Origin of the sequence: Micromonospora sp. SL4-19 (assembly GCF_047921475.1) — a bacterium.
Taxonomy (GTDB): Bacteria; Actinomycetota; Actinomycetes; order Mycobacteriales; family Micromonosporaceae; genus Micromonospora.
The window spans coordinates 1-57,671 of record NZ_JBLROB010000014.1; the positions used below are offsets into that span (position 1 = coordinate 1).

Genomic DNA, 57,671 nt, shown 5'->3' on the forward strand with positions numbered 1-57,671 from the left:
GCGCTCACGGGGTGACCCGCCGGCGCAGCCAGGGGGTGAGCAGCCGGCCGACGCCGGCCAGGAGCAGGTCCAGCACCAGTGCCAGCAGTACACAGAGCACCGTGCCGGTCATGATCTCCGCCTTGTAGAAGTTGTTCTGGAAGCCGGCGAAGATGAGTTGCCCGAGGCCGCCCCGGCCGACGACCACCCCGACCGTGACCAACGCCACCGTGGAGACTGTGGCCAGCCGCACACCGGTGAGGATGCCGGGCAGGGCCAGCGGCAGCTCGATCCGGAACAGCCGGCCCCAGCGGCCGTACCCCATCCCCTCGGCGGCCTCCCGGACCTCGGGCGGCACCTGGTTCAGGCCGGCCAGCGCGTTGCGCACGATGACCAGCAGCGCGTACAGCGCCACCACGCTGAGCACGGTGATCGCCCCGATACCCAGGTACGGCGCGAGGAAGGCGAACAACGCCAGCGACGGGATCGTGTACAGCACCCCGGTCAGCGCCAGGATCGGCCCGGCGAGCGAACGGAACCAGTACGCGGCCACCGCCAGCGGCAGCGCCACCAGCGCGGCGATCAGCACCGCCCGGCCGGTGAGCCAGGCGTGCTCGCGCAGCGCGGCCAGGATCGTGTCAGAGTTGTCCCGCACGTACTGCCAGGAGAACCACGGGTTACCCGGCGCAGCCCGGTAGCTCAGGTGGAGGGACACACGTGGACGTTACCCCGGGATCCGCCGACGGACACAGCGCCGCATCGATCACTCTCGACCGCATCCGCAAGCGCTACCCGGACGGGACGGAGGCGGTGCGGGAGCTGAGCCTGGAGGTGAAGGCCGGCGAGCTGGTGGTGCTGATCGGCCCGTCCGGCTGCGGCAAGTCGACCGTGCTCCGCATGATCAACCGACTGATCGAGCCGACCGGCGGCCGGATCCTGCTCGGTGACGACGAGGTCACCCGGGTCGACCCGGTGACGCTGCGCCGCCGCATCGGGTACGTCATCCAGAACGTCGGCCTCTTCCCGCACCAGACGGTCGCCGCCAACGTGGCGACCGTGCCGGGGCTGCTCGGCTGGCCGCGGGCGCGGATCCGGGACCGGGTGGACGAGCTGCTGGAGCTGGTCGGGCTCGACCCGGGGCAGTTCGGCCGCCGCTACCCGCACGAGCTCTCCGGGGGCCAGCGGCAGCGGGTCGGGGTGGCCCGGGCGCTCGCCGCCGACCCGGTGGTGCTGCTGATGGACGAGCCCTTCTCGGCCGTCGACCCGATCGTCCGGACCCGGCTCCAGGAGGAGTTCCTGCGGCTCCAGGCCGAGGTCCGCAAGACCATCGTGCTGGTCACCCACGACCTCGACGAGGCGGTCCGGTTGGGTGACCGGATCGCGGTGCTCTCCGAGGGCGGCCGGCTGGAGCAGTACGACACCCCGGCCGCCCTGCTCGGGTCGCCCGCCTCACCGTTCGTCCGCGAGTTCGTCGGGGCCGACCGGGGCATCCGCCGGCTGGCGGTCACCCCGGTCACCCAGGAGGTCCTCGACCCGCTTCCGGACGGGGACGGGGCCGACCTGCCGGCGGTGCCGCTGGGCGGCTCGGCGTACGACGCGCTGGGCGCGCTGCTCACCTCGGCCGCCGAGCACGCGGTGGTCACCGAGGACGGACGTCCGGTCGGACTGCTCAGTCGGTCCCGACTGCTCGGCCTGGGCGCGATGGCGGACTGAGCCGACGGCCCGCCCCCGGCAGCCGGGTCAGTGCTTCATCAGGTAGTCGATGAAGGCAGCCCGCAACAGCGGCGCGGACTCCTCGTAGCCGTGGCCGGTCAGCTCCCGCCAGAGGGCGCTCGCCTCGTCGATGGTCGGCCCGACCGAGTTAGGGGCGCCGTCCAGGGCGGCGGCCTCGTCCGCGTTGGGCAGGTGCCGCAGGACCGACCAGAAGAACCCGACGTCGTGGCGCTGCCGGGCCAGGGCGAACGCCCGCTCGCGCAACTCCTCGGTGGAGAGCTTGTCGAGCTCGTCGAAGGTATGGCCGCCGGCGCCGGTGGCAGGGGTTTCGGTCATGCCACCGAGCCTAACCGGCGAGATCAGGTTCGACCCGGCATCGTGGCGGCGACCCTGCCGCCGTCGGCCAGGCAGTCGGCCTGGGCCACCGTCAGCGGTCGTCGGCGTCCCAGCGGCGTGGCTCGATATCCCAGCGGGGTGCCTCCCACCCGTCGACGATGGTCTCGGTGTTCCGCACCGGCAGCACCGACGGCCAGGCGTCGGCCGGCTCCGGCGGCGGGGTGAGCGCCCAACCGGTGCTGATGGTGCCGTCGCCCGCCGGTCCCCCCGGCAGCCCGACGCAGGCCGAACGCGGCCGGCCGAACGTCTCGACCAGCCGGGTGACCAGCAATCCGGCACCCAGGACGGCCCCGCCGGCGGCCCACCGGCTGATCGTCCAGCCCCGGACCGCGGCCCAGGCCAGGAAGACCTCCACCAGACTGACCGCGAACAGCGTGCCGAAGATCCCACCGCGCCGGCCGTACGCGCTGGTGCCGGCGAGCATCGCGGTGCCGACCGCCAGCACCGACCAGTCCAGCCCAGCGGCCGGAGCCACCGGGCCACCGTGGTTCGCCGCGATGAGCATCCCGCCGAGCACGGCCAGGACGGTGGAGCCGATCAGGGCCAGCGCGGTCACCGTGGCGGCGACGCCGCCGCGCCGCTGGGCCGGATCGGCCACCGGCCGGAACCGCCCGACCAGCCGCCGGACCGGCTTCATCGCGCCGAACAGGCCGCCCAGGACGGCCACCGCGGCGAAGCCGACGAAGAGGTAGAGGGCGGTGCGCCGGGGGTCGTAATCACCCTGGACCACGACCGGGGCGGTGCGCTGCTCGATGTACACGATGACGCCCGCCGCCCCGGCCAGGCTCGCCGCCCAGCCGGGCACGTGCAGCACCACCACTGCCAGCGCCATCGCCAGCCCGCCGACCGCCGCGACCGCCAGCGCCGGGAGCAGTGCCTCCTGAATGCCCCGGTCGCCCTGCTCGGCGAAGTGCAGGGCGGCGGCGAGCGCGACCGGGCCGACCGCCAGGTTCACCGCGGCCGCGCGCAGGCTCAGCCCGGCGGCGAGGGTGAGCAGCCCGAACCCGGCCACGTCGACCAGGAGCGCCTTGAGCCCGTCGCCGCGCAGCGCGTCCGCGTGCTCCCGCCAGAGCAGCCAGGTCACCGCGGCCAGCCCGGCCAGCAGCAGGAACTCCCAGACCACGTGAACGGCGATCCGGTCCCGGCCGGGCTCACCGTGCGACGGGTCGTCGAAGACGTTCTCCAGCACGGCGGCGGGCACGCCCGACGGCTCCACCGGCGCGCCCCGGCCCGGTTCGTCGTACCCCATGCGCCGCGCCTTTCACGTCGCCGGCCATCCGGGTCCGACGCGCGGGCGGACCGGTGGCGGCCGTTGCTCTCCGGTCGCCAGGGACGCTACCTGCGGGCAGGGGTGATGAAAACCCCTGATCATCGCTGGCCGGGCCGGCTCTCCCGGTCGCCGGGCTCACGGTCCTCGTCGTCCTCCTGCTCCGGCACCCGGCAGGCCCGTTCCAGCCAGAGCGCCGCGGCGACCAGCGCGAGCGAGGCGAGCAGCCCGGCCACCCCGGCCGGCCGGTCACCGATGGCGGCGTTGGTCCGCTCGACGAAGAGCCAGCTGGTCAGCCCGGCGTAGAAGCCGGCGAAGATCGCCCCGGCCAGCGCGGATGCCTTGGCCAGCACCACGAACCGGGCGACGAGCAGCGCGTTGACCGGTTCCCGCCCGGGGCGGCCGTCGATCCGGCCGCGGGTGTTGATCGCCGCGTAGCCCTCCAGCACCGCCAGGCCGGCCAGCGTGACCACCGGCAGCCACGGCAGGCTCGGCGCCACAGGGTAGTAGAAGCTGCTGATCAGCAGCCAGGCCACCGCGGCGGCGGCCAGGCCCGCCACCACCAGCGTGGAGATCCGGGTGGGACCCATTCGAAAGCGGTCGGGGTCGCGCGGGGACTGCGCCTGGCTCATGCGGTCGACTCTAACGCCAGATCCGGCCGAGGGCCGAGTTCCAGGGCGTCCCCGGCCAGCGGCTCGGCATTGAGCAGGTCGGTCAGCCAGCCGTGCCCGGGCAGCCGGCCGTGCGGTTCGATGTCGATCCACGGCCGCAGCACGAAGGCCCGCAGATGGGCGCGGGGGTGCGGGAGGGTCAGCTCGGGGTCGTCGCTGAGCACCGGCTGCCCGGCGTCGTCCCAGACCGCGATGACGTCGACGTCGAGGGTGCGCGGCCCGTACCGGCGCTGCGGGTCGCGGGTCCGCCCGGCCGCCTGCTCGGCAGCCCGGGCCCGGGTCAGCCAGTCGCGCGGGTTCGCCGCCGGGTCCGCGACCATCACCGCCGCGTTCAGGTACGCGGGCTGGTCGGCGTCTCCCCACGGTGGAGTCTCGTAGACGCCGGAGACCACCAGCACCGCGTCGCCGAACGCGGCCACCGCCGCGCGGAGGTGGCCAAGCCGGTCGCCGAGGTTGCTGCCGATCGACAGCACGGCCCGGGTCATCGGGTACGCCGCATCGTCACGGCCACGTCCCGGAAGGCGTGCGGGATCGGGGCCTCGGGCTTGTGCACGGTGACCGTTGCAGCGGCGACCAACGGCTCGGCCAGGCAGACCGCGAGCAGCCGGTCGGCGAGCGTCTCGATCAGGTTGACCGGCTCGCCGGTGACCACCGCGACCAGCTTCTCGGCCAGCTCGCCGTAGTGCACGGTGTCGGTCACCTCGTCGGAGCGCGCGGCCGGGGCGAGGTCGAGTTCGAGCACCGCGTCCACCACGAACTCCTGTCCCTGGGCGCGTTCGAAGTCGTAGACGCCGTGCCGGCCGTGCGCGCGCAGGCCGGTCAACTCGATCCGGTCGGTCACCGGTCCTCCTCGTCAGCGGTGGGCATCAGCAGGCGCGGGCTGCCGGTGGCCCGCCAGACGGCGAGCGCGTCGACGTTGCCCCGCACGTCATGCACGCGTACCCCCCAGGCGCCGGCCGCCACCGCGAGCACGCTGGTGGCGATGGTGGCCGCCTCGCGTCCGGAGGTGGGTCGGGGGGTGCCGTCGGTGTCGGCGAGCAGCCGGCCCAGGTACGACTTGCGGCTCGACCCGAACAGCAGCGGGAAGCCGAGGTCCACCAGCTCGGGCAGGCGGGCGCTGAGTTCCCAGTTGTGCGCGGGGGTCTTCGCGAAGCCGAGCCCGGGATCGACAATGATCTTCTCGGCGGCGACCCCGGCGGCGAGCGCCTCGTCGACCCGCTGGCTCAGCTCGGCCCGGACATCGGCCACCACGTCGGTGTAGGTGGCCAGGTCACTCATCTGGCGGGAGTGTCCCCGCCAGTGCATGAGCACCCAGGGACAGCCGGCGTCGCGGACCACCCGGGCCATGTCCGGGTCGGCGAGACCGCCGGAAACGTCGTTGACCACGTCGGCGCCGGCGGCGAGGGCCGCCTCCGCCACCCGGGCCCGGCTGGTGTCGATGCTGGTCGGGATGCCGGCGGCGCTCAGCGCGCGGATCACCGGCCGCACCCGGGCGATCTCGGTCTCCGGGTCGACCCGGTCGGCGCCGGGGCGGGTGGACTCACCGCCCACGTCGACCAGGTCGGCGCCGTCCGCGCGCAGTCGCACTCCGTGTCCGACAGCAGCGTCGAGATCGGCGTATCTGCCGCCGTCGGAAAAGGAGTCGGGCGTGACGTTGAGGACGCCCATCACCACCGGGGCCTGCGCCCGTACCAGATCGGTCACGAGCCGACAGTACCGGTCGCCAGCAGGGCATCCGGCGGGCCCGGCGGCCACCGCCGACAACAGCCCTGACATGGGCATTGGAACAGGTGTACGATCGGTCGTCGGGGCCGCTTCGGGGCGACTCTTCGCGGGTTGTCGCAAAGGTGCCCGGGCCGTACGCTTTGGAATTGCCCAGCATCGAGATGGCGAAGCCTGGAGGGAGGGCCGAAGCGGGAAGAATCCCCCCAAAGCTCACCACTCTCCGTGGTGGGCGACGAACGCAGCGTCGCCGATGCTGCGCCCAGTGAGCACCATCCCGCCAGGCTTGCCTACTGCACCACCGCGGCGCCGCCGGCCGCGACATGGGGAGGTTTCCAGTGATCGCCACCGAGCTCATGGGGGCGGTGACCACAGCCGTCGACCACGCGCTCCACAACCTGGCGTCGGCTCCACTCGCCGAGCCGGCACCCAAGGGCATCGCCACCGAGAAGATCGTCACCTTCTTCGCCAGCAAGATCGCGCCGATTCTGCTCGCGGTGCTCGGCGTCATCTTCATCGGGCGGGCCAGCCGGGGCGAGATCTCCAAGGTGCTGACCAGCTCGGCCATCGCGATCGTCGGCCTGGCCTTCATCGCGGGCGCCGCCACCCTCTTCTTCGTCGGCGACTACCTGATCAGTCTGATCTTCGAATAGGCGCGGGCGACCATGCGGCTGCGCACCGACGACGACATCTACCGGGCTCGTCTCGTGTACCTCGGGCCGCCCGGGTACACCCTTCCCGTCCACCTGCCGTACGCCCAGTACGGCCTGTTCATGCTGCTCGTACCCCTCTACATGTTCATCCACTGGTTGTTCACGTTGCAGGTGGAGCTGTTCCCCGCCTGGGAGATCTCGCTCGCCATCGTGACCACCTCGTTCATCTTCCGGCACGTCGACCCGGACCGACCGGCGCGCATGGTCATCCGGACCGCGCTGACGGACTGGCGACGCACCCGGGAGCCGGCCGCCGAGCTGCGCGACCCGCGCCTGGTGGCGAGCCGGATCAGGATCCGGGAGGAACTGGCATGACCGGGCGTACGACGACGGCGCAGACGAACGACGCGGGTGAGGCGATCGCATGAGTCGCTCTTCCACGCCGGGTTCCCCGGCCGGGCGCCCGGCCGACCCGCAAGGTAACCGAGCGCAGTCGTCTGACTACTCACAGGACGAGGAGTTGGACGAGGTCGTTCTGGACCCGGCACTGGCGACCAGCCCCGGGCACGGCCGGGTCGGCGTGTTCCAACCGCCCCGACCGGTGGCGCCCCGCGCCTCCGGTCACGAGCAGCGCAAACCGGCGGCCGGCGACAACGGCGACATCGACTCGCCGTTCCTCGACCTCTTCGGCGGCGCACAGCCCGGCGTACGACGCCCGGCCACCCGTCCCGCAAGCCCGCCCGCGCTGGCCCCGGCGGAGCCGACCCCGGTGGTGGCGCCGCCCCGACGCGGCGTCGGGCGGGAGGCGCCGCCGATCCCGCACCAGCACACCGCCCCGGCCGAGCCGGTGGCGACGCCCCGCCCCGCCGGCCACGGCGACGCGCCGGAGGGCGAGCCGCCGACCGCCCGGCCACGGGAGAGCGTCCCCGGCGTACGCCCGGTGGGCCGGACCCGCGAGGCCCCCGGGTCCGCCCGCGCCGCCGAGCCGGCGGACCGGTCCGCCGGACGGCCGGCCGCCCTCGACCCGGCGCCGGCGGCCGGTAACCGAGTGCCGCACCAGCCCGGCGAGCGGCTTCCCGTGCTCCGGCCGGCCGCCGAGCCGCAGCTGACCGACCCGGAGCCCCGGGCCGGACACCCGGCCCGCCGCGGCGACCGGCGGACGGCGGAGGCGACCCGGCCGAACTCCCGCGAGCTCGCCGCCGCCACCACCCGGGAGGTCGCCCCGCCACGGCAGCGGTCCCCGGAGCGGGGCGGCAAGCCCGTCAAGCCGGTCCGGGTACGCCCCCCGAAGATCAAGTTCGGCGATCGTGACCCGTCGGTGGAACTGGCGATCACCGAGATCGCGGGCCACCTCACCTTCACCCCGAACACGGTCACCGCCTGGTACTGGCTGCCCGAGGTGCGCTGGGCGTTCCGCCCGGACGCCGAGCGGGAGGCGTTGCTCTCGGCGATCTCCGAGCAGTACGCCGGTCTAGCCGGCTTCCGGCTGCACCTGCGCCGCACCACCCGGCCCTTCCCGGCCGACGAGTGGGCGCGCACCATCGACGCACACACCGCATCGCCGCTGCCCGACGTCCCCGGCACTCCCGGTTGGGCCGACCACCTGGTCGCGGCGCAGCGGCACCTGATGGCGGTCAACCACGCGGAGGGGCAGACGTACCTGGGCGTCACCTTCGCCCGCCGGTCGCTGGGCGACTCGCTCGCCGAGCGGCTGCTGCGCACCTTCGGGCGGGGCACCGCCGACGGCGAGCGCCGCAAGCTGGGCCGCACGGTCGAGCAGTTCGACGAGGTGCTCGGGGCGTTCGGCATGCGCGGGCGCCGGGTCACTGCGCAGGAGCTGGAGTGGCTGCTCTACCGCTCCGTCGCGCTCTGCATGGCGCCGCCCGGCGTCCTTTCCCCGGTGACCAACGACCGATGGGAACGCGGTGACCTGCTCGCCCTCACCGAGCAGGTCGAGCGCTACCGCACCCCGTACGGCTCCACTGTGAAGCTGGTCAACCGGATGACGGGCGAGGAGCGGCACGTGGCCGTGCTCGCGGTCGGCCGGATGGAACCGCTGGAGATCCCCGAGCGGCACGAGCCGTGGCTGCACTTCCACGAGCGGCTCCCGTGGCCGATGGAGCTCTCCACCCGCGTCGACATCCTCGGCCCCGGCGACTCCTTCCGGAACCTGGAACACCGGCTCCGGATGATCCGGTCCCAGCAGCTCGACTACGCCGAGCACGGCATCGACGCGCCGCCGGAGCTGGAACGGCTCGCCAAGCGGGCGCTGGTGATCGGCGACGAGATGACCACCGGCCTGCCGGTCGACTCGGCCCGCGCGCACGGCTGGCACCGGATCGCGGTCGGGGGCCGGACCCGCGAGGAGTGCCTCGAACGGGCCCGGCGGCTCATCCAGCTCTACTCCCGGGAGCTGCGGATCTCGCTCCAGCATCCGAAGAACCAGGACTGGCTGGCCCGCGAGTTCATCCCCGGCGAGCCGATCGCCAACACCGGCTACGTCCGGCGGATGCCGGTCAACCTGCTCGCCGCGGCGCTGCCGCAGGCCGCGTCCACGGTCGGCGACCGGCGCGGTGACCTCATCGGCCGCACCGCCGGCACCTGCCGCCGGCCGGTCTTCCTCGACCTGCACTTCCCGATGGAGGTCCGGGAACGCTCCGGCCTCGCCGTCTTCGTCGCCGAACCAGGCGGCGGCAAGTCCACCCTGCTCGGCGCACTCGGCTACCTGGCCGCCCGGCGCGGCGTCCAGGTGACCCTGCTCGACCCCTCCGGCCCGCTGGCCCGGCTCTGCGCGATGCCGGAGCTGCGGCCATACTCGCGGGTGCTCAACCTGACCGGTTCCGAGCAGGGCACCCTGGCCCCCTACGCGCTGATCCCGACGCCGCTGCGCAGCGAGTTCGGCAGCGGGGCGGCGGGCGACCGGGAGTTCGAGATCGCGGTCTCCAACGCCCGCGCCGAGCGCCGCATGCTGGTGCAGGACATCTGCATGATGCTGGTGCCGCCGCAGGTGGCCCGGGAGGCGTCCACCGCCACCCTGTTCCGGCACGCCGTACGCCAGGTGCCGGCCGAGGAGACGTCCACCCTGGACGACGTGGTCGCCTGCCTGCAGGGGCTGGACGACGACGCCGGGCGGGAGCTGGCGAACCTGCTGCTGGACACCGCCGAGATGCCGCTGGCCATGCTCTTCTTCGGCCGGCCGCCGGAGGGGCTGCTCGGCGCGGACGCCGCGCTCACCGTGATCACCATGGCCGGGCTCCGGCTGCCCGACCTCAAGATCGAGCGCGAGTACTGGTCGGCGGAGGAGGCCCTCGCCCTGCCGATGCTGCACACCGCGCACCGCCTCGCCGTACGGCGCTGCTACGGCGGCTCGATGTCCTCACGGAAGCTGGTCGGCCTGGACGAGGCGCACTTCATGGAGGGCTGGCGTTCCGGGCGGTCGTTCCTGGTCCGCCTCGCCCGCGACTCCCGCAAGTGGAACCTCGCCGCCCTGGTCGCCTCGCAGAACCCGAAGGACATCCTCGGCCTCGACGTGCAGAACCTGGTCTCCACCGTCTTCGTCGGCCGGATAGCCGAGGACACCGAGATCGCCTCCGAGGCGCTACGGCTGCTCCGGGTGCCGGTCGACGACGGCTACGAGGCCACCCTCGCCTCGCTGTCCCAGGCCGACTCCGGCTCGGCCGCCCGGCTCGGCTTCCGCGAGTTCGTGATGCGTGACGTCGACGGGCGCGTGCAGAAGGTCCGCGTCGACGTGTCGTACGTCGACGGGCTGCTGGACCACCTGGACACCACCCCCGCCGCGGTCGCCCAGGCGGCCGGAGCGCTGCCGACCGTCCTGGCTGATCTGGAGGCGTGACATGGCGAGGGCCAGGGCACGGATCGCGGCGCTCCTCCTCGCGCTCGGCGTACTCGCCGTGGCCACGATCGCCTGGCCGGTGGTCGGGGCGACACCCGCGTACGCCGTCACACCGGTCGCCCAGGTCCGGGCCGAGTTGTGCAGCACCAAGCAGTGGCAGGTCGACTTCCGCGCCTGCGTCGCCAAGCTCAAGGAGGTCAGCCAGGACCAGGTCGAGTGCCGCAACGCACCGGTCCCCGGCGCGCCCGACTCGGGCCTGGCCGGCTGGTTCGCCTCCCGCCCCGATTCCGCCAAGCTCCCCGGCCCCAAGGGGCTCTACAGCGACTACGGCTACGCCGGGTACAGCTACACGACGTACGACGTCGACGGCGGCTGCGCCTCGTCCGTGCTCCATCCGGACTACCGCTTCACCACGATGGTCGCGAACGGCGAGTTCATGTTCGCGAACGCGGTCATCGGAGCGTCCAACGCGCTGCGCGAACGCGCCTGGGACCCGCGGTCCATGTGGAGCTGGGCGGATCCGCTGGTGGAGCAGGCCACCAAGGCCGTCTACCAGAAGGTGTTCAGCGTCTTCGGCATCATCACCCTCTGCGTGGTCGGCCTCTACCTGATGTGGCGCTCGCGCCAGTCCGACATGAGCAACGCCATGACCACGGCCGGCTGGGCCGTGCTGGTGATGGTGGCGGTGACCGCCCTGGCCGCGTGGCCGGTGAAGTCGGCGAACATCGCCGACAACACGCTCATCACCACACTCGGCGTGGTCCACGACGCCGTCGGCCCCGCGTCCAGAGACATCCCTGCGGACAGGTGCGCGCTGCCGAACCCCGACGCCTGTGTCGACAAGCGCCCACCCGCTGTCCGGGCCAGCGACACCGCCACCGAGACCATGCTCTATCGGAACTGGCTGCGGGGCGTGCTCGGCTCAGCCGACAGCGAGACGGCCAAGAAGTACGGTCCCGCCCTGTACGACGCCAAGTCGCTCTCCTGGGAGGAGGCGGAGAAACTCCGCCAGAACCCGGCTACGCGCGAGGCCACCATCAAGGCCAAGCAGCAGCAGTGGGCGCGGGTCGCCGAGCAGATCAAGACCGAGGACCCGGAGGCGTACGAGTACCTCCAGGGCGTCCGGGACATGGATCGGATCGGTGCCGGCTTCATCGCGGTGCTGGCCTCGCTGCTCTTCGCGATGTTCGATCTCACCGCCTCGCTACTGGTGCTGCTGGGCTTCCTGATCTTCCGTTGGGCGGTGATCGCCGCGCCGATCCTCGGCACGGTCGGTCTGATGCGTCCGGCGAGCGCCGGCCTCCGCCGGCTGGCGAACGCGGTGGTGGCGGCCGTGTTCAACATCGCCATCTTCGGCACCGGCGCGGCCATCTATCTCTTCGCGGTCGACCTCATCATGAACACCCCGGCCCTACCCGGCTGGCTCCAGGTGGTCCTGGTCTGGCTCTGCGGCGTGGTGGGCTGGCTGCTGCTCCGTCCGTACCGGCGGATCACCCAGCTCGGCGGCAAGGACAGCAGCGAGGCGGTCAGCTCGGCCGGCTCCTGGCACCGCCGGTTCTTCCGGGACATGCGGATCGCGGCCCGGCTGGACGTGGCCGAGCCCGGCGGCACTGCCGAGCCGGCGATCGGCCGGCGGCGTGGCGTGGCGCTCGACCAGGGCAGCCTGCGGCCGGAGGCCCGGCACGAGGACCCGTCGCACGCCGCCACCGTCGCCGGACGCGAGCGGCCGGACGGCCGGGCGGGAGCAGACCAGGCCTCCGCGCCGGGGCAGCAGAGCGGACGCCGCACCACGACGCCACGACCACGCCGGCAGCCGGCGAACTGGGCGGAACCCGACGTGCCCGAGGAGGCCCCCTCCTTCGCCATCTACCGGCCGGACTCGGCCGACCGTCCGCCGGCCAGCCCGGCTCCCCGGGTGCGCTCCGAGGCACGGTGAGGCCGATGCGTCGGGCGCTGGAATTCCTGGTCACCCGGGTACTGCGGTCCCGGCTCGGCATCGCGCTCGTGATCGCCGCCCTGGTCTTCGGCGTGATCGGCGCGGCCCGGCTGGTCTCCGGGCCGATCGACCCGACCACCGGCCTGAGCAACCGGCCGCGCGAACCGATCAGCACGGTCGGCCCGGAGGTCGGTGACGACGGGATATTGTCCAGCCCGCCGTCAGCGGTTGCCCCGAAGACCCGTCCCGGGGAGCTGACCCCCGAGCAGGCCGCCGGGCGCTTCACCCGCGCCTGGCTGACCGGCCCGGGCAGCAGCGGGGACGACTGGCAGGCCCGCCTGCGGCCGCTCTCCACCCCCGCGCTGACCGAGAAGCTCACCGGCGCGGACCCGGAGAGCGTCCCCGCCCGGCGGATGACGGGACAGGTGACGCTGCGGCCCCGCGCGGAGTCCTTCGTGGAGGCGCTGATCCCGCTCGACAACGGCCAGCTTCGGCTCGAGCTGGTGGCACCCGACGGCCGGTGGCTGGTGGACGCGGTCGACTGGGAGCGGAAGTGAGCGCCGAGGCGGGCTCCCGCGCACCTCGCCGGCGCCGGCTGCGCCGCGGCGTGGTGGCCGCCGCGCTGACCACAGTGCTCACCCTGCTCTGCTGCGTCGGCGGCGCCGGCGCGTTCCTCCTCACCGAGCTGGGCGGCGACGAGAAGGACGCGCTCACCGCCAGCCTGGCCTGCGACCCGACCTATCAGGTCAGCGTCAGCGGGGACATGCCGCGGTTCACGGAGTACGGCGAGGGCCAACTGCGCAACGCCGCCGTCATCGTCAAGGTCGGCCAGGACATGAAGGTGCCGGCCCGCGGCTGGGTCATCGCCCTGTCCACCGCCATGCAGGAGTCGGCGCTGCGCAACCTCGCCAACAGCACAGTGCCGGCGTCGCTGGCCCTGCCGCACGAGGGCGTCGGTTCCGACCACGACTCCCTCGGCCTCTTCCAGCAGCGGCCCGGCTGGGGCAGTGTCCAGCAGCGGATGACGCCTTCGTACGCCGCCCGCAAGTTCTACGAGAAGATGCTCAAGGTGCCGAACTGGCAGCGCCGGCCGCTGACCGCCGTGGCGCAGCAGGTCCAGGTCAGCGCGTTCCCCGACGCGTACGCCAAGCACGAGGACCTGGCCGGCCGGATCGTCGACGCGCTCGCCGGCGGCGCCGCCCGGACCGTGGAGATCTCCGGCAAGGCGGTGTGCGACGCCGCCGCCGGCGCCCGGATCGCCGCTTCCGGCTGGACCGCCCCCCTTGACGGCGGCGTCGGCTCCGGCTTCCGGACCGCCGAACGTCCGAGCCACAACGGCGTGGACATCGCCGCCGCCAAGGAAACCCCGATCCACGCGGCGGCTGCCGGCCGGGTACTGGTGGCCCGCTGCGACCCCGACCGCTCCGGGCGGCGGGACTGCGACCGGGACGGCTGGCCCGGCAAGGGCGGTTGCGGCTGGTTCGTGGACATTCTGCATGCCGGCGGGTACATCACCCGCTACTGCCACCAGGTGGAGCGCCCCCATGTGGTGCCCGGGCAGTCGGTGGAGGCCGGACAGGTGATCGGCCTCTCCGGGAGCAGCGGAAACTCCTCCGGGCCGCACCTGCACTTCGAGGTGCACGTCGACGGCGACCGGTCGAGCCGGGGCGCGATCAACCCGGTGCCGTTCATGCGGGACCGCGGCGCACCGCTGGACGGCACCACGTGAGGCCCACCGACGCATGAGCGACCCGCTGCCCGATCCCTTCGCGGATCAGCCCGACTGGGCGCCGCTGCCCCCCCGCCCGATCGACATCGTCCCGGCCACCGACCGGATCGAGCTGCGCGGTCACCGGGTCCTGGTCGGCCTGCCCGGTCTCGGCTGGCGTGGCGACCTGCGCGCCGACGACCGGGTGGTGCAGGGCAGCCGGACGTACGTGCCGGTCATTCCGGAGCACGAGTGGTACCGCGCCGAGTCCGAGCAGGTGGAGGTCTTCGCGCCGCTGGTGCCGGTGGAGCGGGTCTGGGTGGAGACGGTGAGCGGTCGCCGGCCGTCCGGACACCCCGCCGGGGCGGGCACCCGCCTGGTCTCCCTCGACGCGCCCGCCCATCGCCCACCTGTCCCGGTCTTCGAGGCCGACGCGGTGACCGGGCGGCGCGTGGTGCACGTGAACGGAGGCACCGAGCAGCGCGACCTTCGCGCGGTGACCGAGACCTACTCGGGCGCGGACGGGGACATCTGCGTCCGGGTAGCCCCGGAGCTGGAGTGGTACCGGTGGGCGTGGCGCGGTCAGTCGCCGGCCACCCTGGAGGTTCCGGTCCACCTGCTCTGGATCGAGTGAGCGCGGTCAGTCGACCCGCTGCCCCGTGCACACCCGCCAACCATCGCCCTGCCGCGTCTCGAACCGCCAGCCCTGCCGATCGCTCTGTGAGATGCCGTCGACGAACGCCGAAATTATGAGGTCCACTTCGACCACGGCGATGTCGTCCGTCTGCCGTGCATCAAGCGCGCCCCAGCTCACCGAGATCGTCGTCCCGAACCTCTTTTCACGCGACACGAGGTCATCGCGAAGCGATCGCAGCTCGCCGAGGTTGGCTCGGCCTTCGCAGGCGAACTCCTCTGCCTCTGTGTCGTTGCGGTCGACGAGAAACGCACGGAGATAGTTGTCCACCACGACGTCGGGGGCGCTGCGGTCGGGGGCGGTCGCCCGGTCGTACAGCACGAAGCCGACGACGGCGCCGCTGCCGCAGAGCAGCGCCAGCACCCCGGCGACGACGACGAGGACGGTACGCAGCCGCCGACGCGGACGTTCCGGCGCCGGCGCCGGTGCGGGGGGCGCCAACTGCTCCGGCGGGGTCCGCTGCGCCGGCACGCGGGAGACCTGGGAACCGGCGGGGGGCTGCACTGATTCCACCTCCTGAGGCTATCGGCTGCGCGTCGCGTACCCAATGCCCCAGATCCCCGCATCGTGGCCCACCGATGAGTGGTCGGGCCCACGCCGATCGGGCCCGCTGGCATCGGCCAGGCCGTTGCCGCGAGCGGGACGGACCCAACGGCCGACGAGCCACCGAAGGGCGGCTTGCCAGGTGCCGTCGGCCCGGCCGGGCCGGATCCGGGTGAGCCTGCTCACCGCTGGCGCAAAGAGCGGGCGCAGCGCCGACCGACATCCCGGAGGAGGGCGCCCGGCTGGGATACCGTCACAGCTCGGGAGGACATGTCAGCCTCGGGAAGAGAGGTGGACGCGGTGGCGAGTCCGAAGGCGCGAGCCGGTCGGGCCGCTGCACTGCACCGACGGGCCGAGGCGACGGCGACCGCGGCCGCCGGGATTCTCGACGAGATCCGGCCGGCCCCCGCCGACCACCATCGCCAGTACGAGCTGGCGGAGCGGCTCCGGGCTGCGGCGGCGCTGGCCGCGCCGGGCTGGGCGGGTGCGCCGCTGGAGACGCTGACCGCGGCCACCCCGCCCGGGGACGGCCCGCCGCCGGTGGTCCGGGTCGGCACCGCGGGGCCGCTGGACGACGCCCGGTTCCCGGCGCTGGTGCCGCTGCTCGGCAGTGGACACCTGAGCATCGACGCCGACGCCGGCGAGCCCCGGGTGGCCGGCCTGCTCCGGGCCCTTCTGCTCCGGCTGTTCGCGGCCGCCCCGGCCGGCGCCCTGCTGGCTCGAGCGGTGGACGGCACCGGGGCGGACGGCACCTTCACCGGGTTCGCGGCGCTGGCCGACGCGGGGCTGCTGCCGCCGCCCGCGACCGACGTGACAGGGCTCCGGGCGGTCCTGGCCGAGGCTGAGCAGTGGGTGGCCGCGGGTACGGCCCGGCAACGTGGCCACGACCGTACGCTGCTGCTGATGGTGGCCGCCCTGCCGGACGGGACGGCCGCGTCGGACCTCGACCGGATCGGGGAGCTGGCCGCCCGGGGATACCGGGCGGGCCTGCATCTGGTGGTGGCCGGTTGGCCGGCCGCCGCCCCGCTGCCCCAGGCCACCCCGATGGCGGTACGCACCGCGTACGCGCTGGTGGGCGACCCGCCCGGCGCGGGACTGAGCAGCCCCGGCGCGGAGCCGCCCGGCGGGCTGAACTCTCCGGTCTTCGTCGAGGAGGGCCCGCCGGAGGAGCTGGTCACCGAAGTCTGCCGCCGGCTGGCCCGGCAGATCGAGGACCGCTCGCGGCTCGCGCTGACCGACCTGCTGCCGGCGGGCGAGCTGTGGGCGTCCGGGTCCGTCGACGGGCTCGCCACGACGGTCGGCGATGCCGCCGGTCGGCCGGTCAGTCTCGGTTTCACCGAGCTGACGCCGCACTGGCTGGTCAGCGGTCGCTCGCAGGCGGGGCGGTCGGCGTTCCTCACCAACGTGCTGTTCGGCCTGGCCGCCCGGTACGGCCCCGACGAGCTGGCCCTCTATCTGGCCGACCTCGCCGACGGCGAGTCCTTCGTGGAGTTCCTGCAGACCGAGCTGGACCGATCCTGGGTGCCGCAGGTCCGGGTCGCCGGGATGACCGCCGACCGGGAGTACGTGGCGGACCTGCTCGGCGAACTGGAGGCGGAGCTGCACCGCCGGGAGGAGGCGGGCAAGCGGGCCGGCGGGCAGCGCTATGCGGAGCTGCGTCAGCACCAGACGCTGCCCCGGATCATCTGCGTGATCGACGGTTTACCGCTGCGGGAGCGGGACCGGCTGGCCGCGGACCTGCTGGCCCGGCTGGAGGCGCTGGCCCGCGCCGCGCGTGCGTACGGGATCCACCTGATCCTGGCCGGCGAGGGCGACCTCGGCCTCGGCGGCCCGCGCGACCCGCTGCTCGGCCAGTTTTCGGTCCGGGTGGCGCTGCCCGGGGGCGCGGCGGTGCTGGAGCCGACGAACGACGCAGCCGCCGGCCTGCCGATGGGCAGTGCGGTGGTGAACACCGCCGGCGGGCTGGGCGGGCCGCGCGGTGCGACCCGAGGCCACGAACGGATGATCCGGTTCCCGGACCCGCACGAGGATCCGGACGTCCTCGCCGAGCTGCGGCACCGGCTCTGGTCGGCTCGCCCGGCGGGCGCCGCCCCGCCGGTGGTCTTCGCCGGGTACGCGCGCCCGCTGCTCGCCAACGACCCGCGCTACCGGGCCGCGCTGGCTGGTCGGGCGCACACGCCGGCCGCCCTGCTCGGCCGGGCGGTGGACGTCCGCCGGTCCACGGTGGCCGTGCCGCTCGGGCCGGCCGCCGGGCGGAACCTCGCCGTGCTCGGCCGGGACGAGGAGGCCGAGCGGCTGCTGGTCACCGCCGTGCGGAGCGTGGCGGCGCACCAAGGCTCGGCGCGGTTCGTGCTGGCGCCGCTGGCGAACGGGTCGGCCGAGCCGGCCACGGCGCTCGCCGCCGAACTGGCGGAGCGGCACGAGGTGGAGACCGTCGACGTGGCCGGGCTCCGGGTTGTCCTGGAGTCCGACGAGCCGGGCTACCTGGTGGTGTTCGGGCTGGACATACCGAACGCGACCGAACTGCCGGCCGACCGGCTTCGACGGCTGCTGCGGGAGGGGCCGGCGGGCGGACGGCACCTGCTCGGCTGGTGGCGCTCGGTGGCGCCGCTGGCCGGGTTGCTCGGCGCGGAGGACGAGGTGGACAAGCTGACCGCCGTGGTGGTGACCGACGTGCCGGGCGGCCGGCTGGAGCAGCTGTTCGACCGGCCGGTGCTGTGGCGACCCCGGCCGGGACGGGCGGTGCTGTGGGACGGCCCCGGAGAGCAGGGGACGATTCTGGTGCCGTTCGGGGAGGAACCGGCGTGAGCGAGACCGGTACGGCCGTCCCCGCGCCCCGGTCCGGCGGTCCCACGGCCGAGGTGGATCCGGTCGAGGCGGCCTGGGCGGACTACGTCGCCGCCGCCCGGCAGCTCGACGGGGTACGCCGGGCCGCGGCGACCGCGGCCAGCGAGCAGGCCCGGTCGGTGGCGGCGGCCCGGGAGGAACTGACCGCGGTGCGGGAGCGGCTGGCGTCGCAGCAGTCGCGGCTGCGGGAGCTGAACGTACCGGCGATCTCGCTGGTGCCGACGCCGCCGGAGGTGACCGAGGCGGCCCGGTCCATGGCGGCCGGTCCGGCAGCCGTGCTGGCCTGCCTGCGGTCCGCCCGGGGCTGGGCGGACGCCGCGGACGACACGCTCGCCGCGCGGGGACTGCCCCGGCTGGCCCGGTGGCGTGCGGTCCCCCGCAATCTGCTGGTGTACGGGCCGCTGGCGCTGGTGGTCCCGGTGGTCCAGCTGGTGCTCTTCCTCGCCGCCGGCGCCGGCCCGGTGAGCATCGTGGCGCTGGTGGTCGGGCTGCCGATGCCGGCGGTCGCGACCATGGTGGGCTGGCTTGCGGTGGGGCGGCTGTTCCGGCCCCGCCCGGAGGACCGGGTGGACCGGACACCCCGGTTCGGCGCGCTGGTGTGCCTGATCCCGGCGGTGCTGGCCACCGCCGGGATCGTCCTGGCCATGCTGGGCGACTGAGGATCCCTCGCCGTCCGCACCGCACCGTTCAGCGGGGGATGATGAGCGCCATCGCCTCGGCGCGCGACTTGGCGTCGTGCTGGAGCGTGCCGCGCACCGCCGAGGTGATCGTCTTGGCGCCGGACTTCTGGATGCCGCGCATCGCCATGCACATGTGCTCGCATTCGAGCACCACCACGACGCCGCGCGGAGCCAGCTTGCTCATCAGCAGGTCGGCGATCTGCGAGGTGAGCCGCTCCTGCACCTGGGGGCGGCGGGCGAAGACCTCGACCAGCCGGGCCAGCTTGGACAGCCCGGTGATCCGGCCGTCCGGCCCGGGGATGTAGCCGATGTGGGCGCTGCCCCGGAACGGGAGCAGGTGGTGCTCGCAGAGGCTCATCACGTCGATGTCCCGGACGAGCACCAGCTCCTCGTGGTTGGCCTCGAAGGTGGTGCTGAGCACCTGCGCCGGATCGACCCGCAGGCCGGCGAAAAGCTCGGCGTACGCGCGGGCGACCCGGGCCGGCGTCTGCTGGAGGCCGTCCCGGTCCGGGTCCTCACCGACGGCGATGAGGATCTCCCGGACCGCCTTCTCGATCCGGGCGAGGTCGATGGTCTCCTCCACCGGGCGCCCGGTCAGCTTGCCGCTGATCAGGCGCGCGGCGACGTAGTCCAGAGCATCCTCGCCGTCGGGCTCGGTCACGGAGACGGCCAGCTCCCGGGTGTGGGAGCTGGCCGTCGGGTCGGTGCTCAGTGGGTACCGTCCGAGTTGTTCGACGAACCGCCGACAGCGGCACCATCGGCCTGGGCCTGCGCCTTCAGCGCCTCCTTCTCGGCGGGCGTGAGCACGGGCGGCTCGGTGGAGGGCTGACGCTTGCCGAAGCCGTGGTACGGGGCCATCGGCGGGCGCTTCGCCACCCGGGCACAGATCCGGGCCATGTCGGCGGTGGAGAGGGTCTCCTTCTCCATCAGCTCGAGCACGATGTTGTCCAGGACGTCCCGGTATTCCACCAGGATCTCCCAGGCCTCGTCGTGGGCCAGCTCGATCAGCGCCCGCATCTCGCCGTCGATCTCGGCGGCCACCGCGTCGGAGTAGTCCCGCTCGTGGCCCATGCTGCGGCCGAGGAACGGCTCGTCGCCGCTGGTGCCGTACTTGATCGCGCCGAGCTTGGAGCTCATGCCGTACTGGGTGATCATCGCGCGGGCCAGCTGGGTGGCCTTCTCGATGTCGTTGCCGGCGCCGGTGGTCGGCTCGTGGAAGACCAGCTCCTCGGCGGCCCGCCCGCCCAGCGCGTACGCCAGGGTGTCGACCATCTCGGCCCGGGTCTGGGTGTACTTGTCCTCGGTCGGCAGGACCAGCGTGTGGCCCAGCGACCGACCCCGGGACAGGATGGTCACCTTGTGCACCGGCGCGGCGTGCGGCAGCGCCCAGGCGACCAGCGCGTGCCCACCCTCGTGGTACGCGGTGATCTTCTTCTCCTGGTCGCTCATCACCCGGGTCCGGCGCTGCGGACCGGCGATCACCCGGTCGATCGACTCCTCCAGGGAGTCGTTGGTGATCGCCCGCTGGTCCTTGCGGGCGGTGAGCAGCGCGGCCTCGTTGATCACGTTGGCCAGGTCGGCACCGCTGAAGCCGGGGGTCCGCCGGGCGACCGAGTCGAGGTCGACGTCGGGCGTGAACGGCTTGCCCTTGGCGTGCACCCGCAGGATGGCCTTGCGGCCCTCCATGTCGGGGGCGTCGACCGGGATCTGCCGGTCGAAGCGGCCCGGGCGCAGCAGCGCCGGGTCGAGGATGTCCGGCCGGTTGGTGGCGGCGATCAGGATGACGCCGCCCTTGGTGTCGAAGCCGTCCATCTCGACCAGGAGCTGGTTGAGGGTCTGCTCCCGCTCGTCGTGGCCGCCGCCCATGCCGGCGCCGCGGTGCCGGCCGACGGCGTCGATCTCGTCGACGAAGACGATCGCCGGAGCGTTCGACTTGGCCTGCTCGAAGAGATCGCGGACCCGGCTGGCGCCGACACCGACGAACATCTCCACGAAGTCCGAGCCGGAGATGGAGTAGAAGGGCACCCCGGCCTCACCGGCAACCGCCCGGGCGAGCAGGGTCTTACCGGTACCGGGCGGGCCGAAGAGCAGCACGCCCTTCGGGATCTTGGCGCCCAGGGCCTGGTATTTCGCCGGGTTCTGCAGGAAGTCCTTGATCTCGTGCAGTTCCTCGACGGCCTCGTCCGCCCCGGCCACGTCCGCGAAGGTGGTCTTCGGCGTGTCCTTGGTGATCATCTTCGCCTTGGACTTGCCGAAGTTGAGCACCCGGGAGCCGCCGCCCTGCATCTGCGACATGAAGAACAGCAGCAGGAGCACCAGCAGGGCGATCGGGAGCAGGTTGACCAGCAGGCTCACCCAGATGCTCTCGGACGACACCTTGGTGTCGACCGGGCCGGTGATCTTGTTTTCCGCCTTGGCCTTGCTGACCTCGTTGAAGACCTGGGCGCCGACCTCGTACGGGAACTGCGCCTGGATCTTGTCGGTGGTGGTGTCGTCGAACTTGGCCTTGTCCTTCAGGTCGAGCTGGAGCGTCTGCTCCTTGTCCTGGAAGACGACCTTCTCGATACCACCCTTGTTGAGCTGGTCGAGCGCAACGGACGTGTCCACCCGGTGGTAGCTGGGACCAGCGGTGAAAAGCTGACTGAGTACAACGGCGCCGAGGATGACCAGGATGATCCAGACCACCGGTCGGCGGAAGAAACGCGTACGTTCCATACTGTCGTCGGGCATCGAGACGCCCGCATCCTCCTGATCGACGTCCTGACCGTCTGAATGGTGTCGCCGCCTCGGGCGGCGGCCGCAGCCGCCGTGCGGGCCGGCCTCGACCCCGAAGCGCGCGAATTGCCGCGCTGCGGTCATTCGACGGTACACCGTGCGGGCCAGATGTGAGCTTGCGAGCCCGGCACTTACGCGTACGGCGAACCCGAGGGGTTCGAGCCGGCGTGGCGGGGAGCTCCTCACCCGGCCACCCGATCGCCCGGTCACGCGGTTCGAGGGGCCGGGCGTGAAGGGTGCCTCCACGTCACCGGTCTCTACCGTAGACCGGAAGGCTGAGAGTCCGCTGTACGTCCGCTTGACGGACGCCGAGTGGTCCCCGCCTCAGGCCCGGGCGTACACCTCGGGCTTGAGCACACCGACGTAGGGCAGCTCCCGGTACCGCTCGCCGAAATCGAGGCCGTAGCCGACGACGAACTCGGTCGGGATGTCGAAGCCGACGTACTTGACCGGAACCTGCACCTTGACCGCGTCCGGCTTGCGGAACAGGGCGACCACCTCGACGCTGGCCGCGGAGCGGGACTCCAGGTAACGCAGCAGCCAGGAGAGGGTCAGGCCGGAGTCGACGATGTCCTCGACGACCACCACGTGCCGGCCGGCGATGTCCCGGTCCAGGTCCTTGAGGATCCGGACCACGCCGGAGGAGGTGGTGCCCTGGCCGTACGAGGAGACGGCCATGAACTCCAGCTCGGCGGGCGGGCCCTGGCGCCCCAGCGCGCGGGCGAAGTCGGCCATGAACATGACCGCACCCTTGAGCACGCAGACGAGCAGGAGACCGTCCTCGACGTGTGCGTAGTCCGCCGAGACCTGCTTGGCAAGTTCCGCGGTCTTCTCGCGGATCTGCGCCTCGGAAATGATCACGTGGTCGATGTCGGCGTCGTACCAGGAGCCCTCAGCCATGGTTCTAGCCTGCCGTACGCGGCTCGGGCCCGCTGCGCCGGGGCCACCCTGTCCGAATACCCGCCGACCGGGTCAACGAGGGTGCCCCGCCACCGGACGTTCCGGTGGCGGGGCACATCACAGGTACCGCTCGGGGCTACTGGCCGTTACCGGGGTGTTTCACCTCGATTGCGGAGGTCACCACCGTCGTGCCGGGAGCGGACGGCGAGGTCATGGTGCTGGTGACCACACCCTTGCCGTGCGTCTGCCCTTCCAGGCCCACGGTGTACGACACCGATTCGCCGGCGACCGGCTCGCTGCTGATGATCCGCAGGTCCTGACTGGGCCGGGTGCCGGTCGGCAGCATGTCGCCACCGGTGCCGGTGGAGTTCTCCGCGCCGATCACCGTCGCCTGGTTGGCCGGGAGCGCCGGCAGCGCCCGCGGGTCGTACGCGAAGGTGACGTCCTCGGTGCCGTTGGTGCCGATCCAGACCTGGAAGTGCCGGTTGGAGTTGGTACCCCAGACATTCACCTGCCACTCGACGACCAGCCAGCTGTGGACCCCGTCGGTGAGCGAACCGATCCGGATGCCCTGCGCGCCCACACCGGTCAGGTCGGTCCAGAACGGCGCGAGCACGTTGTTGGGCCGGGCCGGGTTCGGGATCGCCGGCGGGTCGTACTGGACGTCCTCGGACGTGCCGCCGCCGACCACGAGGTAGCCGTTGGAGACGATCCCGAGCCGGGTGTAGGTCTGCCCGCCGTAGACGAACGCGGGCACGTTGAAGTTGACGATCTCCTCATCGCCGATGGCCCTCGGCGCAAAGAAGTTCGCGAGCGGGAGGTACCCCCCGGCGGGATTCACGCCCGGGCTGAGCGAGGGCGCACCCGCCACGGCGCCCGCGAGGGTCACGCCCTTCTTCTCCGCCGACCGGTCGTCGAGCTTCGTCGCCCCGTCGGCGCCGCTCACCTTCAGGTTGTTGTTCGTCCTGGAGGTGAGGTCGACCACCACGTCACCGAACGACTCGTTGGTCGCGGTCACGGTGCAGGTCGCGGCCTCGTGCATCGCGATCTTGTCCGGGCTGCAGGTGCTGGCCAGCTTCACGTCGCCCTGCTTCGGGACGAAGGCCACCGGCAGGTGCAACGCGGGCAGGCTCTTGCTCACCGGCGTCAGCCTGACCTCGCCGAAGAGCTGCTTGCTCGGCGCGGTCGACGAGATGGTGATCCGCAGATCGGCCGACCCGCCCGGCTGGACCGTGAGGACGCTCGGCGTGACGGTGATCGTGCTGTCCGCCGGTGCCGTCGTGGTGACCTTGTACGTCTGGGGCTTGTCGGTCACGTTCTTGGCGGTCCGGACCGTGGTGAGCTTGCCCGGCATGACCGGGGCGTTCACCGACGGCAGGTTGAGGTGCACGGCGTTGACCGCGTCGTTGCCCACCGCCACCATCCGCGCAACGGTCTCGTCGAACGTCAGGCCAGGGGTGCCCGACTTGGTGAGATCCACCCGGCCGCTGCCGTAGTCGAACGGGTCAGCCGGGGTGGTCAGGTCCTCCTTGAGCACGCCGGTCTTCGCCGTGGTCATGAGCGCGGACTTGATCTGCCCCGGCGTCCAGTCCGGGTGCAGCGCCTTCATGAGGATGCCGGAGCCGGCGATGTGCGGCCCGGACATCGAGGTGCCCGCGATCGCCTGGAAGTACTCCCCGGCCGGACCGCCGGTGATGTCCTCCGGCGTCGGAGTCTGCCCGGCGAGGATCTGCACGCCGGGCGCGGTGATGTCCGGCTTGATGCCGAACCCGCCCGGGCCACGCGAGGAGAAGGAAGCCATCACGTCAGCCTGGCCGTTGTCCTTCGCCCCGGGAGTGAAGGACGCGGTCACCCCGGTGTGGCCGCCCATCCAGGCGACGAACTGGGTGCCGTCGGCGAGGTGCACCGTGGGCAACCAGTGGTTGTCGGTCTCGACGTCGGCCAGCGTCGGGTTGTAGAGGATCATTCCAACCGCGCCGCCCTGCTTGACGTTGTAGCCCTTCTCCACCCGGCCGTTCACGCCCCGCTGGCAGGCGACGATCTTGCCTGTGAAGGTGCCGGCGGTGGCCTTCTTCTGGCAGAGGGCGTCGCTGTACGGGGCCGCCGAGGCCATCACGACCGGGGTGTCGCTGCTGACCCCGTCGGTGATCGAGGCGCCCTTGAGCACCACGGTGTCGGCACCGGCCTTGAGGGTCAGCGTCGAGTTGAACTCGCGGGTCTGGGTGGAGGCGGCCACCGTCGTCACCCAGGGAGAGACGTGGTTGACCGTGGCCGCGCCCGGCCCGTCGTTACCGGCCGACGCCGCCACGAAGACACCCGCGGCGTAGGCGTCGAGGAACGCCAGCTCCACCGGGTCGGCGAACGGGTTGGTGCCGCCGGAGATGGAGAAGTTGATGACGTTCACCCCGTCGAGCACCGCCTGCGCGACCGCGGCGGCGGAGTCGGAGTTGAAGCAGCCCTCGGCGCCGCAGACCTTGTACGCGGCGACCCAGGCCCCGGGGGCGACGCCGCGCGCCGGACCCCGCTCCACGCCGAACACCTTGGCCGAGCTGATGACGTTACCGGCCGCGGTGCTGGCGGTGTGGGTGCCGTGCCCGCCGCTGTCACGGGCGGAGGTCGGGTACATCTCGCCACCGGCGACCGCGTTGTAGGTGTCCATGAACGGCTGGCCGGCGATCAGCTTGTTGTTGCACTTGAACACGTCGACCTCGGGGGTCAGCGGGTTGTCCCCGAAGTTGCAGACCCGGGCCGGGCCGGGCGGTGCCGACAGGTTGCCCTGGTCCGCGAAGGACGGGTGCTCCGGCCAGACACCGGTGTCCAGCACGCCGAAGACCACACCCTGGCCGGCGTTGCTGGCGCCGCCGAGGCTGCCGTCGAGGCTGTCCGCGCCGATGAACCCCGGGCTGGAGTCGGTCAGCGGCTGGCGCATCTCGTCCTTCTGCACCGCGACCACGCCGTCGATCTTCAGCAGATCGCCGACCTTGTCCGCCGGCACCACCGTGGACACGCCACCGTAGACCGTGCGCAGCTGGCCGTTCACCTTCGCCCCCGGCACCTTGCGGGCCAGGTCGGCGGAGAACTTCTGCTCCTGCTTGGCCAGGTAGCCCTCGTAGCTACGCTCGGCCGCCGAGCCGGTCAGCTTGCGGCCGGTCACGGCCGGGCTGGTGGCGGCGTAGCCGTCCACGTCACCGACGTAGGTGGCGACCGAGTCGTAGGCCAGCTTGACGACGACCGGCACGGGGGCGCTGTCGGTACGGCCGAGCAGCGATTTGTCGGTCTCGGCCAGCCGGCTCGTCGGCGACTTCAACGCGGTGTAGCGAGAATCGGCCGGAATCGGGTCACCGGCGGTGAACTCGCCGGGCGCCGCCGCGCTGGGACTGGCCCAGGCGACGACCGCCAGGGGCGGCAATAGCGCGGCTGCGAAAGCAGCCCGCAGCCACCTGCTTGTCTTCATGCCTGATTCCTCTCGGGGGGAGAGCGAACACCCCACCGCTGCACGCCGCGAGGCCAGCGCCATCAGCAGGGTCCGGAGCGAGATATCCCGGCATCGTCACATGGAAATCAGGAGAAGAGAAGTAGAAGCGCGAGTATCTTTCGCCGGCACCTCCGGGCGAAACGAGGCCTATTCGGACCCGCTGCCCAAAAGGGACTCGGCGGGCTGCCGCCAGCCTGCGGATGACGCAGCTACTCGCCCTTCAGATGGCGTTTGTCGCCTGGTCCCCGATACTGCGGTACCGCCACCATCACGAGCGGCTCGCCGGGCAATCGGCGGCTCGTTATGCGGGCCCCGCAAAGTTGGCGAAGGGGCCCGGCGAGACAATCGCGGAGCCCGTTCGTCATTCGCCATTCGCTATTCGCCGGGAGATATGTCCCCTCGGACCTGTCGGGCGGTTGAAGCGCGGCGCCGTCCCCTCTGGACGCGGCCCCACCGGGATACTTGCCGCAGCAGAGGCAGGTCACGTCAGCAGGTACGGGACGACCAACGGCGACCCTCGTCGGTCGACTTCCAGTCGGCCGAGTCCCGGGTGTCCGCGGTCAGCCCCGCAGCGCTCGCAACGACGAGGAGGAGAAGGAACAGCAGGAGCAGCAGGACGGTCATGGCGGCGCTCGCTTTCCCATGGTTGATGTCGGTTTCGCCGCCGGTGCGCACCGGATGTCAACCAGTCTGACGCCGGTCGCGCGGTGCGAACAGTGGCCGAGATGCCACAGGGCATCGATTTCCTGCCACCCCCCGGGTTACCCTGGTCACATGCTCCGTTCCGTGGCGGTCATCGCGCTGGACGAGGTCGCCGCGTTCGAGCTCGGCGTCCTCGCCGAGGTGTTCGGCACCGACCGCACCGCCGACGGCTTTCCCGCCTACCGGTTCGACGTCTGCACGGCCGACGGTGGGCCGGTCCGCAGCCGGTCCGGCTTCCTGCTCACCCCGCACGCCGACCTGACCCCGGTCGAGGACGCGGACCTGGTGGCCGTACCGGCGCACTCCGACGGGGCGGCCGTCCCGGCACCGGTCCTCGAGGCGCTGCGCCGGGCCGCCGACCGGGGTGCCTGGCTGCTCAGCGTCTGCTCCGGCGCGTTCGTGCTGGGCGAGGCGGGGCTGCTCGACGGGCGGGACTGCACCACCCACTGGCGGCACGTCGACGACCTGCAACGGCGGTTCCCGGCGGCCCGGGTGCGGTGCAATTCCCTGTACGTGCAGGACGGGCGGCTGCTGACCAGCGCCGGCACGGCCGCCGGGATCGACGCCTGTCTGCACCTGGTCCGCCAGGAACACGGGTCGGCGGTGGCCACCCGGCTGGCCCGGCGGATGGTCGTCCCGCCGCACCGCGACGGCGGCCAGTCCCAGTACGTCGAGGCACCGATCCCGAAGGCACCGGAGGCGCCCACCCTGGAGCCGGTGCTGGAGTGGCTGATGGGCCACCTGGACCGGGCCGTGACCGTGGACGAGCTGGCCGCCCGGGCCGGCATGGCGCCGCGCACCTTCGCCCGCCGCTTCCGCGCCGAGACCGGCACCACCCCGCACGACTGGCTGACCAACCAGCGGGTGCTGCTGGCCCGGCGGCTGCTGGAGGAGACCCGGCTGAGCGTGGACAGCGTCGCCGGCCAGGCCGGCTTCGGCGACCCGGCGGCGCTCCGGCACCACTTCACCCGCCGGGTCGGCACCACCCCGCACGCCTACCGGACCACCTTCCGGGACCGGGTCGAGGCCTGATCACCAGCCCAGCATCGCGCCGTCCACCCGGGATTCCGACCCGACCACGTACCCGCCGGCCGGCGAGCGCCAGATCGCCTGGCCGTATCCGAAGACCGACGGCTCCGCCGCGACGGTGATCTCGTGCCCCCGGGTCCGCAGGCCGGCGACCACGTCAGGGGCGAGCATGGGCTCGACCAGCAGCGTCCGGCCCGCATGCCAGTACCAGCGCGGGGTGTCCAGGGCGGCCTGCGGGTCGCGCCCGGCGTCGACGGTCGCGGAGACGAGTTGGACGTGCCCCTGCGGCTGCATGTGCCCGCCCATCACACCGAACGGGCCGACCGGCGCGCCGTCCCGGGTCAGGAACCCCGGGATGATGGTGTGGAACGGCCGCTTCGCCGGCCCGACCGTGTTCGGGTGGTCCGGGTCGAGGCGGAAGCCGGTGCCCCGGTTCTGCAACGCGAAACCGTACCCGGGGAGCACCACGTGCGAGCCGAAGGCCAGGTACGTGGACTGGATCAAGCTGACCATCATGCCGCCGGAGTCCGCCGTGCAGAGATAGACGGTGCCGCCGCGCTCCGGCTCGCCGGCCACCGGATCCCCCGCCCGCCCGTCGACCAGCGCCCGGCGGGCCGCCGCGTACGCGGGGTCGAGCAGGGCCGTCGTCGGCACGTCCGCCCGCTCCGGGTCGGCGACGTACGCGTGCGCGTCGGCGAAGCCGAGCTTCACCGCCTCGATCTGCCAGTGCAGCCGTTCCTGCGGATCCAGCGCGGCCAGGTCCACCCCGTCCAGGATCTGCAACGCCAGCAGCGCCGCGATCCCCTGCCCGTTCGGCGGCAGCTCCCACACCTCGTGCCCCCGGTATCGGACGCCGACCGGGTCGACCCAGGTGGAGCGGTGCACGGCCAGGTCATCGCCGGTGACGAACCCGCCGGTCCGGGCCGCGTACGCGTCGAGAGCCGCCGCGATCCGCCCCCGGTAGAAGTCCTCGCCCCGGCTCTCCGCGATCCGCCACAGTGTTCGGGCCGCATCCGGGTTGCGCCACCACTCGCCCGCTCGCGGAGCCCTGCCGCCCACGGTGAACACGCGGCGGAACTCGGCGTACTCCTCCCCGGCCAGGCCGTCGTGCGCGGCGACCCCGCGCGCCCATGTCGCGGCGGTGCCGGCGGCGACCGGGTAGCCGTGCTCGGCGTAGCCGATCGCGTCGGTGAAAAGGTCGGTGAAGGGCAGCGAGCCGAACCGGTCGTGCAGATCCCGCCAGCCGGCCGGGGCACCCGGCACGGTCACCGGCAACCAGCCGCGGGCCGGCATGGCCCGCCCCGCCGCCTGCCCACCGCCGAGCGCGTCGACCGGCTCCGCGCCCCGCCGGTCCGTCACGGCCAGCACCAGCTCCCGGGTCAGCGCCGCCGGGGAGCGGCCGGAGGCGTTCAGACCGTGCAACCGCTCGCCGTCCCAGACGATCGCGAAGAGGTCACCGCCGATGTCGTTCGACGGCGGCTGCACCACGGTCAACGTGATCGCAGCGGCCAGCGCGGCGTCGACGGCGTTGCCGCCGCGCCGCAGCACGGCCAGGCCCGCAGCCGCCGCGAGGGGTTGGCTGGTGGCGACGGCACCGTGGGGGGCGAACAGCGGCTGTCGGGGGTACGCCATGCGCTCTGTCTACCGCCTCCGGCGGCTCCCGGCGAGCCCGCGTCACCCGGACGGCGTCCGGCTCCCGGGACGGGCGGGTCAGCCGGGAGCGGCGGGAACGAGTCGGCCGGCGCGGCGGACCACCGGCAGCCCGCCGGGCAGGTGCACCGCGCCCTGCCCGTGCCAGGCCGTGACCAGGGCGTCCAGCGCGGCCACGTGCCGGTGCGACAGGGCGGCCGGCGATGCGCCCAGCTCGCGGGCCCAGGCGTGCAGCACCCGAGTGCGTACCGCCGCCGGCAGCGCGGCCAGCGCGGCCACGGAGAGGCCACCCTCGGCCGCACGCACCGGCCGGACCGCCACCGCACGGTCCTCGGCCGGCGGGTCCGGCGCGAGCGCGGCGGCGGCGAGGTCGTCGAGGGCAGCGGTGTCGGCGGCGATCAGCCGGGCGGTCCGGGCGAGGTTGTCCACCACCCCGGGGCCGAGCGCCCGGACCAGGGTCGGCAGCGCGTCGGCGCGGACCCGGGACCGGGCGTACGCCGGGTCGGCGTTGTGCGGGTCGTCCCACGGGGTGAGGCCGAGCACGACACACGCCTTGCGCGTGTCGTCCCGGGAGACGTCGAGCAACGGCCGCAGCAGCGGCACCCCGGCCAGCTCGCGGCGCTCCGGCATGCCGGCCAGGCCACGCGGGCCGGCCCCCCGGGCCAGCGCGAGCAGCACGGTCTCGGCCTGGTCGTCCATGGTGTGGCCGAGCAGCACCGCCGCGGCGTCGTGCCGCCGCGCGGTGGTCACGAGCGCCTCGTACCGGGCCTCCCGGGCGGCCGCCTCCGGGCCGCCGGCACGCCCGTCGACCCGCACGGGCACCGCCTCGACCGGATCCAGGCCCTGCTCGCGGGCCCAGCCGGCGACCGCCTCGGCCCGCCCGGCCGAACCGGGTTGCAGGCCGTGGTCGACGGTCACCAGGCCGGCGCGGCGGCCGAGGCGGGGCGCCACGAAGGCGGTAGCGGCGGCCAGCGCCAGCGAGTCGGCGCCGCCCGAGCAGGCCACCAGCACCGGCCCCGCCTCGGGCAAGCCGGCCAGGGCCCGGCGTACGGCGACCCGGACGGCGGCAACCGGCGGGGCGAGCGCGGCCACGGCGCCAGTCTTCGTTCGCGACTGCGGGGCTCGCAAACCCGGCTCACTCCTCGCGCTCACAGGGCGATCGGCTCAGCCGGCGGCCGGGGTGGCGCCGGCCGGCCCCCCGTGCACCCGGGCCACCCAGGCGTCCGGGTCGCCCAGTTCGTCCAGCCGGGGCAGGGTCAGCGGCGAGCCGAAGATCTTGTTGAAGCCCGCCATGCCGACCCGGTCGACCACGCCGTGCACGAACTTGCGGCCCTCGGCGTACTGGCGCATCTTGACCTCGACGCCGAGCAGCCGGCGGATCGCCTTCTCCAGCGGGTTGCCGGACTCGCGGCGGCGGTTGAAGGCCGCACGGATCGACTCGACGCTGGGAATCACCTGCGGGCCGACCCCGTCCATGACGAACTCGGCGTGCCCCTCCAGCAGGGTCATCAGCGCGGTGAGCCGGTCGAGCACGGCCCGCTGCGCCGGAGTCTGCACGATGTCCAGCACGCTGGCCCGGCTGTTCGGGTCCCGCACCGCCTCGGAGAGGGTGCCGATGCCACGCCGCAGCCGCTCCAGCAGATGCTCGCCGCCCTGCGCGGCGTCCACGAACGCCTGCACCTCGCTCAGGAAGTACGCCCGCATCCACGGCACGGCGGTGAACTGGGTCCGGTGGGTCACCTCGTGCAGGCAGACCCAGAGCCGGAAGTCCTGCGGGTCGGCCCCCAGCTTCCGCTCCACCTCGACGATGTTCGGCGCGACCAGCAGCAGCTGGCCGGGATCGCCGGCAAAGACCTCGTACTGGCCGAGCACCCGGCCGGAGAGGTAGGCCAGCACGGTGCCGGCCTGCATCCCGGTGAGCCGGGAGCCGATCGCCTCGGTCAGCGGCCCGGGGCGCTTGTCCCCCGAGAGGCGGCTCACCAGCGGCGTGATCACCTCGCGCAATCCGGCGATGTTCGCGGCCGCCCAGTCCCGGCGGTCCACCACCCGGACCGGTGGGTGGGTGACCTGGGCGCGCAGGCCGGTGTAGTCGGCGACGTGCCCGGCCGCCTCCTCGGTCAGCCGTCGCAGCTCGCTGACCACGTCGGTGGCCTCGGCGTACGACACCCGCGGGCCCGACTTACCCAACGCCCCCGCGGTGGCGGCGGCCAGATCCCAGTCCACGAACTGCGCCATGAACCCACCGTACCCGCGCCGCGACACCCCGACCCGGGCTCGCGACCGCTGATCGACGCCGGTCCGGCGGCCAACGGTCAGCGGCAGCCGCAACCGGCCAGCGTGGAGCTGATCCGGTCGAGGGCCTCCCGGGTCGCGTCGGTGCCCGCCGGCGTCCGGTCGGTGAGCACGGCGAAGGTGAGCAGCCGGCCGTCGGCGGTGGTGACCAGCCCGGCGATGGCGTTGACCCCGGTCAGCGTGCCGGTCTTGGCCCGGACGACGCCGGCCCCGGCCTTCGTCACCGATCCCTGGTAGCGGTCGTCCAGGGTGCCGGACCAGCCGCCGACCGGCAGGCCGCCGAAGATCGCCGCCAGCTCGGGGTGGCTGCCGTTGCCGGCGAGGATGATCAGGTCGGTGAGCAGCGACGGGCTGATCCGGTTGGTGCGGGACAGTCCGCTGCCGTCGGCCAGGCTGATCTCGTCGGCCGGCAGGCCCAGCTCGCCGAGCACCTGGTCGGTGGCGGCCGCGCCGCCGACGAACGAGGCCGGCTTGTCTTTGGCGACCGCCACCTGCCGGGCCAGGTACTCGGCGATCACGTTGTCACTGTCGCTGATCATGATGTCGACCAGTCGGACCATCGGCAGCGACTCGACCTTGCCCAGCTCGGTGCCGGGCGCGGGGGCCGCCCCGGCCGCGGCGGACGCGCCGGAGGCGGCGGGCGCGCTGCCCCGCTTGACCTCGGCGGCGTCGCCGGAGAGCCCGAGCACCTTCGCGAACTGCCGGCCGGCGGTCAGATCCGGCTGGGGCACCCGCTCGGCCGCGCCGTGGGCCTCGTCGAAGTTCTTCCGGGCCCCCTCCGGGTCCTTTCGGCCGGCGTCGGTCGTCAGCGCGCTGATCGCCGCGCCGAACCCGCCGGTGGGGATGTCGGCGTCCCAGCCGGGCTCGTAGACCGGGCCGCTGAACAGGGACGAGTCGACCGTCACCTTGGTCGGCGCGGTGCCGCCGAGCGCCTTGCGGACCTGGGCGGCCAGGTCGTCCAGCCGGGCCGCGCCCGGGTAGAAGCCGTTCTTGTCCAAGGCGAGGGTGGGATCGCCGCCGCCGACGAGGACCACCTCGCCGGGGTTCGCGCCGGCCACGGCGCGGGTGGGGATCCGGTACGCCGGGCCACGGGCGGCCAGCACGGCCACCCCGGTCGCCAGCTTGGTCACCGAGGCGGGGACGGTTGGGGCGTCCTGCCCACGGCCGTAGAGCTCCTGGCCGGTGGCCACGTCGGCCACCGACACGTTCACCCGGTCGCCGAGCGCGGCGGCGCGGACCAGCGGGTCGAGGGCCGCGCGCACCCCCTCGAGGGTCGGCAGCGGCGCGTTGGCGTCGGCACCCGCGAGCACGGCCGGCGGGTCGGGCTCCGGCGGTTGGGCACTCGCCTCCGGCGCGGTGTCGCCGCCCAGCCAGCCGGCGACCGGACCGGGGCGGACCACGGCCAGCCCGACGGCGGCGAGGGCGACGACCAGCACGACGGACAGCACCGCCACCAGCCGGAGCCGAGGTCGAGGGGGTGGCGATGGTGGCGGCGAGGCCGGGGCCGGACCGTACGGCGGGACGGGTGGGCTCACCGGTATCCCCCCGGTGGTGTCGTGCGGCGGCCAGCTCGCCGGGGCTACCGGATCCGGGGCGTACCACCCCGGGTCGGCCCGACCCGCCGGATCTACGCCGTACGCCTGGGGGTCGGGGCGGCCGACGGGGGCGGAGCCGGTCGGCCGTGCCGGGGTGCGCGGAAGGTTCGCCCCGGGGACCGGTACGCGGCCGGTGGCGCCGCTGGAACCGGAACGGCCGGAGTTCCGTCCGTCAACCCCCTCGGGGCGGTAGTGTGAATCTTCCCTCCCCACGACCCCCTCCTCCCCCGTTCGAAAGCACCTTGGGTGACACTACTTCGGTCCGAACACTATGCGGCGGCCGGAGCCGGCGGGGGCGCTTTCCCCCGTCCGAGCGCGGCGCCACTGGTTCCGTTAGCCAGCGTGGGCAAACGAGGGAGCGTGGAAGATGGATTTCGACGTCACGGTTGAGATCCCGAAGGGTCACCGCAACAAGTACGAGGTGGACCACGCGACCGGCCGGATCCGGCTGGACCGGACCCTCTTCACCTCCACGCAGTACCCGGCCGACTACGGCTTCATCGAGGGCACCCTGGGCGAGGACGGCGACCCGCTGGACGCGCTGGTGCTGGTCCCCGAGCCCACCTTCCCGGGCTGCCTGATCCGCTGCCGCACGATCGGCATGTTCCGGATGACCGACGAGAAGGGCGGCGACGACAAGGTCCTCTGCGTTCCCTACGAGGACCCGCGCCAGGAGCACCTGCGGGACATCCACCACCTGGGCGAGTTCGACCGGCTGGAGATCCAGCACTTCTTCGAGGTGTACAAGGACCTGGAGCCGGGCAAGTCGGTCGAGGGCGCGACCTGGGTGGGCCGCACCGAGGCCGAGGCCGAGATCCAGGCCTCGTACCGGCGCGCCAAGGAGGCCGCCGAGCGCGGCGAGACCATGCACTGATCCGATCTGCCACGTCGACGGGCCCGGGCCGCTCAGCCGAGCGACCCGGGCCCGCGCGCATGGTCAACCGAGCAGCCCACGGGCCCGGTCGTAGAGATCCAGCACCGCGCAGGCCACCGGCACCACGGAGACCACCAGCGCGGTGTCGGCCAGGTCGGCCAGCCGACCGAGGTACGGGGAGACCGGCCGCCGGGCGTACGTGGCGCCGGCCGCCACGGCGAGCAGGGCCACGGCGATTCCGCCGACGGCCAGCGCGAGCCGGCCGGTCGGGCCGGAGTGGGCGGCGAGCACCGCGCCGAGCACGGCGTACCCGGCCAGGCCGGCGGCAACCGTGGGCACCCGGTGGCGGATCGCCACGAACAGCCGGGAGCGCAGCAGCAGCACCGCGCAGCCGACCGCCACCAGCAGCCGGCCGGCCGACCCGCTCGTCGTGACCAGCACCGCCGCGGCGGCGGCCGTCAGCACGGCGTGCCCGAGCAGCATCCCGGTCAGCATCTCCTCGGTCCGGGCCACCGCCGCGTGCACCCGGCCCCGGTCGGGCAGGTCGCGTACGCCGTCGGGACCGCCGGCCGAGACGGTGGCGGGCAGGGTGATCGGCGGCAGCGGCACCTTGCCGAGCCGGATGGCCAGCAGCGGCAGCCCGCCGAACGCGAGGGCCAGCACGCAGAGCAGCACCGCGGCGGTGCCCGCCGGGCCCAGGAACAGCCCGCCGAGGGCGGCGAGCGCGCCGGCCGCCCCGACGGTGGCACCGGCCACGAAGACCCGGGACCGGCTCGCCACCCCGAGCAGGCCGAGCACCGACGCCAGCAGCAGCGCCACCGAGGCGGCCAGCAGCTCGGGCGCGCCCATCCAGGGCAGCGGCCCGAACGAGCCGACCGGGTCCCCCGAACCGACCGCCAGGGCGCCGGCCGCGGCGGCGTACGGCAGGGCGTATCCGCCGAGCGTGGCGGCGGCCGGACCGTCTCCGTACGCCCGGGAGGCCGCGGTGGCGGCGAGCACGAGGAGCAGGGCCACCCCGGCCGCGACCGGCCAGCCGGCTCGGTACCCGGGCCCGGCGGCCAGCACGGCGAGCAGCCCCACGGCGAGCGGCACGCCCGCCCCGGCCAGGGCGGCGGCCCGGGTGGCCTCGGGCGACCAGGCGGCGCCACGCCGCCTGGCCCCGTCGGCGATCGCCTCGACCACGTCGTCGTACTCCAGCTCGGGCCACTGCGCGCGGGCCGGGACGAGGTGCAGCACCTCGCCGTCGCGTATCCCCTGGGTCAGCAGCGGCTGCGCGGCGGCCAGCACCGCGCCGTCGGTCCGGCGCAGCACCCATCCACCGTGCCGTTCCCCGTCGTCGGCGAGCCCCTGCCCGGCGTGCCGGAGCACCTCGGGCAGCAGCTCGGCCAGGGGGACCTGCTCCGGCAGGGCCACGTCCACCCGTCGCTGAGGGGCGCTGATCGTGATCCGGGCCAGCCCGGTTGTCATCGGTGTCTCTCCATATCGAGCGGGGACGGTGCCTGACGGACGACAGGACTTTACCTACGATGAGCCAGGCTCGGGTTACCGAGAGCCATGGGAGGGTGAGTGTCCACTGTCGTCATCAAGCGGCCGCCGCGCCGTCCGGCGCCGGAGATCCCGGCCGGTGAGCTGCCCGTGGAGGCGCCGCCGGAGATCCCCGTCGGCACCGGCGGGCGGTGGCAGCAGGCGCTGATGGTGCTGCCCATGCTCGGCGGCACGGTGGCGATGGCGATGATGTTCGGCCGGGGCGGCGGGGCCTACTCGTACGTGGTGGGCGGCATGTTCGGGCTCTCGTCGGTGGCGATGCTGGTGACCTCCTGGGGCAGCACCGGGCCGAAGAAGTCGGAGATGATGGCCGCCCGCCGGGAGTACCTGCGGCACCTGGCCGCCCTGCGGCGCCGGGTCCGGGAGACCGCCGTGGCACAGCGGGCCGGGCTCCACTACCGGCACCCCGACCCCGGACGGCTCTGGTCGACGGTGCACAGCCACCGGGTGTGGGAGCGCCGACCGCGCGATCCCGACTTCGCCGTGGTCCGGGTGGGTGTCGGTCCGCAGACGCTGGCCACCCCCCTGGTTCCGCCGGTCACCCGCCCGTTGGAGGAGCTGGAGCCGATGACCGCGGGCGCGCTGCGACGCTTCCTCGACGCGTACTCGGTGGTGCCGGACCTGCCGGTGGCGCTCTCGCTGCGCAGCTTCGCCCGGGTCTTCGTCCGCGGCCCAGGGGCCGGCGTCACCGGTGCCGGCTCGCCTGCCGCACAGGCGCTGGCCCGGGCCGTGCTCACCCAGCTCGCCGCCTTCCACGCCCCCGACGAGCTGCTGGTCGCGGTCTGCGCCGGCCCGGAACGGCGGGCGTGCTGGGAGTGGGTCAAGTGGCTGCCGCACGCCCACCACCCGAGCCGCACCGACGCGCTCGGCCCGGTCCGGCTGGTCACCACCTCCGCCGCCGAGCTGGAACGGCTGCTCGACGAGGTGCTGGCCAGCCGGCCCCGGTTCAGCCCTGCCGGCCCGGCCACCGACGGCCCGCACGTGGTGGTGGTGCTCGACGGGGGCGACCTGACCGGGGCCACCGACCTGGCCGGCGACGGCGGCATCGACGCGGTCACCGTGATCGACCTGGACACCCCGCCGCCCCGCCTGCTCGATCGGTACGCGCTCCTGCTCGACCTGGTCGACGGTCGGCTGCACTCGCACTCCGCCGAGGGGGTCGCCGAGGTCGGCACCGCCGACCGGCTGGAGCTGGCCGAGGCCGAGGCCGTCGCCCGCCGGCTCGCCCCGCTGCGGCTCGCCGGCGCGGTACGCGGGCCCGACGCCCCGCCCGGCGCCGAACCGGGCCTGCCGGAGCTGCTCGGCATCGGCGATCCGGAGAACTTCACCGCCGAACAGGGCTGGGCGACCCGGGCCGTTCGGGATCGGCTGCGAGTGCCGATCGGGGTGGGCGCCGACGGCGGCGCGATCGAGCTGGACCTCAAGGAGTCGGCGCAGGACGGCATGGGCCCGCACGGCCTGCTCATCGGCGCGACCGGCTCGGGCAAGTCGGAGCTGCTCCGCACCCTGGTGCTGGGGCTGGCCGCCACACACAGCTCGGAGCAGCTCAACTTCGTCCTGGTCGACTTCAAGGGCGGCGCCACCTTCGCCCCGTTCGAGCGGTTGCCGCACACCGCGGCGGTGATCACCAACCTGGCCGACGCGCTGCCGCTGGTCGACCGGATGGTCGACGCTATCAACGGCGAGCTGATGCGCCGGCAGGAGCTGCTGCGCCGCGCCGGCAACTTCGCCAGCCTGCGCGACTACGACCGGGCCCGCGCCGCCGGCACCCCCCTCGCTCCGCTGCCGTCGCTGCTGCTGGTCTGCGACGAGTTCTCCGAGCTGCTCTCCGCCAAGCCGGACTTCATCGACCTGTTCGTCCAGATCGGCCGGTTGGGCCGATCGCTCGGCGTGCACCTGCTGCTGGCCAGCCAGCGGTTGGAGGAGGGGCGCCTACGCGGGCTCGACACCCACCTGTCGTACCGGATCGGGTTGCGGACCTTCTCGGCGCTGGAGTCGCGGACGGTGCTCGGGGTGCCGGACGCGTACGAGCTGCCCCGCACCCCCGGGCACGGCTACCTGCGCTCGGGCACCGACCCGCTGGTCCGGTTCAAGGCCGCGTACGTCTCCGGCGCCGTGCGCCGCCGGGGCCGTCCGGCGGGCGGGACCGACGCGGGCACGCCCCGGCTGCTGACCTTCTCCACCCACCTGGTGCCGGTGCCCGAGCCGGCCGCCCCGGCCGCGCTCCCCGTCGTGGAGGAGGCCGCGGAGAGCCTGCTCGACCTGCTGGTCGGGCGGCTCGCGGGGCAGGGGCCGCCGGCCCACCAGGTGTGGTTGCCGCCGCTGGACGAGGCGCCCTCCCTCGACGAGCTGCTCGGCCAGGTGGGCGCCGACCCGGTACGCGGGATCACCGTCGGCAACCCGGAGCTGCACGGCGCCCTCCAGGTTCCGGTGGCCGTGGTGGACAAGCCGTTCGAGCAGCGCCGGGACCTGCTCTGGCTGGCCCTGGACGGGGCGGCCGGACACGTCGCCGTGGTCGGCACCACGCGCAGCGGCCGGTCGACCGTGCTGCGCACGCTGATCTGCACGCTGGCCCTCACCCACACCCCGGCCGAGGTACAGATCTACTGCCTCGACTTCGGCGGCGGGTCGCTCGGCACGCTGCGCGACCTGCCGCACGTCGGCGGGGTGAGCGGGCGCGCCGACGCCACCGCCGTACGGCGGACAGTCGGGGAGATCACCACCCTGCTGGCGGCGCGGGAGCAGCGCTTCACCGAGGCGGGCGTGGAGTCGATGGCGGCCTGGCGACGGCGGCGGGCCACGGCGCTGGCCGGCGGACAGCCCGGAACCGACCCGTTCGGCGACGTGTTCCTGGTGATCGACGGCTGGAACACCCTGCGCAGCGACTACGAGGACCTGGAACCGCTGGTCACCGAGCTGGCCACCCGGGGCCTGGCGTACGGGGTGCACGTGGTCGCCAGCGCGCTGCGTTGGTCGGACTTCCGGCCGGCGATCCGGGACCTCTTCGGCTCCCGCCTCGAACTGCGCCTCGGCGACCCGGCCGACTCCGTGGTGGTCAAGCGCGCCATCGCGGCGACCGTGCCGGAGGAGCAGCCGGGGCGCGGGATCACCGCCGCTGGGCTGCACTTCCTCACCGCCGCACCCCGGGTCACCGGGCTGGGCACGGAGACCACCGACCTGGTGAAGGCGGTCGCCGGGGCGTGGGCCGGGCCGGCGGCACCCCGGGTGCGGCTGCTCCCGCCGGTGCTCCCGTACGCCGAGTTGGACCAGAGCGCGACCGGCGGGCTGGCCTTCCCGATCGGGGTGGCCGAGGCGGACCTGCGCCCGGTGGTGCTGGACTTCGCCACCGAGCCGAACTTCGTGGTCTTCGGCGACGCCGAGTGCGGCAAGTCGTCGTTCCTGCGCGCGCTGGCCACCTTGATCATCGACCGGTTCACCCCGGAGCAGGCCCGGGTGATCCTGGTGGACTATCGGCGCAGCCTGATGGGCACGATCGAGACGCCACACCTGATCGGGTACGGGACGGCGGCGCCGCACACCACCGAGCTGATCGAGTCGGCGGCCGGCTATCTGCAGGGACGGCTTCCGGGACCGGAGGTCACCCCGGCCGAGCTGCGCAGCCGGTCATGGTGGACCGGGCCGGAGCTGTTCGTGCTGGTGGACGACTACGACCTGGTGGCCGGGGGCCCGACGAACCCGCTGCGCGCACTCGAGGAGCACCTGCCGCACGCCCGGGACGTCGGCCTGCACCTGGTGCTGGCCCGCCGCTCCGGCGGGGCCGGCCGGACCTCGTTCGAGCCGATCATCCAGCGGCTGCGGGAGCTGTCCACGGCCGGGCTGGTGATGTCGGGCGGTCCGGAGGAGGGCCCGCTCGTCGGTCAGGTGAAGGCGGGTCCGCTGCCACCGGGCCGGGGCCGCCTGGTCACCCGCCGAGACGGCGTACGGCTGGTGCAGCTGGCCCACCTACCGCCTGGTTGAACGGTTCACCAACTTGCACCGTGACGCACGGGAAACCCGGTAATCTCCGAGCAACATGTTTCTGTCGCGACGGAATGGCTGGGGAATGTGACCAGGGATCGGCAGGAGGCTCCGGCCGTGCCCCGGCGTCTCGCCGGACGCGCGCTGCTCGGGATGGCGGCCGCCGTCGCCACCGTGGCCGGCCCGCTCGCCCCGCCCGCGCACGCCGCCCCGGCCCACTCCGCCGTCACGGTGCGACCGGTCGCCGCACCCGAGCCGGCCCGGCTGCCCCCGGTGGACACGACCACCCGGGCGGACCAGATCCGCGACGAGCAGTGGCAGCTCGACGAGCTGCGGGCGAAGGCCGCATGGCGGACGTCGACCGGGCGCGGCGTGGTGGTCGCGGTGATCGACTCCGGGGTGGACGGTTCCCACCCGGACCTGGCCGGTCAGGTGCTTCCCGGCCTCGATCTGGTCTCTCCCGACGGTGCCGACGGGCCCGACCCGGTGGGGCACGGCACCACGGTCGCCGGCCTGATCGCCGGGCGTGCCGACGACGACCGCGGGGTGGTCGGGCTGGCGCCGGACGTCAAGATCCTCCCGGTCCGGGTGCTCGACGACGAGAACCGCTACGACGACGCGCTGATCGTCGCCAAAGGAGTGCGCTGGGCGGTCGACAACGGCGCCCGGGTGATCAACCTGTCCCTCGGCGGCAGCGGGGACAGCCCGGCCCTCGCCGCGGCCCTCGACTACGCCTTCGCCCGGGACGTCGTGGTGGTCGCCTGCACCGGCAACCTGGCCACCTCGAAAAGCTCCAAGGTCTGGTACCCGGCCCGCGAGCCGGGCGTGGTCGCCGTCGCCGGTCTCGAGCGCAACAGCCGGAACCTGTGGTCCGGCTCGATCACCGGCCCCGAAACCGTGCTCACCGCGCCGGCGACCGCGCTGTTCGGAGCCCGCCCCGGCGGATACTGGCGGGTGCAGGGGACCAGCTTCGCGGCGCCCCTGGTCACCGCGACGGCCGCCCTCATCCGGGCCCGGTACCCGCAGATGTCCGCGGGCGACGTGATCAACCGGATGACCAGCACCGCGAAGGACCTCGGCCCCACCGGCCGCGACGACCGGTTCGGCTTCGGGATGGTGGATCCGGTGGCCGCGCTGACCGCGGAGGTGCCCTCGGTGGGGCGCAACCCGCTCGACGACAACGAAACCCCCGGCGTGGTCGGCTTCGGCCCGGCGCCCGGTTCGGAACTGGACACCCGGGAGGCCGCCGGGCAGGGCACCGACCCGTTCACCCTCAGCGCCCCGAAGCAGCAGACCCGGTGGGCGGCCCACCCCGCCGGCCAGCCCGACGAATCGGCGCCGGAGCGGCTCTGGGCCGGCCTCGCCCTGTTCGTCGCCCTGGTCACCGGCGCCGCGTTCGTGGTCCGCCGGATCCGGCAGGCCCGCCGCTGACCCGGCCGGCCTGGCCGGGCGGTTCCCTGGGTAGTGGTCAACGCATGAACACGTCGGACGCGGGCGGTCAGGGACCCACGGTCGAGCGTTCCTGGCGGAGCCGCCGCCTGGACCCGGACCATTCGCTGGGCCTCCTCCTCACCCTGGCCGCCACCGCGGTGTTCCTGGTGCTGGTGCCGTTCGCCCTGCTGGCGCTGCTGGTGCTGGCCGCCTGGCCACCGCTGTACCGGCTGGACACCGCGGTGGCCGACGCGCTGCACCGGTACGCCCTCGACCACCCGGCCTGGGTACGGCTGATGAGCCTGTGGACCGACATCTTCGCGCCCGGACCGCTGCGGGTCGCCGCCGGGCTGGTGGTTGCCTGGCTGCTGCTCCGCCGGGCCCCACGGCTGGCGCTCTGGGTGGGCACCACGATGACCGTCGGCGGCCTGCTCGGCGTGCTGCTCAAGCTGCTGGTCGGCCGGCATCGACCGGAACTGCTCGACCCGGTGGCCCGGGCGACCGGCTACTCCTTCCCGTCCGGGCACGCGCTGAACGCCACCCTGGCCGCCGGGGTCCTGCTGCTGGTCTTCCTCCCGTTCACCGGCGACCGGCGGCCGCTGCGCTGGGCGTTGTGGGCCGCGGCGGTGCTGATCGCGGTGGTGACCGGGCTCAGCCGGATCGCGCTCGGCGTGCACTGGATCAGCGACGTGGTCGGCGGGTGGCTGCTCGGCCTGGCGGTGCTCGCCGCGACGACGGCCGCCTTCCGCACCTGGCGGACCGGCGCCGGTCGCCGGCCCGCGCGTACCGCCCGGGAAGGTGTCGAGCCGGAGCTGGCCGAGCCCGGACCGGACGGCTCGCACGCGTAGTGCGCTCCGGTACCGGCCCTCAGGTGCAGTCGCCGGTGCCGACCGCCCGGTTGCGCTCCGCGCCGGCCAGCGCCACCGGCCGGGCCTCGGCGGCGGTCACCGCGAAGCCGGTGTTCGGGTCGTCGGCCGCCGCCGCGAAGATCACCCCGAGCACCAGCCCGTTCGACGAGACCAGCGGCCCGCCCGAGTTGCCGCTGCGGACCAGCGCCCGGATCGTGTAGATCTCCCGGGTCACGTCCGCGGAGGAGTAGATGTTCGGCCCGGTGATCCGGTCGACGTCCCGGATCCGAGCCGGTCGGGCGTCGTACGGGCCGTCGAGGGGGAAGCCCAGCACGATGGCGTCCGCCCCACTGCCGGCCTGCCCGGCGGCGAAGCGCAGGGACGGCCCGGGCAGCCCCGGCACGTGCAGCACGGCCAGGTCCCGCGCCGGGTCGTAGACGACCACATCACCGTCGTACCGCTCACCGCGCAGCTCCACCGCCACCGAGCGGGTGCCCGCCACCACGTGCGCGTTGGTCATCACCCGGTCGTCCGCGTACACGAAGCCGGAGCCCTCGATCCGGCGGGAGCAGCTCGGCGCGGAGCCCAACACCTTCACCACCGACCGCTGGCTGTTCGCCACCACCTGGGAGCCCGCCAGAGCCGGATCCGGCGGGGAGACCTGCCGGGCGCGGGTCGGCGTGAGGTTGCCGAAGACGTCCGGGAAGCCGTTGGTGTCGACCGTGTCGCGCAGCGCCGTCGAGAGCTCCTGGGCCTTGTCCGGCAGGATCCGGTCGATCACCGTGAGCAGGGCGCTGTTGCGGACCGAGGAGGCCACCCAGGGCACCGACGAGGAGCCCAACGGCACCGCGACCAACCAGGCCACCAGCATGACCGCGACGGCCGAGACGAGTGCGCCGCCGATGTCGTCGAGCCGCTTGGCCACCTCGTTGGTCATCGTCTGGCGCAGGTGGGAGCCGATCCACCCGGCCAGGGCCTGACCCAGCACGGCGAGCCCGAAGATCGCGACCAGGGAGATCAGCACCCGGATCCCACTGTCCGCGAACTGCCGGGCGACCAACGGGCCGACCTGGAGCCCGATCAGCACGCCCGCGAAGAACCCGGAGAGCGACAGCGCCGCGATGGCGAAGCCCTGCCGGTATCCGCTGATCGCGAACACGAGCAGAAGCAGCAGCAGGAAGAGATCCACGGCGGACACCCGTCAAGGGTACGGGCACCGGACTTGGGAGTGACCGGCCGATCGCGGATCGTGACGGCCGGGTTAGCGAACCGGGCTCTCGTCGACCTCGTCGGTGCCGGCCGAAGGCGCTGGCGCGGCCCCGGTCGGCGGCAGCTCCACCACCCGGGAGCGGGGCCACGGGCGGGCCCAGCCCCCCATCTCCAGCAGCGTGTTGAGCACCCCGGCAGTGAAGCCCCAGACCAGCATGCCGCGCACCGAGAAGGCCGGGCCGATCCATCCGCTCGGGTGGCGTACCCGCATCCGGTTCCCCGGGTCAACCAGCTCGCCGACGGGCAGCCGGGCGACGTGCGCCACCTCGGCCGGCTCGCACGGATACACCGGGTGCGGGGCGTGCCACCAGGCGAGCACCGGGGTGACCACGAAGTCGCTGACCGGGATCCACAGCTTCGGCAGCTCGGCGAGCACGGTGACGCTGGTCGGGTCGAGGCCGACCTCCTCGTTCGCCTCACGCAGCGCGGTGGCACTGGCGTCGGCGTCCCCCGGATCGGCCGCGCCACCGGGAAAGGCCGGCTGCCCGGCGTGGTTGCGCAGCGTGGCGGCGCGCTGGAGGACCAGCACGTCCGGGCCGACCGCCGGCTCCTCACCGAGCAGCACCAGCACCGCGCTCTCCCGGCCGCCGCTCTCCGGGGTGCTGAGCCGGGTGAAGTCCTCGGCCCGGGCGGTGCCGAGCCGGCCGAGCAGCGGCTCCAGCCACAGCGGCGGCTGACGGGTCACGGTGCGGCCTCGGTTCGCGACTGCGGGGCTCGCAAACCCGGCTCACTCCTCGCGCTCACGGTGCAACCTCTGTTCGCGACTGCGGGGCTCGCAAACCCGGCTCACTCCTCGCGCTCACGGTGCAACCTCCACGCCGAGGTGCTTTCGGACCAGCTCGGCGAGGCGGGCGTCGTCCAGCGCGCCGGACGAGTCGGTGTGCCGGATCCGGCCGCTTGCGTCGACGAACACCGTCAGCGGGAAGGCGTTGCGTTCGAGCGCCCGCTCGAACGCGTCTCCCTGGTCGACCAGCATGGGGAAGCGAACGCCGAAGTCCTCGCCGATGGACTGCGCCCCGCCGCGGCTGTCCCGGCTGTTCACCCCGATCACCTGGAACCGGCCGGCGGCCCGCTCGCTGAGCCGCTGGAAGGCGGGCAGCTCCTTACGGCAGGGCGGGCACCAGGACGCCCAGACGTTGATAACCGCCGGGCCCTGCACGTCGCGTAGCACGACCGGCGCACCGCCGGTGAAGCAGGTGAGGGTCAGCTCGGGCAGCGGGTCGCCCGGGGGGCCGGCCGGCGCCGGGTCGGCCGAGGCCGGCGCGGCGGTCAGCGTGGCGCAGTCGGCGAACGGTGACGGGCGGTCGGCCCGTTTCGGCGGTGCCGCACCCTCCGGCTGCTCGTCGGTGGCGGTGCAGCCGGCGACCACCAGCAGCAACGGGACGAGGAGGTGGGCGAGCCGGCGGTTCACGGCGCCTCCGCCGCGACCGCCTGCTGCGGCACCAGCTCGGGGTCGATGCCGACCGCCGCCGCGAGGTCCCGGGCGCGGGGCCCCTTGAGCAGCTTCGCCGCCGCCACCGGCTCGGTCGGCCCGGTGCCGTACGACGGGCAGAGCTTCACCAGCGTGCAGGCGCCGCAGGCGGGCTTGCGGGCGTGGCAGACGCGCCGCCCGTGGAAGATGATCCGGTGCGACAGCATCGTCCAGTCGCGCTTCGGGTACAACGCGCCGACGGCATGCTCGATCTTGACCGGATCGGTCTCGGTGGTCAGCTTCCACCGGTGCACCAACCGCTGAAAGTGGGTGTCGACGGTGATGCCGGGGACCCCGAAGGCGTTGCCGAGGATCACGTTGGCGGTCTTGCGGCCGATGCCGGGGAGGGTGACCAGGTCGGCCAGCCGGCCGGGGACCTGGCCGTCAAACCGCTCGCAGAGCGCGCGGCCGAGGTTGATCAGCGAGCTGGTCTTGTTCCGATAGAAGCCGGTCGGCCGGATCAGCTCCTCCGTCTCGGCGCGGTCCGCTCCGGCGTAGTCGGCCGCGGTGCGGTAGCGGACGAAAAGCTTCGGGGTGACCTCGTTGACCTTCTTGTCCGTGCACTGCGCCGAAAGAATGGTGGCGACCGCCAACTCCAACGCGTTGGAGTGGTCGAGTTCACAGTGCGCGTCGGGATGGGTCTCGGTCAGCACCCGGCCGATCCGCCGGGCGCGGCGCGTGCGACCGAGGTCGGTCTCGGGGGAACTCGTGGGCACGACGGCCAGCCTACGTCGCGCGGACGATCTCCCGGCGGGCCCACGTGCGGGGCCGGGCCGTCCTACGCGCCCGGCGGGGAGATCCGGCCGTCCGCGTCGAACCGGGCACCGGTCTTCGGGAAGTCGGACTTGCTCACCTGCTTGACCAGCCCGAGGCCACGGTCCTGCGAGTCGATCGCCGGCCGCCCCACGCCGTTCATCGCCGTCGAGGTGAACTGACCCTCGACGAAGCTGCCGTCCGCCGTGACCGAGACCTTCAGCACGCCGCCCCAGCCGAGCCGGCCGGAGCTGTTCAGCGACTTCCCGCCGCCGGCGAAGTTGCCCAGGCTGTAGGCGATCAGCCGCCCCCGGTAGACCTCCATGCCCCGCAGCACGTGCGGGCCGTGCCCGACGACCAGGTCGGCACCGGCGTCGATCACCGCGTGCGAGAAGCGGATCGGATCGCCCCGGTTCTCCCCGAAGAACATCTCGGTGCCCGGCTTGACCCGGGTCCGGTCGGCGCCCTCGGCCCCCATGTGCACCTGCACCACGACCACGTCCGCCATCCCGGTGGCCATGGAGACCACCTTCTTCGCCGCGTCGAGGTCGGTGAGGCTGTTCGACCACGGGTACGACGAGAAGCCCAGGACGGCCACCTTGACGCCCTTGACGTCGACCACGGTGATCTCGCCGGGCGCGCCGGTGTGCTTGAGCCCGTGCGCCTCCAGCGCGGACTGGGTGTTCTCATAGCCCTGCTGGCCGTAGTCGTACCCGTGGTTGTTGGCCTGGTTGAGCAGCTGGAACCCGGCGGCGCGCAGGTGCGCCGCGTAACCGGGGGGCGCCCGGAACTGGAAGCAGTTCTTCGGGGTGGGCCCACACTTGCCGGCGCCGGTGTCGACGGTGAGTGGCTCCTCCAGGTTGCCCATCACCAGATCGCCCTTGAGCGCGGCCTTGACGTCGTCGAAGAAGCCCTTGCCCCCGTTTGCCGGCAGCCGGTTCGGGGCGTTACCCATGATCACGTCGCCGGTCGCGGTCAGCGTGATGGTCTTCTCGGCCTTGCCCGGCTGACCGGACTGGGCGGTGCCGGCGGGGACCGGCGAGCCGGTCGACCCGCCCCCCGCGCCCGACTGCCATACCGCCCCGTCGCCGGCGGAATCGGCGCAGCCGGCGGCGAGCAGGGCGAAGATCAGCACGCCGAGGGCGGCCAGTCGACGACGCGGACGGGGCGCGGAGGGGGAGGAAGCGTACATCGTCCGCGACGGTACCGTTCGGGCGACGTTCTGACGATGGCCGATCGGTCGAAATGGCCGGCCGGTCGAGCGGGCGGCCGCCGGCCGGCTCAGCCCGCCCGGCGGTCGGACCAGGGGACGACCGCGCCGGCACCGCCGGCCCGGACGGCCGCGTGCACGGCCCGGGCCAGCGGGGCACCCCAGGTCGAGCGGGGGCCGCCGTACGAGGCCGGCTCGCCGCCGGCCGGGCAGAGCACGGTGACCGCGTCCGTGGGGGTGCCGGTGGCCGGCAGCCCCAGCTCCCAGATCGCCTGCGTCTTCGCCTCGGTGGCCGTGGCCACCGCGTTGACCAGGGCGGCCTCGCCGAGCCGGGCCGGGACGTGCACCACGATGTTGACCGTGCCGACGCGCTGAACGGGGGCCGCGGGCGCGGGCGCGGCGGCCCAGACCGGGGTACCGAGCCCGACCGTCGCCCACACCCGCACGCCGGTGTCGGCCCGGGCCACCACCTCGGCCACGTCGACCCCGGTCAGCAGCCCGACCCCGGGTCCGGCCAGGCCCAGCCCGTCGGCCATCTCGGCCAGGTGGTTCGCCGGGTCGTCCCGGTCGTACGACATCGGCACGGTCGCGTTGACCACCCACCGACGTACGCCGATCCCGCCGCCGAGCGGTGCCGTGCCGACCGCCAGCAGCGGCTCCTCGGCACGCCAGACCAGCAATGGGATGTTCCGTCCGTCCTCGTCACGGGTGGTCAGGAAAGGCTCGCTCAGCACATCCCCGAGCCTACGATCCGAGGGGTGCACCTCTGATTCCCGCTCATGTGCGCCTAGACTGGCGGCGCGCGAGGGATCAGCGGACGGCGGACCCGGCCGACGGACGGCACGCGCAGGCGGAGGTGCGCGATGGACGAGGTACTGGCCCGCAGCGGGATCTTCCAGGGTGTCGACCCGGAGGCTGCCGAGGCGCTCGCCAAGGAGATGGAGACGATCGAGGTCCGCAAGGGCGAGGTCGTCTTCAACGAGGGCGAACCCGGCGACAGCCTCTACATCCTCCTGTCCGGCAAGATCAAGGTGGGTCGCCGCGCGGCGGACGGCCGGCAGAACCTGATCGCCGTGATGGGCCCGTCGGACATGGTCGGCGAGCTGTCGCTCTTCGACCCCGGCCCGCGTACGGCGACGGCCACGGCGGTGACCGACACCCGGCTGGTCCGGCTCCGCAAGCAGGCGCTGCGGCCCTGGCTGAACAACCGGCCCGAGATCGCCGAGCAACTGCTGCGGGTGCTCGCCCGCCGGCTGCGCCGGACGAACGACTCGCTGGCCGACCTGATCTTCACGGACGTGCCGGGTCGGGTGGCCAAGAACCTGCTCCAGATGGCCGGCCGGTTCGGCACCCGCGACGGCGGCGTGCTCCGGGTGACCCACGACCTGACCCAGGAGGAGATCGCCCAGCTGGTCGGCGCCTCCCGGGAGACCGTCAACAAGGCGCTGGCGGACTTCGCCTCCCGCGGCTGGCTGCGCCTGGACGGCAAGAGCATCATCATCCTCGACCCGGAGCGCCTGGCCCGCCGCGCGCGGGTCTGACAGCTCCCGCACGCACGTCCCGGCCCGGCCCGCCCCGATGCGGTCCGGGCCGGCCGCCTTCCCAGCCCTCGGTGGTCGGGCGTCGCCACGGATGCCGGCGTACGGCCCGGGCCGCCAGCGGCCCTGCGGCTCGGGATGATGAACCGGACCGCGCGGTGGCGCCCGGCGCAATCCTCGAGGCGCCGTGTCTGCCCGACGCAGAATCCCTGGACAGCGCGTCGGGCCGGGGCCACGGTGGAACGATGCTCGAACGTGTCGCGGTCCTCTCCGACATCCATGGCGTGCTGCCCGCGCTGGAGGCCGTGCTGGCCGAGCCGGACGTGGCCGACGCCGACCTGATCGTGCTCACCGGCGACATCGCGGCCGGTCCGCAGCCGGTCGAGGTGCTGGACCTGCTCGCCGGGCTCGGCGACCGGGCATGCTGGGTCGGCGGCAACGCCGACCGGGAGCTGGTCGAGGCGCGGGCCGGCCGGAAGTCCCCGGTCGACGTCTCGAACTGGGCCGCCGAGCAGCTCCGCGGCGACCAGGTCGCCCGGCTGGCCGCGCTGCCGCCGGCCGTCACCCTGCCGATCGCCGGCCTCGGCCAGGTGCTGTTCTGCCACGCCACGCCCCGGGACGACGAGGAGGTCGTGCTGGTGGATTCGCGGCTGGAACGCTGGGCGGAGGTCTTCGCCGGGGTGCCGGCCGAGGTGGGCACGGTCATCTGCGGGCACACCCACATGCCGTTCACCCGGCTGGTCGACCGGCGGCTCGTGGTCAACCCGGGCAGCGTCGGCATGCCGTACGGCGGGGCGGGCGCCTGGTGGGCGCTGCTCGGCCCGGGCGTGCAGCTGCGCCGGACCGGGTACGACGTGGACGCCGCGTGCGCCCGGGTGGCCGCCGAGTCGACCTTCCCGGACGCCGCCGCCTGGGCCGACGAGTACCTGCGCTCCCGGCACAGCGACGCCGACGCCCTCGCCGTCTTCGGTCCCCGCGACGGCCGCTGACGCCACCGCTGGCCGGGCCCGCCACCGGCCCCCACCGGCCCAGGCGAGCGGACCCGGCCGAGCTGGTGGGCACGGCCGGTCCCGCGTCCACTCAGCGGTGGGTCAGATAGTCCCGGGCCACCTCGCGCAGGCGGGCGTGCACCCCGTCGTACGCGCTCACCCCACCGAGGTAGCGCTTGTCCACCTTGGCGACCATGGTGTAGTTCGGATCGCACACGTTCCCGACGGGTGCCTCACCGGCCTGGCTGATCAGCTGATACGCATCGAGCTGGTCCAGGCCGACCAGCTCGGCGGTCCAGGTGACCAGGTCGTGCTGGCTGATCCGGTAGGCGTCCTCGAGTGGGCGCGCCGAGCCGGTGCACATGAGGGCGTCGTCGGACTCCAGCCGCGGCCACGGAGTGCCCGCGGCCTTGATGACGTCCACCACGACGGTCGTGTTCATGGCTGCCTCGACGCCGGTGCCGCAGACCTCGCCGTGGCCCTGCCGGCAATGCCCGTCGCCGAGGGCGAACAGCGCTCCCGGCACGTTCACGCCGAAGTACGCGGTGACCCCGGCGCGCAACTCCGGGCTGTCCATGTTGCCGCCGTGCGCGTCCGGGGTGATCGTCATCCGCGCCTCGAAGGCACCCGGCGCCACCCCCGCCGTGCCGTGCATCGGGTCCAGCGGCAGCTCGACCGAATAGTCACCCCGCCGCGCCCGGTACGTCACCGTGCCGGCGGCGACGTCGACGTCGTACCGCCAGACCACCTCGTCGAGCGGCGGATGCAGGGTGGCGGTGGTGTGCGTGCCGGTGAGCGCACCGAAGTGCGGGAAGGTGGTCGACACCGCCCAGTCCCGGGCGGGCTCGATGGCGACGAAGTGGACGGCCAGGGTGTCCCCCGGCTCGGCGCCCTCCACGTGGATCGGTCCGGTCACCGGGTTGAGGTATGGGAACTCGCACACCTGCGAGGGCAGGTCGTCCACCCCGCGCACCCGGCCACCGAAGCAGTCCTCGGTGTACAGCTCGAGGATGGTGCCCGGGCGTACCCGGCGCACCGGCTCCCGCCCGCCGAAGGTGTAGGACAGCTCGTCCGGCTCGGGCCGGTACTTGACGACCTCGGTCACTGCGGCTCCTTGACGGGCTCGTCGGCGGGTTCGGGCGCGGCCTCGGCGAGAGCGGGGAGTTCGGGACGCCGGCCGATCGCGTAGAAGGTGATCAGCACGATCACCCCGATTCCCAGCCATACGAATCCGAGCACCTGCGCGGCGACCTTTGCGTTGATCACCACGTAGAAGAGGATCAAGAACCCGATCACCGGTACGACGAGGTGCCGCAGCCAGTCCCGGCTGCCGTTGCGGACGACGTAGTGCGTCACGACCGAGACGTGCAGCGCCAGGAACGCCGTCATCGCGCCGAAATTGATCAGAGTGGACAGCAGTGAGATGCCGTCGTCCCGGCTCGCCATGTAGAGACCCAGCGCCAGGGAGATGCCCGCCACCAGCAGGGTGGCGTTGGCCGGCACCTTGTGTCTCGCGTTGACCCGGGCCAGGAAGCGCGGCATCTGCCGGTCGCGGGCCATCGCGTACAGCAGGCGGGAGGTCGCGGCCTGGGCCACCAGCGAGTTGGCGAACCCCCAGGCGATCGCGGTGGCCAGGGCGGTCAGCCCGGCCAGCCAGCCGCCACCGGCGACACGGGCGGCGTCGTAGAACGCTGTGCCCTCGGGGTCGCCGCTGTCGAGCAGGCCGCCCGCGTCCGGTACGAGCATCGACGCGACCCACGTCTGCACGATGAACAGTGCGCCGGCCAGCAGCAGCGCCGCGACCATCGATCGGCCGATCCGACGCGCCTCCTCCCGGCTCTCCTCGGCCAGCATGGAGATGCCGTCGAAGCCGAGGAAGGACAGGACGGCGATGGACACCGCGCCGAACACCAGCGGCCAGGAGAACGTGTCCGGGTTGAACAGCGGCCGCAGCGAGAAGCCTTCACCCTTGCCCTGCGCCAGCGCCACCACTCCGACGACCAGGAAAATCGCCAGGATGATCAGCTCGGCGGCGAGCATGAAGCGGTTGACCCGGGCGGTCATCTGGATGCCGAGGTAGTTGACGATCGTGTTGAGCACGACGAAGGCGGCGAGCCACAGCCAGACCGGCACGGCGGGCACCAGGGAGTGCATCGCCACGCTGGCCACCAGGTAGAGCAGGCCGGGCACGAGAATGTAGTCGAGCAGGATCACCCAGCCGGCCAGGAAACCGACCGGCGGCGCGATGCCGCGCCCGGTGTACGTGTAGACCGATCCGGCCATCGGGAACGCACGGACCATCTGCGAGTACGACAGGGCGGTGAACATCATCGCGACCATGCCGATGAGGTAGGTCAGCGCCACCATGCCGCCGGAGCCGGCGTAGACGCTGCCGAAGATGCCGAAGGGGGCGATCGGCACCATGAAGATCAGTCCGTAGATGAGCAGGTCCGTGAAGCTGAGCGAGCGGCTCAGCTCCTGGCGGTAACCGAAACGTTCGACCTGGGCGGCCGTCGCGGCCGGGTCGGGAGGTTGGTTCAAGGCGCACCTCCTTGATGTTGTTGAGGCCGGACGCTAGCCCAGCGCCCGACGGACGGGAAGATCCATGTGCCGAGACTGAAAACATCGACAAAGCGCCCACCTCCCCGACCGTCGGACCAACAAAAGAATCAATCTTGACTGTTTGTTTCCCTTGGCGGGACGCTGTCCCCGTGCCCGTCGCACCGACCCGCGTCCCGCAGCAGGAGCGCAGCCGCGCCACCCAGGCCCGGCTGCTGGAGGCGACCGTCGCATGCCTGGTCGAGCACGGCTGGTCCGGCACCACCACGATCCTGGTGGCGGCCCGGGCCGGCGTCTCCCGGGGTGCTCAGCTGCACCACTACCCGACCAGGGCAGCCCTGGTCACCGCCGCCGTCGCCCACCTCACCGAACGCCGGGCGGCGGAGCTGCGTACCGAGGCCGAGGCGGTGCCGGCCGGCCCGCGCCGGCTCGACCGGGTGGTCGACCTGCTCGCCGCCGCCTTCACCGGGCCGCTCTTCGTCGCCGCCCTGGAGCTGTGGGTGGCCGCCCGGACCGACCCCGAGCTACGCGACGCCCTGGTGCCCCTCGAAGCCCGGGTCGGCCGGGAGATGCACCGGCTGACCGTCGAGCTGCTCGGGGTGGACGAGCGCCGGCCCGGCGTCAGGGAGGCGGTGCAGACCACCCTCGACCTGCTCCGCGGCCTCGGCGTGGCCAACCTGCTCAGCGACGACTCAGCCCGCCGTACCGCCCTGCTGCACACCTGGAAGCGCCAGCTCGCCGCGCTGCTCACGCCCGACGCCGGCCCGCCCGAAGCCGGCCCGCCGGACGCCGGCGCGGCGCCCGGGAGCGAGCGGCCCTGACCCCTGACCGGAGGCACCATGGTCGACCTGACAGCACTGCTCACGGATCTGGCCGCCGAGTCCGAGCAGCTCGACGCCCTCGTCGCCGCGCTGCCCCCGCAGGCGTGGGACCGGCCGACACCGGCTCCGGGCTGGACGGTCGCCCACCAGATCGCCCACCTGGCCTGGACCGACCACGTGGCCCACCTCGCCGCGACCGACGCCCCGGCGTTCTTCGCCACGGTCACGACCGCGCCGGACCCGTCCCGCCTGGTCGATGACGGCGCTGCCTCGTTCCTCGCCCCGCCGGCGGAGCTGCTGGCCCGCTGGCGGGACGGCCGGTCGGCACTCGCGGCGGCCCTGTCCGCCACCCCGTCCGGCGAGAAACTGCCCTGGTACGGCACCCGGATGTCGCCCGCCTCGATGGTCACCGCCCGGCTCATGGAGACCTGGGCGCACGGCGAGGACGTGGCCGACGCGCTCGGCGTCCAGCGCGCCCCGACCGCCCGGCTGCGGCACGTCGCGCACCTCGGTTTCCGTACCCTCGGGCACGGCTTCGCCACCCACGGCCGCGCGGTGCCGACGGCGCCGGTCCGGGTGGAGCTGATCGCACCTGCGAGCGCGAGGAGCGAGCTCGCAGGCCCCGCAACCGGGAGCGAAGACGGCCCGGGCAGTGACATCTGGGCGTTCGGGCCGGCCGACGCGGCGGACCGGGTCACCGGCCCGGCGCTCGACTTCTGCCTGCTCGTCACCCAGCGCCGGCACCGCGCCGACCTGGCCCTGATCGCCACCGGGCCGGTCGCCGACGAGTGGCTGGACGTGGCCCAGGCGTTCGCCGGCCCGCCCGGCGCCAAGCGGGACACCGCCGGCAGCGGGGTGACCGCGTGAACGCTCTGCGGGTCGGCAATGCCTCCGGCTTCTACGGCGACCGCCTCTCCGCCTGGCGGGAGATGCTCGACGGCGGCGCGCTGGACGTGCTGACCGGCGACTACCTGGCCGAGCTCACCATGCTGATCCTCGGCCGGGACCGGCTACGCGACCCCGCCCTCGGCTACGCGAAGACCTTCCTCCACCAGCTGGAGGGCTGCCTCGGCACCGCGCTGGACGGCGGGGTGAAGCTGGTGACCAACGCCGGCGGGCTCAACCCGGCCGGCCTGGCCGCCGCGATCACCGCGCTCGCCGACCGGCTCGGCCTCCGCGTCCGGATCGGATACGTCGAGGGCGACGCGCTCGCCCGGCCGGACGCCCTGACCGCCAACGCGTACCTGGGGGCGTTCGGGATCGCGGCCTGCCTCGACGCGGGGGCGGACGTCGTGGTGACCGGCCGGGTCACCGACGCCTCGCTGGCGGTCGGCCCGGCCATCGCCCGCTTCGGCTGGGGCCGGGACGACCTGGACGCGCTGGCCGGGGCCACCGTCGCCGGGCACCTGATCGAGTGCGGAGCGCAGGTCACGGGCGGCAACTTCAGCTTCTTCACCGAGCTTCCCGACGGCGGCCACCGTCCGGGCTTCCCGATCACCGAGATCCACCCGGACGGCTCCTCGGTGCTCACCAAGCACCCCGGCACCGGGGGCGCGGTCACCGCCGAGACGGTCACCGCCCAGCTGTTGTACGAGGTGGGCGGTCCGGCGTACCTCGGGCCGGACGTGGTGACCCGGCTGGACACGGTGCGGCTCAGCCCGGACGGTCCGGACCGGGTACGGGTCAGCGGCGTCCGGGGCACGCCCCCGCCGCCGGCCCTCAAGGTGGGCGTCAACAACCTGGGCGGCTTCCGCAACTCGATGACGTTCGTGCTCTGCGGGCTGGACATCCCGGCCAAGGCGGCCCTGGTCCGGGCCCAACTTGAGGAGGCGGTCGGCAAGGAGGGGCTGGAGTTCGTGCTGGCCCGGACCGACCACCCGGACGCCGCCGACACCGAGGCGGCGAGCGCGCTCCTGCACGTACACCTGCGGGACCGCGACCGGGCGCGGGCCGGGCGGGCCTTCTCGGCGGCCGCCGTGGAGCTGGCGCTGGCCTCCTACCCGGGCTGCACGCTGACCACCCTGCCCGGTGAAGCGGCGCCCTACGGCGTGTTCGCCGCCGACACCGTGCCGCAGGACGCGGTCGCGCACGTGGCGGTGCTGCCCGACGGGGTACGCGTGCCGATCGCCCCGCCGCCCCGGACGACGACCACGCCGGAGGCCGCGCAGCCGCACCGGTACGGAACCCCGGCGATGCCCGCGCCCGGGCCGGACACCGGGGACGGGCGGTCCGCGGGCCCGACCCGGCGGGCGGCCCTCGGCGAACTGGTGGGCGCCCGGTCCGGGGACAAGGGCGGCGACGCCAACGTGGGCGTCTGGGCCCGAACGGACGCGACCTGGGTCTGGCTGCGCGGCTGGCTCACCGTCGAACGGCTGGCCGAGCTGCTGCCGGAGACCGCCCCGCTGACCGTCGAGCGGTACGAGCTGCCCAACCTGCGCGCGGTCAACTTCGTCATCCGAGGGCTGCTCGGGGCGGGGGTGGCCGCTTCCACCCGGTTCGACCCGCAGGCCAAGGCGCTCGGCGAGCTGCTCCGCTCCCGGGTGGTCGACCTGCCGGCGGACCTGCCCGCCGGCCAGCCCGTCGAGGAGGGACTGCGATGACCATCGTGGACACCCCCGAACGCCGCCAGCTCCGCGAGCTGACCCGGGCCTTCGTGACGAAGGAGGTCCTGCCGTATCTCGACGACTGGGAGCGGGCCGGCGAGGTGCCCCGGTCGCTGCACGAGACCGCCGCGAAGATCGGGCTGCTCGGCATCGGCTTCCCCGAAAAGGTCGGCGGCAGCGGCGGTGACCTGCTCGACTCGATCGTGGTCACCGAGGAGATCATCCGCTCGGGCGGTTCGTCCGGGCTGGTCGCGGCCCTGTTCACGCACGGCATCGCGCTGCCGCACATCGTCGCCGCCTGCGGCGGCACGGCAGGCTCGGGCGCCGCCGGGCCGCAGCATCTCATCGACCGGTACGTCCGGCCGACCCTGGCCGGGACGATGATCGGCGCGCTGGCGATCACCGAGCCGGACGGCGGCTCCGACGTGGCGGGCATCCGCACCTTCGCCCGCCTCGACGGCGACCACTATGTGGTGAACGGATCGAAGACCTACGTCACCAGCGGGCTCCGGGCGGACTTCGTGACCACCGCCGTCTGCACCGTGCTCCCGGGCTCCGGCGCGCTCAGCCTGCTGGTGATCGAGAAGGGTACGCCGGGCTTCACGGTCGGCCGGCGGCTGGAGAAGCTGGGCTGGCACTGCTCGGACACCGCCGAGCTGTCCTTCATGGACGTCCGGGTGCCGGTGGCGAACCGGATCGGCCCGGAGGACACCGGCTTCCTGGCGATCATGCAGCACTTCGCCACCGAGCGGCTGTCGCTGGCCACCCAGGCGTACGCGACCGCGCAGCGCTGCGTCGATCTGGCCGTGAAGTGGTGCCGGGACCGGTCCACGTTCGGCCGGCCGCTGGCCGGCCGGCAGCTGATCCGGCACCGGCTGGCCGAGATGCACACCCGGGCCGAAGCGGCACGGGCGTACGTCCACGATGTCGCCGCCCGGGTGGCCGGGGGTCAGCCGGTGGTGACCGAGGTGGCGATGGCGAAGAACGTGGCGGTGGCCGCCTGCGACCACGTCGTCGACGCGGCGCTGCAGCTGCACGGCGGCTTCGGCTACCTGCGGGACGCCGAGGTGGAACGGCACTACCGGGACGCCCGGATCCTCGGTATCGGCGGCGGCACCACGGAGATCATGAACGAGATCATCGCGAAGGGGATGGGCCTGTGACCACCCTCGGCAGCGCGCTCGACCCGTCCTCGCCGGCCTGTCAGGCCAACCGCGAGGCCATGCTGGCCCACCTCGCCGAGCTGGATGCCGCCCTCGACCAGGCCCGCGCGGGTGGCGGCGAGAAGTACGTGACCCGACACCACGAGCGCGGCAAACTGCTCCCCCGGGAGCGGATCGAGCTGCTGCTCGACCCGGACAGCCCGTTCCTGGAGCTGTCGCCGGTGGCCGCGTACGGCACCGACTTCCCGGTCGGGGCCAGCCTGGTGACCGGCATCGGGGTGGTCGAGGGTGTGGAGTGCCTCGTCGTCGCCAACGACCCGACGGTACGCGGCGGCGCGGTGAACCCCTGGTCGCTCGCGAAGACCCGGCGGGCCGGCGAGATCGCCCTGGCCAACCGGCTGCCGATGGTCAACCTGGTCGAGTCGGCGGGGGCGGACCTGCCCACCCAGGCGGAGATCTTCATCCCGGGCGGCCGGGTGTTCCGCGACCTGACCCGGCTCTCCGCGGCGAAGATCCCCACGGTCAGCGTGGTGTTCGGCAACGCCACCGCCGGCGGGGCGTACGTGCCGGGCATGTCCGACTTCACCATCATGATCCGGGGCCGCTCGCAGGTCTACCTGGCCGGGCCACCGCTGGTGAAGATGGCCACCGGCGAGGTCACCGACGACGAGTCGCTGGGCGGGGCGACCATGCACGCCACCACGTCCGGCCTGGCCGACTTCCTCGCCGAGGACGAACGGGACGGCATCCGGCTGGCCCGGCAGTGCGTACGCCGGTTCAACTGGCGCAAGCAGGGGCCGCCGCCGCGCACCGCGCGCCCGCGGCCCCCCAGCTACGACCCCGAGGAGCTGCTCGCCATCGCCGGCGCCGACCTCAAGGTGCCGTTCGACCCCCGCGAGGTGCTGGCCCGGGTGCTGGACGGCAGCGAGTTCGACGAGTTCAAGCCCAGTTACGGCACCGCGCTGGTCACCGGCTGGGGCGAGCTGCACGGATATCCGGTCGGCGTGCTCGCCAACGCCCGTGGCGTGCTGTTCAGCGAGGAGGCGCAGAAGGCCACCCAGTTCATCCAGCTCGCCAACGCCGCCGACACCCCGCTGGTCTTCCTGCAGAACACCACCGGCTACATGGTCGGCACCGAGTACGAGCAGCGCGGCATCATCAAGCACGGCGCTCTGATGATCAACGCGGTGTCGAACTCGACCGTGCCGCACCTGACGGTCAACCTGGGCGCCTCGTACGGTGCCGGCAACTACGGCATGTGCGGCCGGGCGTACGAGCCGAGGTTCCTGTTCACCTGGCCGAACGCGAAGTCGGCGGTGATGGGCCCGGCGCAGCTCGCCGGGGTGCTCTCCATCGTTGCCCGGCAGGCCGCCGCCGCCCGGGGGCGCGAGTACGACGAGGACTCCGACGCCGCGATGCGGACGATGGTCGAGCAGCAGATCGAGTCCCAGTCCGGGGCGCTCTTCCTCTCCGGCCGGCTCTACGACGACGGGGTGATCGACCCCCGGGACACCCGTACCGTCCTCGGGCTCTGCCTGT

47 protein-coding genes and 1 pseudogene (1 of these 48 running past the window's edge) are annotated in these 57,671 nt (G+C 73.5%); 22 read left to right on the plus strand and 26 right to left on the minus strand.

All coding sequences use genetic code 11. The features are described from left to right. Positions 1–4 precede the first annotated feature (4 nt). Positions 5–694 (minus strand): ABC transporter permease, encoded by a 690-nt coding sequence (locus ACNAVT_RS18275; protein WP_416297776.1) that lies wholly within the window; start codon positions 692–694, stop codon positions 5–7. A 2-nt stretch (positions 695–696) separates the two neighbouring features. Between ACNAVT_RS18275 and ACNAVT_RS18280 the strand changes: the two are divergent. Continuing rightward, a pseudogene (locus ACNAVT_RS18280) lies at positions 697–1,745 on the plus strand (ABC transporter ATP-binding protein). Here the strand turns inward: ACNAVT_RS18280 and ACNAVT_RS18285 are convergent. From ACNAVT_RS18285 to folP, 6 genes are all read right to left on the minus strand, one after another. Next, positions 1,720–2,028, minus strand: a complete 309-nt coding sequence (locus ACNAVT_RS18285) for a hypothetical protein (protein WP_416297777.1) — start codon at positions 2,026–2,028, stop codon at positions 1,720–1,722. The pseudogene ACNAVT_RS18280 and the gene ACNAVT_RS18285 sit on opposite strands and share 26 nt — an antisense overlap. A 91-nt stretch (positions 2,029–2,119) precedes the next feature. Then, positions 2,120–3,337, minus strand: coding sequence for an ABC transporter permease (locus ACNAVT_RS18290; protein WP_416297779.1), 1,218 nt, complete (start codon positions 3,335–3,337; stop codon positions 2,120–2,122). 119 nt (positions 3,338–3,456) lie between these two features. Next, positions 3,457–3,945, minus strand: a complete 489-nt coding sequence (locus ACNAVT_RS18295; RefSeq protein WP_416297951.1) for a DUF3180 domain-containing protein — start codon at positions 3,943–3,945, stop codon at positions 3,457–3,459. 38 nt (positions 3,946–3,983) lie between these two features. After that, positions 3,984–4,511, minus strand: a complete 528-nt coding sequence (gene folK / locus ACNAVT_RS18300; protein ID WP_416297780.1) for a 2-amino-4-hydroxy-6-hydroxymethyldihydropteridine diphosphokinase — start codon at positions 4,509–4,511, stop codon at positions 3,984–3,986. Beyond that, the gene (gene folB, locus ACNAVT_RS18305) at positions 4,508–4,867 is read right to left on the minus strand and encodes a dihydroneopterin aldolase (RefSeq protein WP_107078733.1); all 360 of its coding nucleotides are present in this window, start codon (positions 4,865–4,867) and stop codon (positions 4,508–4,510) included. The genes folK and folB overlap by 4 nt, the downstream gene beginning before the upstream one ends. Further along, positions 4,864–5,730, minus strand: a complete 867-nt coding sequence (folP, locus tag ACNAVT_RS18310; RefSeq protein WP_416297782.1) for a dihydropteroate synthase — start codon at positions 5,728–5,730, stop codon at positions 4,864–4,866. Before folP ends, folB begins: the two co-directional genes overlap by 4 nt. A gap of 356 nt (positions 5,731–6,086) precedes the next feature. Here folP and ACNAVT_RS18315 point away from each other — a divergent pair, with 356 nt between their 5' ends. The 7 genes from ACNAVT_RS18315 to ACNAVT_RS18345 are packed head-to-tail and all read left to right on the plus strand — an operon-like array spanning position 6,087 to position 14,532. Next, positions 6,087–6,401 (plus strand): hypothetical protein, encoded by a 315-nt coding sequence (locus ACNAVT_RS18315; protein WP_416297784.1) that lies wholly within the window; start codon positions 6,087–6,089, stop codon positions 6,399–6,401. A gap of 12 nt (positions 6,402–6,413) precedes the next feature. Then, positions 6,414–6,776, plus strand: coding sequence for a hypothetical protein (locus ACNAVT_RS18320; RefSeq protein WP_073837722.1), 363 nt, complete (start codon positions 6,414–6,416; stop codon positions 6,774–6,776). A gap of 49 nt (positions 6,777–6,825) precedes the next feature. Continuing rightward, positions 6,826–10,254: an ATP-binding protein gene (locus tag ACNAVT_RS18325; protein ID WP_416297786.1), complete on the plus strand. Its 3,429-nt coding sequence runs from the start codon at positions 6,826–6,828 to the stop codon at positions 10,252–10,254. 1 nt (position 10,255) lies between these two features. After that, on the plus strand, positions 10,256–12,190 hold the full coding sequence (locus ACNAVT_RS18330; protein ID WP_416297787.1) for an MFS transporter: 1,935 nt from the start codon (positions 10,256–10,258) through the stop codon (positions 12,188–12,190). 5 nt (positions 12,191–12,195) lie between these two features. After that, positions 12,196–12,747 (plus strand): hypothetical protein, encoded by a 552-nt coding sequence (locus ACNAVT_RS18335; protein WP_416297788.1) that lies wholly within the window; start codon positions 12,196–12,198, stop codon positions 12,745–12,747. Next, a complete protein-coding gene (locus ACNAVT_RS18340; RefSeq protein WP_416297789.1) occupies positions 12,744–13,919 on the plus strand; it encodes a M23 family metallopeptidase in 1,176 nt (391 codons plus the stop codon). The genes ACNAVT_RS18335 and ACNAVT_RS18340 overlap by 4 nt, the downstream gene beginning before the upstream one ends. 13 nt (positions 13,920–13,932) lie before the next feature. Further along, complete coding sequence (locus ACNAVT_RS18345; protein WP_416297791.1) at positions 13,933–14,532, plus strand: hypothetical protein; 600 nt, start codon at positions 13,933–13,935, stop codon at positions 14,530–14,532. Between the two features lie 6 nt (positions 14,533–14,538). Here the strand turns inward: ACNAVT_RS18345 and ACNAVT_RS18350 are convergent, their stop codons facing one another. Next, positions 14,539–15,096, minus strand: a complete 558-nt coding sequence (locus ACNAVT_RS18350; protein ID WP_416297953.1) for a hypothetical protein — start codon at positions 15,094–15,096, stop codon at positions 14,539–14,541. A gap of 330 nt (positions 15,097–15,426) precedes the next feature. Between ACNAVT_RS18350 and ACNAVT_RS18355 the strand changes: the two genes are divergently transcribed. After that, positions 15,427–17,943 carry an FtsK/SpoIIIE domain-containing protein gene (locus ACNAVT_RS18355; protein ID WP_416297793.1) on the plus strand — a complete coding sequence of 839 codons (2,517 nt, stop codon included), beginning with the start codon at positions 15,427–15,429 and terminating at the stop codon, positions 17,941–17,943. Further along, entirely contained in the window at positions 17,940–18,641 is a 702-nt protein-coding gene (locus ACNAVT_RS18360; protein ID WP_416297794.1) for a hypothetical protein, read from the plus strand. The genes ACNAVT_RS18355 and ACNAVT_RS18360 overlap by 4 nt, the downstream gene beginning before the upstream one ends. 28 nt (positions 18,642–18,669) lie before the next feature. Here the strand turns inward: ACNAVT_RS18360 and folE are convergent, their stop codons facing one another. The 5 genes from folE to ACNAVT_RS18385 all read right to left on the minus strand — a co-directional run bounded on the left by folE (position 18,670) and on the right by ACNAVT_RS18385 (position 26,436). After that, the gene (gene folE / locus ACNAVT_RS18365; RefSeq protein ID WP_416297955.1) at positions 18,670–19,335 is read right to left on the minus strand and encodes a GTP cyclohydrolase I FolE; all 666 of its coding nucleotides are present in this window, start codon (positions 19,333–19,335) and stop codon (positions 18,670–18,672) included. A gap of 35 nt (positions 19,336–19,370) precedes the next feature. Further along, positions 19,371–21,377, minus strand: a complete 2,007-nt coding sequence (gene ftsH, locus ACNAVT_RS18370) for an ATP-dependent zinc metalloprotease FtsH (protein ID WP_416297957.1) — start codon at positions 21,375–21,377, stop codon at positions 19,371–19,373. 384 nt (positions 21,378–21,761) lie between these two features. Beyond that, positions 21,762–22,337 (minus strand): hypoxanthine phosphoribosyltransferase, encoded by a 576-nt coding sequence (gene hpt / locus ACNAVT_RS18375; protein WP_416297796.1) that lies wholly within the window; start codon positions 22,335–22,337, stop codon positions 21,762–21,764. A 136-nt stretch (positions 22,338–22,473) separates the two neighbouring features. Next, the gene (locus ACNAVT_RS18380; protein WP_416297798.1) at positions 22,474–25,791 is read right to left on the minus strand and encodes a S8 family serine peptidase; all 3,318 of its coding nucleotides are present in this window, start codon (positions 25,789–25,791) and stop codon (positions 22,474–22,476) included. A gap of 507 nt (positions 25,792–26,298) precedes the next feature. Beyond that, a complete protein-coding gene (locus ACNAVT_RS18385; RefSeq protein ID WP_416297799.1) occupies positions 26,299–26,436 on the minus strand; it encodes a hypothetical protein in 138 nt (45 codons plus the stop codon). A gap of 150 nt (positions 26,437–26,586) precedes the next feature. Between ACNAVT_RS18385 and ACNAVT_RS18390 the strand changes: the two genes are divergently transcribed. Further along, on the plus strand, positions 26,587–27,546 hold the full coding sequence (locus ACNAVT_RS18390; protein WP_416297801.1) for a GlxA family transcriptional regulator: 960 nt from the start codon (positions 26,587–26,589) through the stop codon (positions 27,544–27,546). Here ACNAVT_RS18390 and ACNAVT_RS18395 read toward each other — a convergent pair whose 3' ends face one another. From ACNAVT_RS18395 to dacB, 4 genes are all read right to left on the minus strand, one after another. After that, a complete protein-coding gene (locus ACNAVT_RS18395) occupies positions 27,547–29,175 on the minus strand; it encodes a gamma-glutamyltransferase family protein (RefSeq protein WP_416297803.1) in 1,629 nt (542 codons plus the stop codon). Between the two features lie 78 nt (positions 29,176–29,253). Further along, on the minus strand, positions 29,254–30,285 hold the full coding sequence (gene tilS, locus ACNAVT_RS18400; RefSeq protein ID WP_416297805.1) for a tRNA lysidine(34) synthetase TilS: 1,032 nt from the start codon (positions 30,283–30,285) through the stop codon (positions 29,254–29,256). Between the two features lie 72 nt (positions 30,286–30,357). Next, a complete protein-coding gene (locus tag ACNAVT_RS18405; protein ID WP_416297807.1) occupies positions 30,358–31,428 on the minus strand; it encodes a zinc-dependent metalloprotease in 1,071 nt (356 codons plus the stop codon). 77 nt (positions 31,429–31,505) lie between these two features. After that, a complete protein-coding gene (dacB, locus tag ACNAVT_RS18410) occupies positions 31,506–32,939 on the minus strand; it encodes a D-alanyl-D-alanine carboxypeptidase/D-alanyl-D-alanine-endopeptidase (protein WP_416297809.1) in 1,434 nt (477 codons plus the stop codon). A gap of 508 nt (positions 32,940–33,447) precedes the next feature. Here dacB and ACNAVT_RS18415 point away from each other — a divergent pair. After that, complete coding sequence (locus ACNAVT_RS18415) at positions 33,448–33,954, plus strand: inorganic diphosphatase (RefSeq protein WP_416297810.1); 507 nt, start codon at positions 33,448–33,450, stop codon at positions 33,952–33,954. Between the two features lie 63 nt (positions 33,955–34,017). On the opposite strand, the gene eccD is transcribed toward ACNAVT_RS18415, so the two are convergent. Further along, positions 34,018–35,421, minus strand: coding sequence for a type VII secretion integral membrane protein EccD (eccD, locus tag ACNAVT_RS18420; RefSeq protein ID WP_416297811.1), 1,404 nt, complete (start codon positions 35,419–35,421; stop codon positions 34,018–34,020). A gap of 99 nt (positions 35,422–35,520) precedes the next feature. Here eccD and eccCa point away from each other — a divergent pair, with 99 nt between their 5' ends. From eccCa to ACNAVT_RS18435, 3 genes are all read left to right on the plus strand, one after another. Beyond that, entirely contained in the window at positions 35,521–39,477 is a 3,957-nt protein-coding gene (eccCa, locus tag ACNAVT_RS18425) for a type VII secretion protein EccCa (protein ID WP_416297813.1), read from the plus strand. An 87-nt stretch (positions 39,478–39,564) separates the two neighbouring features. After that, the gene (mycP, locus tag ACNAVT_RS18430; protein ID WP_416297814.1) at positions 39,565–40,908 is read left to right on the plus strand and encodes a type VII secretion-associated serine protease mycosin; all 1,344 of its coding nucleotides are present in this window, start codon (positions 39,565–39,567) and stop codon (positions 40,906–40,908) included. A gap of 44 nt (positions 40,909–40,952) precedes the next feature. Then, positions 40,953–41,756, plus strand: a complete 804-nt coding sequence (locus ACNAVT_RS18435; protein ID WP_416297816.1) for a phosphatase PAP2 family protein — start codon at positions 40,953–40,955, stop codon at positions 41,754–41,756. Positions 41,757–41,775: 19 nt separating this feature from the next. Here the strand turns inward: ACNAVT_RS18435 and ACNAVT_RS18440 are convergent, their stop codons facing one another. The 6 genes from ACNAVT_RS18440 to ACNAVT_RS18465 all read right to left on the minus strand — a co-directional run bounded on the left by ACNAVT_RS18440 (position 41,776) and on the right by ACNAVT_RS18465 (position 47,193). Further along, entirely contained in the window at positions 41,776–42,954 is a 1,179-nt protein-coding gene (locus tag ACNAVT_RS18440; protein WP_416297817.1) for a MarP family serine protease, read from the minus strand. Between the two features lie 63 nt (positions 42,955–43,017). Then, on the minus strand, positions 43,018–43,710 hold the full coding sequence (locus ACNAVT_RS18445; protein ID WP_416297818.1) for an NUDIX hydrolase: 693 nt from the start codon (positions 43,708–43,710) through the stop codon (positions 43,018–43,020). 114 nt (positions 43,711–43,824) lie between these two features. Next, a complete protein-coding gene (locus ACNAVT_RS18450) occupies positions 43,825–44,436 on the minus strand; it encodes a TlpA family protein disulfide reductase (protein WP_416297819.1) in 612 nt (203 codons plus the stop codon). Beyond that, the gene (gene nth, locus ACNAVT_RS18455; protein WP_416297820.1) at positions 44,433–45,212 is read right to left on the minus strand and encodes an endonuclease III; all 780 of its coding nucleotides are present in this window, start codon (positions 45,210–45,212) and stop codon (positions 44,433–44,435) included. Before nth ends, ACNAVT_RS18450 begins: the two co-directional genes overlap by 4 nt. Before the next feature lie 62 nt (positions 45,213–45,274). Further along, positions 45,275–46,441: a CapA family protein gene (locus ACNAVT_RS18460; RefSeq protein WP_416297822.1), complete on the minus strand. Its 1,167-nt coding sequence runs from the start codon at positions 46,439–46,441 to the stop codon at positions 45,275–45,277. 89 nt (positions 46,442–46,530) lie between these two features. Continuing rightward, positions 46,531–47,193: an adenosylcobinamide amidohydrolase gene (locus tag ACNAVT_RS18465; RefSeq protein WP_416297824.1), complete on the minus strand. Its 663-nt coding sequence runs from the start codon at positions 47,191–47,193 to the stop codon at positions 46,531–46,533. Positions 47,194–47,322: 129 nt separating this feature from the next. Here ACNAVT_RS18465 and ACNAVT_RS18470 point away from each other — a divergent pair, with 129 nt between their 5' ends. Both ACNAVT_RS18470 and ACNAVT_RS18475 read left to right on the plus strand, forming a co-directional pair. Next, a complete protein-coding gene (locus ACNAVT_RS18470; RefSeq protein ID WP_007073398.1) occupies positions 47,323–48,000 on the plus strand; it encodes a Crp/Fnr family transcriptional regulator in 678 nt (225 codons plus the stop codon). A gap of 242 nt (positions 48,001–48,242) precedes the next feature. Then, positions 48,243–48,986: a metallophosphoesterase family protein gene (locus ACNAVT_RS18475; protein WP_416297827.1), complete on the plus strand. Its 744-nt coding sequence runs from the start codon at positions 48,243–48,245 to the stop codon at positions 48,984–48,986. 91 nt (positions 48,987–49,077) lie between these two features. Here ACNAVT_RS18475 and ACNAVT_RS18480 read toward each other — a convergent pair whose 3' ends face one another. Both ACNAVT_RS18480 and ACNAVT_RS18485 read right to left on the minus strand, forming a co-directional pair. Then, positions 49,078–50,091 (minus strand): acetamidase/formamidase family protein, encoded by a 1,014-nt coding sequence (locus ACNAVT_RS18480; RefSeq protein WP_416297828.1) that lies wholly within the window; start codon positions 50,089–50,091, stop codon positions 49,078–49,080. After that, positions 50,088–51,527: an APC family permease gene (locus tag ACNAVT_RS18485; protein WP_416297830.1), complete on the minus strand. Its 1,440-nt coding sequence runs from the start codon at positions 51,525–51,527 to the stop codon at positions 50,088–50,090. The genes ACNAVT_RS18480 and ACNAVT_RS18485 overlap by 4 nt, the downstream gene beginning before the upstream one ends. A gap of 170 nt (positions 51,528–51,697) precedes the next feature. Between ACNAVT_RS18485 and ACNAVT_RS18490 the strand changes: the two genes are divergently transcribed. The 5 genes in view from ACNAVT_RS18490 to ACNAVT_RS18510 are tightly spaced (at most 18 nt apart) and all read left to right on the plus strand, a layout consistent with a single transcriptional unit that may run on beyond the window. Next, on the plus strand, positions 51,698–52,366 hold the full coding sequence (locus ACNAVT_RS18490; protein ID WP_416297832.1) for a TetR/AcrR family transcriptional regulator: 669 nt from the start codon (positions 51,698–51,700) through the stop codon (positions 52,364–52,366). An 18-nt stretch (positions 52,367–52,384) separates the two neighbouring features. Beyond that, positions 52,385–53,233 carry a TIGR03084 family metal-binding protein gene (locus tag ACNAVT_RS18495; RefSeq protein ID WP_416297834.1) on the plus strand — a complete coding sequence of 283 codons (849 nt, stop codon included), beginning with the start codon at positions 52,385–52,387 and terminating at the stop codon, positions 53,231–53,233. Continuing rightward, positions 53,230–54,966 (plus strand): acyclic terpene utilization AtuA family protein, encoded by a 1,737-nt coding sequence (locus ACNAVT_RS18500; protein ID WP_416297836.1) that lies wholly within the window; start codon positions 53,230–53,232, stop codon positions 54,964–54,966. Before ACNAVT_RS18495 ends, ACNAVT_RS18500 begins: the two co-directional genes overlap by 4 nt. Next, positions 54,963–56,132 (plus strand): acyl-CoA dehydrogenase family protein, encoded by a 1,170-nt coding sequence (locus tag ACNAVT_RS18505; RefSeq protein ID WP_416297838.1) that lies wholly within the window; start codon positions 54,963–54,965, stop codon positions 56,130–56,132. Before ACNAVT_RS18500 ends, ACNAVT_RS18505 begins: the two co-directional genes overlap by 4 nt. Beyond that, positions 56,129–57,671: the 5' portion of an acyl-CoA carboxylase subunit beta gene (locus tag ACNAVT_RS18510; RefSeq protein WP_416297839.1), read on the plus strand. The gene runs 59 nt beyond the window's last position; 1,543 of the gene's 1,602 nt are visible here — the first part of the coding sequence; its start codon is at positions 56,129–56,131; the stop codon falls past the right edge of the window. Before ACNAVT_RS18505 ends, ACNAVT_RS18510 begins: the two co-directional genes overlap by 4 nt.

What these genes read in the sequence shown, in the direction of transcription:
- ACNAVT_RS18295 (WP_416297951.1), bottom strand. Translation starts at nt 3,945, where the DNA reads ATGGGTCCCACCCGGATCTCCACGCTGGTGGTGGCGGGCCTGGCCGCC.
- ACNAVT_RS18395 (WP_416297803.1), bottom strand. Translation starts at nt 29,175, where the DNA reads ATGGCGTACCCCCGACAGCCGCTGTTCGCCCCCCACGGTGCCGTCGCC.
- ACNAVT_RS18380 (WP_416297798.1), bottom strand. Translation starts at nt 25,791, where the DNA reads ATGAAGACAAGCAGGTGGCTGCGGGCTGCTTTCGCAGCCGCGCTATTG.
- ACNAVT_RS18290 (WP_416297779.1), bottom strand. Translation starts at nt 3,337, where the DNA reads ATGGGGTACGACGAACCGGGCCGGGGCGCGCCGGTGGAGCCGTCGGGC.
- ACNAVT_RS18285 (WP_416297777.1), bottom strand. Translation starts at nt 2,028, where the DNA reads ATGACCGAAACCCCTGCCACCGGCGCCGGCGGCCATACCTTCGACGAG.
- ACNAVT_RS18405 (WP_416297807.1), bottom strand. Translation starts at nt 31,428, where the DNA reads ATGGCGCAGTTCGTGGACTGGGATCTGGCCGCCGCCACCGCGGGGGCG.
- ACNAVT_RS18505 (WP_416297838.1), top strand. Translation starts at nt 54,963, where the DNA reads ATGACCATCGTGGACACCCCCGAACGCCGCCAGCTCCGCGAGCTGACC.
- ACNAVT_RS18385 (WP_416297799.1), bottom strand. Translation starts at nt 26,436, where the DNA reads ATGACCGTCCTGCTGCTCCTGCTGTTCCTTCTCCTCCTCGTCGTTGCG.
- ACNAVT_RS18435 (WP_416297816.1), top strand. Translation starts at nt 40,953, where the DNA reads ATGAACACGTCGGACGCGGGCGGTCAGGGACCCACGGTCGAGCGTTCC.
- ACNAVT_RS18330 (WP_416297787.1), top strand. Translation starts at nt 10,256, where the DNA reads ATGGCGAGGGCCAGGGCACGGATCGCGGCGCTCCTCCTCGCGCTCGGC.
- folK (WP_416297780.1), bottom strand. Translation starts at nt 4,511, where the DNA reads ATGACCCGGGCCGTGCTGTCGATCGGCAGCAACCTCGGCGACCGGCTT.
- ACNAVT_RS18345 (WP_416297791.1), top strand. Translation starts at nt 13,933, where the DNA reads ATGAGCGACCCGCTGCCCGATCCCTTCGCGGATCAGCCCGACTGGGCG.
- ACNAVT_RS18470 (WP_007073398.1), top strand. Translation starts at nt 47,323, where the DNA reads ATGGACGAGGTACTGGCCCGCAGCGGGATCTTCCAGGGTGTCGACCCG.
- ACNAVT_RS18335 (WP_416297788.1), top strand. Translation starts at nt 12,196, where the DNA reads ATGCGTCGGGCGCTGGAATTCCTGGTCACCCGGGTACTGCGGTCCCGG.
- ACNAVT_RS18475 (WP_416297827.1), top strand. Translation starts at nt 48,243, where the DNA reads ATGCTCGAACGTGTCGCGGTCCTCTCCGACATCCATGGCGTGCTGCCC.
- ACNAVT_RS18320 (WP_073837722.1), top strand. Translation starts at nt 6,414, where the DNA reads ATGCGGCTGCGCACCGACGACGACATCTACCGGGCTCGTCTCGTGTAC.
- hpt (WP_416297796.1), bottom strand. Translation starts at nt 22,337, where the DNA reads ATGGCTGAGGGCTCCTGGTACGACGCCGACATCGACCACGTGATCATT.
- eccD (WP_416297811.1), bottom strand. Translation starts at nt 35,421, where the DNA reads ATGACAACCGGGCTGGCCCGGATCACGATCAGCGCCCCTCAGCGACGG.
- ACNAVT_RS18495 (WP_416297834.1), top strand. Translation starts at nt 52,385, where the DNA reads ATGGTCGACCTGACAGCACTGCTCACGGATCTGGCCGCCGAGTCCGAG.
- ACNAVT_RS18390 (WP_416297801.1), top strand. Translation starts at nt 26,587, where the DNA reads ATGCTCCGTTCCGTGGCGGTCATCGCGCTGGACGAGGTCGCCGCGTTC.
- ACNAVT_RS18325 (WP_416297786.1), top strand. Translation starts at nt 6,826, where the DNA reads ATGAGTCGCTCTTCCACGCCGGGTTCCCCGGCCGGGCGCCCGGCCGAC.
- ftsH (WP_416297957.1), bottom strand. Translation starts at nt 21,377, where the DNA reads ATGGAACGTACGCGTTTCTTCCGCCGACCGGTGGTCTGGATCATCCTG.
- ACNAVT_RS18460 (WP_416297822.1), bottom strand. Translation starts at nt 46,441, where the DNA reads ATGTACGCTTCCTCCCCCTCCGCGCCCCGTCCGCGTCGTCGACTGGCC.
- ACNAVT_RS18415 (WP_416297810.1), top strand. Translation starts at nt 33,448, where the DNA reads ATGGATTTCGACGTCACGGTTGAGATCCCGAAGGGTCACCGCAACAAG.